This is a genomic window from Clostridium aciditolerans (assembly GCF_016316925.1).
GTDB lineage: Bacteria > Bacillota > Clostridia > Clostridiales > Clostridiaceae > Clostridium_AM > Clostridium_AM aciditolerans.
The window spans coordinates 57,672-115,342 of sequence record NZ_JAEEGB010000001.1 but is presented as its reverse complement, the minus strand read 5'-3'; the positions used below and the strand labels follow the sequence as shown (position 1 = coordinate 115,342).

General features: G+C 31.9%; 55 protein-coding genes and 2 riboswitches (2 of these 57 cut by a window edge). Of the genes, 50 read left to right on the top strand and 5 right to left on the bottom strand.

The annotated features are described in order from the left end of the window. From I6U51_RS00505 to I6U51_RS00490, 4 genes are all read left to right on the top strand, one after another. Positions 1-1,402, top strand: partial view of an efflux RND transporter periplasmic adaptor subunit gene (locus tag I6U51_RS00505; RefSeq protein WP_211140643.1) — the 3' portion only. It extends 128 nt beyond the left edge of the window; the window shows 1,402 of its 1,530 coding nt (coding positions 129-1,530); its start codon lies beyond the left edge, outside the window; it ends in the stop codon at positions 1,400-1,402. A gap of 100 nt (positions 1,403-1,502) precedes the next feature. Continuing rightward, on the top strand, positions 1,503-2,201 hold the full coding sequence (locus tag I6U51_RS00500) for an ABC transporter ATP-binding protein (protein ID WP_211140689.1): 699 nt from the start codon (positions 1,503-1,505) through the stop codon (positions 2,199-2,201). 67 nt (positions 2,202-2,268) lie between these two features. After that, on the top strand, positions 2,269-3,441 hold the full coding sequence (locus I6U51_RS00495) for an ABC transporter permease (protein ID WP_211140642.1): 1,173 nt from the start codon (positions 2,269-2,271) through the stop codon (positions 3,439-3,441). 279 nt (positions 3,442-3,720) lie between these two features. After that, the gene (locus I6U51_RS00490) at positions 3,721-4,275 is read left to right on the top strand and encodes an NUDIX domain-containing protein (RefSeq protein ID WP_211140641.1); all 555 of its coding nucleotides are present in this window, start codon (positions 3,721-3,723) and stop codon (positions 4,273-4,275) included. Positions 4,276-4,457: 182 nt separating this feature from the next. Here I6U51_RS00490 and I6U51_RS00485 read toward each other — a convergent pair whose 3' ends face one another. Continuing rightward, the gene (locus I6U51_RS00485) at positions 4,458-6,431 is read right to left on the bottom strand and encodes a sensor histidine kinase (protein WP_211140640.1); all 1,974 of its coding nucleotides are present in this window, start codon (positions 6,429-6,431) and stop codon (positions 4,458-4,460) included. 373 nt (positions 6,432-6,804) lie between these two features. On the opposite strand from I6U51_RS00485, the gene I6U51_RS00480 reads away from it, so the two are divergent. The 31 genes from I6U51_RS00480 to I6U51_RS00330 all read left to right on the top strand — a co-directional run bounded on the left by I6U51_RS00480 (position 6,805) and on the right by I6U51_RS00330 (position 35,706). Next, a complete protein-coding gene (locus I6U51_RS00480) occupies positions 6,805-7,602 on the top strand; it encodes an energy-coupling factor transporter transmembrane component T family protein (RefSeq protein ID WP_211140639.1) in 798 nt (265 codons plus the stop codon). A 4-nt stretch (positions 7,603-7,606) separates the two neighbouring features. Beyond that, positions 7,607-8,332 (top strand): energy-coupling factor ABC transporter ATP-binding protein, encoded by a 726-nt coding sequence (locus I6U51_RS00475; protein ID WP_211140638.1) that lies wholly within the window; start codon positions 7,607-7,609, stop codon positions 8,330-8,332. A gap of 112 nt (positions 8,333-8,444) precedes the next feature. Continuing rightward, a riboswitch (cobalamin riboswitch) is annotated at positions 8,445-8,622 on the top strand. 202 nt (positions 8,623-8,824) lie between these two features. Then, on the top strand, positions 8,825-10,342 hold the full coding sequence (locus I6U51_RS00470; protein WP_211140637.1) for a cobyric acid synthase: 1,518 nt from the start codon (positions 8,825-8,827) through the stop codon (positions 10,340-10,342). Between the two features lie 36 nt (positions 10,343-10,378). Continuing rightward, entirely contained in the window at positions 10,379-11,341 is a 963-nt protein-coding gene (gene cbiB / locus I6U51_RS00465) for an adenosylcobinamide-phosphate synthase CbiB (protein ID WP_211140688.1), read from the top strand. Positions 11,342-11,372: 31 nt separating this feature from the next. Beyond that, the gene (locus I6U51_RS00460) at positions 11,373-12,479 is read left to right on the top strand and encodes a pyridoxal phosphate-dependent aminotransferase (protein ID WP_211140636.1); all 1,107 of its coding nucleotides are present in this window, start codon (positions 11,373-11,375) and stop codon (positions 12,477-12,479) included. Between the two features lie 30 nt (positions 12,480-12,509). After that, positions 12,510-13,229, top strand: a complete 720-nt coding sequence (locus I6U51_RS00455) for an energy-coupling factor ABC transporter permease (protein WP_211140635.1) — start codon at positions 12,510-12,512, stop codon at positions 13,227-13,229. 4 nt (positions 13,230-13,233) lie between these two features. Continuing rightward, positions 13,234-13,533: an energy-coupling factor ABC transporter substrate-binding protein gene (locus I6U51_RS00450; protein ID WP_178907457.1), complete on the top strand. Its 300-nt coding sequence runs from the start codon at positions 13,234-13,236 to the stop codon at positions 13,531-13,533. Then, positions 13,496-14,218: a cobalt ECF transporter T component CbiQ gene (gene cbiQ / locus I6U51_RS00445; RefSeq protein ID WP_425489731.1), complete on the top strand. Its 723-nt coding sequence runs from the start codon at positions 13,496-13,498 to the stop codon at positions 14,216-14,218. The genes I6U51_RS00450 and cbiQ overlap by 38 nt, the downstream gene beginning before the upstream one ends. A 50-nt stretch (positions 14,219-14,268) precedes the next feature. Further along, positions 14,269-15,465 (top strand): glutamyl-tRNA reductase, encoded by a 1,197-nt coding sequence (gene hemA / locus I6U51_RS00440; RefSeq protein ID WP_211140634.1) that lies wholly within the window; start codon positions 14,269-14,271, stop codon positions 15,463-15,465. Next, positions 15,423-16,085 carry an NAD(P)-dependent oxidoreductase gene (locus I6U51_RS00435; protein WP_211140633.1) on the top strand — a complete coding sequence of 221 codons (663 nt, stop codon included), beginning with the start codon at positions 15,423-15,425 and terminating at the stop codon, positions 16,083-16,085. The genes hemA and I6U51_RS00435 overlap by 43 nt, the downstream gene beginning before the upstream one ends. Positions 16,086-16,108: 23 nt before the next feature. Further along, positions 16,109-16,981 (top strand): hydroxymethylbilane synthase, encoded by an 873-nt coding sequence (hemC, locus tag I6U51_RS00430; protein ID WP_211140632.1) that lies wholly within the window; start codon positions 16,109-16,111, stop codon positions 16,979-16,981. A gap of 12 nt (positions 16,982-16,993) precedes the next feature. After that, positions 16,994-18,451, top strand: coding sequence for a uroporphyrinogen-III C-methyltransferase (cobA, locus tag I6U51_RS00425; protein ID WP_211140631.1), 1,458 nt, complete (start codon positions 16,994-16,996; stop codon positions 18,449-18,451). Positions 18,452-18,490: 39 nt separating this feature from the next. Further along, positions 18,491-19,462 carry a porphobilinogen synthase gene (gene hemB, locus I6U51_RS00420; RefSeq protein WP_211140630.1) on the top strand — a complete coding sequence of 324 codons (972 nt, stop codon included), beginning with the start codon at positions 18,491-18,493 and terminating at the stop codon, positions 19,460-19,462. Between the two features lie 18 nt (positions 19,463-19,480). Next, on the top strand, positions 19,481-20,749 hold the full coding sequence (gene hemL, locus I6U51_RS00415; protein ID WP_211140629.1) for a glutamate-1-semialdehyde 2,1-aminomutase: 1,269 nt from the start codon (positions 19,481-19,483) through the stop codon (positions 20,747-20,749). Between the two features lie 92 nt (positions 20,750-20,841). Then, the gene (locus tag I6U51_RS00410; RefSeq protein ID WP_211140628.1) at positions 20,842-22,170 is read left to right on the top strand and encodes a cobyrinic acid a,c-diamide synthase CobB; all 1,329 of its coding nucleotides are present in this window, start codon (positions 20,842-20,844) and stop codon (positions 22,168-22,170) included. Between the two features lie 45 nt (positions 22,171-22,215). Beyond that, entirely contained in the window at positions 22,216-23,295 is a 1,080-nt protein-coding gene (cobT, locus tag I6U51_RS00405; protein WP_211140627.1) for a nicotinate-nucleotide--dimethylbenzimidazole phosphoribosyltransferase, read from the top strand. Positions 23,296-23,314: 19 nt separating this feature from the next. Beyond that, positions 23,315-23,938: a precorrin-8X methylmutase gene (locus I6U51_RS00400; protein WP_211140626.1), complete on the top strand. Its 624-nt coding sequence runs from the start codon at positions 23,315-23,317 to the stop codon at positions 23,936-23,938. A 32-nt stretch (positions 23,939-23,970) separates the two neighbouring features. After that, positions 23,971-25,047: a cobalt-precorrin-5B (C(1))-methyltransferase CbiD gene (gene cbiD / locus I6U51_RS00395; protein ID WP_211140625.1), complete on the top strand. Its 1,077-nt coding sequence runs from the start codon at positions 23,971-23,973 to the stop codon at positions 25,045-25,047. Positions 25,048-25,071: 24 nt separating this feature from the next. Further along, complete coding sequence (gene cbiE / locus I6U51_RS00390; protein ID WP_211140624.1) at positions 25,072-25,692, top strand: precorrin-6y C5,15-methyltransferase (decarboxylating) subunit CbiE; 621 nt, start codon at positions 25,072-25,074, stop codon at positions 25,690-25,692. Between the two features lie 42 nt (positions 25,693-25,734). Further along, positions 25,735-26,298 carry a precorrin-6Y C5,15-methyltransferase (decarboxylating) subunit CbiT gene (gene cbiT / locus I6U51_RS00385; RefSeq protein ID WP_211140623.1) on the top strand — a complete coding sequence of 188 codons (564 nt, stop codon included), beginning with the start codon at positions 25,735-25,737 and terminating at the stop codon, positions 26,296-26,298. A gap of 65 nt (positions 26,299-26,363) precedes the next feature. After that, a complete protein-coding gene (locus I6U51_RS00380) occupies positions 26,364-27,050 on the top strand; it encodes a cobalt-factor II C(20)-methyltransferase (protein WP_211140622.1) in 687 nt (228 codons plus the stop codon). A 32-nt stretch (positions 27,051-27,082) separates the two neighbouring features. Then, positions 27,083-27,859, top strand: a complete 777-nt coding sequence (gene cobM, locus I6U51_RS00375; RefSeq protein WP_178907443.1) for a precorrin-4 C(11)-methyltransferase — start codon at positions 27,083-27,085, stop codon at positions 27,857-27,859. Next, positions 27,840-28,874, top strand: a complete 1,035-nt coding sequence (gene cbiG, locus I6U51_RS00370; protein WP_211140621.1) for a cobalt-precorrin 5A hydrolase — start codon at positions 27,840-27,842, stop codon at positions 28,872-28,874. Before cobM ends, cbiG begins: the two co-directional genes overlap by 20 nt. Positions 28,875-28,900: 26 nt before the next feature. Beyond that, positions 28,901-29,617 carry a precorrin-3B C(17)-methyltransferase gene (gene cobJ, locus I6U51_RS00365; RefSeq protein WP_211140620.1) on the top strand — a complete coding sequence of 239 codons (717 nt, stop codon included), beginning with the start codon at positions 28,901-28,903 and terminating at the stop codon, positions 29,615-29,617. A gap of 86 nt (positions 29,618-29,703) precedes the next feature. Further along, positions 29,704-30,510: a sirohydrochlorin cobaltochelatase gene (locus I6U51_RS00360; RefSeq protein WP_211140619.1), complete on the top strand. Its 807-nt coding sequence runs from the start codon at positions 29,704-29,706 to the stop codon at positions 30,508-30,510. Between the two features lie 18 nt (positions 30,511-30,528). Beyond that, on the top strand, positions 30,529-31,302 hold the full coding sequence (locus tag I6U51_RS00355; protein WP_211140618.1) for a cobalt-precorrin-6A reductase: 774 nt from the start codon (positions 30,529-30,531) through the stop codon (positions 31,300-31,302). 100 nt (positions 31,303-31,402) lie between these two features. After that, positions 31,403-32,239: a GHMP family kinase ATP-binding protein gene (locus tag I6U51_RS00350; protein WP_211140617.1), complete on the top strand. Its 837-nt coding sequence runs from the start codon at positions 31,403-31,405 to the stop codon at positions 32,237-32,239. Positions 32,240-32,271: 32 nt separating this feature from the next. Beyond that, positions 32,272-32,787, top strand: a complete 516-nt coding sequence (locus I6U51_RS00345; protein WP_246517010.1) for a cob(I)yrinic acid a,c-diamide adenosyltransferase — start codon at positions 32,272-32,274, stop codon at positions 32,785-32,787. Positions 32,788-32,931: 144 nt separating this feature from the next. Further along, a complete protein-coding gene (locus I6U51_RS00340; protein WP_211140616.1) occupies positions 32,932-33,633 on the top strand; it encodes an FTR1 family protein in 702 nt (233 codons plus the stop codon). A 417-nt stretch (positions 33,634-34,050) separates the two neighbouring features. Then, complete coding sequence (locus I6U51_RS00335; RefSeq protein WP_211140615.1) at positions 34,051-34,902, top strand: YitT family protein; 852 nt, start codon at positions 34,051-34,053, stop codon at positions 34,900-34,902. Between the two features lie 174 nt (positions 34,903-35,076). After that, positions 35,077-35,706, top strand: coding sequence for a DUF3793 family protein (locus I6U51_RS00330; protein ID WP_211140614.1), 630 nt, complete (start codon positions 35,077-35,079; stop codon positions 35,704-35,706). A gap of 120 nt (positions 35,707-35,826) precedes the next feature. Here I6U51_RS00330 and I6U51_RS00325 read toward each other — a convergent pair whose 3' ends face one another. Both I6U51_RS00325 and I6U51_RS00320 read right to left on the bottom strand, forming a co-directional pair. Further along, positions 35,827-36,618 carry a metal ABC transporter permease gene (locus I6U51_RS00325; RefSeq protein WP_211140613.1) on the bottom strand — a complete coding sequence of 264 codons (792 nt, stop codon included), beginning with the start codon at positions 36,616-36,618 and terminating at the stop codon, positions 35,827-35,829. Positions 36,619-36,892: 274 nt separating this feature from the next. After that, complete coding sequence (locus I6U51_RS00320) at positions 36,893-37,546, bottom strand: metal ABC transporter ATP-binding protein (RefSeq protein WP_211140612.1); 654 nt, start codon at positions 37,544-37,546, stop codon at positions 36,893-36,895. A 214-nt stretch (positions 37,547-37,760) separates the two neighbouring features. Here I6U51_RS00320 and I6U51_RS00315 point away from each other — a divergent pair, with 214 nt between their 5' ends. The 8 genes from I6U51_RS00315 to I6U51_RS00280 all read left to right on the top strand — a co-directional run bounded on the left by I6U51_RS00315 (position 37,761) and on the right by I6U51_RS00280 (position 45,978). Next, positions 37,761-38,693 carry a metal ABC transporter substrate-binding protein gene (locus I6U51_RS00315; protein WP_211140611.1) on the top strand — a complete coding sequence of 311 codons (933 nt, stop codon included), beginning with the start codon at positions 37,761-37,763 and terminating at the stop codon, positions 38,691-38,693. 257 nt (positions 38,694-38,950) lie between these two features. Then, positions 38,951-40,327 carry a PhoH family protein gene (locus tag I6U51_RS00310; RefSeq protein WP_211140610.1) on the top strand — a complete coding sequence of 459 codons (1,377 nt, stop codon included), beginning with the start codon at positions 38,951-38,953 and terminating at the stop codon, positions 40,325-40,327. A gap of 221 nt (positions 40,328-40,548) precedes the next feature. After that, positions 40,549-41,547: a phosphodiester glycosidase family protein gene (locus I6U51_RS00305; protein WP_211140609.1), complete on the top strand. Its 999-nt coding sequence runs from the start codon at positions 40,549-40,551 to the stop codon at positions 41,545-41,547. A gap of 42 nt (positions 41,548-41,589) precedes the next feature. Next, complete coding sequence (locus tag I6U51_RS00300) at positions 41,590-42,615, top strand: NHL repeat-containing protein (protein ID WP_211140608.1); 1,026 nt, start codon at positions 41,590-41,592, stop codon at positions 42,613-42,615. A 213-nt stretch (positions 42,616-42,828) separates the two neighbouring features. Continuing rightward, positions 42,829-43,479 (top strand): site-2 protease family protein, encoded by a 651-nt coding sequence (locus I6U51_RS00295; RefSeq protein ID WP_211140686.1) that lies wholly within the window; start codon positions 42,829-42,831, stop codon positions 43,477-43,479. A 37-nt stretch (positions 43,480-43,516) separates the two neighbouring features. Further along, positions 43,517-44,152 (top strand): tRNA (guanosine(46)-N7)-methyltransferase TrmB, encoded by a 636-nt coding sequence (gene trmB / locus I6U51_RS00290; RefSeq protein ID WP_211140607.1) that lies wholly within the window; start codon positions 43,517-43,519, stop codon positions 44,150-44,152. Between the two features lie 137 nt (positions 44,153-44,289). Beyond that, the gene (locus I6U51_RS00285; protein ID WP_211140685.1) at positions 44,290-45,087 is read left to right on the top strand and encodes a M50 family metallopeptidase; all 798 of its coding nucleotides are present in this window, start codon (positions 44,290-44,292) and stop codon (positions 45,085-45,087) included. 72 nt (positions 45,088-45,159) lie between these two features. Beyond that, positions 45,160-45,978, top strand: a complete 819-nt coding sequence (locus I6U51_RS00280) for a leucine-rich repeat domain-containing protein (RefSeq protein ID WP_211140606.1) — start codon at positions 45,160-45,162, stop codon at positions 45,976-45,978. Positions 45,979-46,132: 154 nt separating this feature from the next. Continuing rightward, positions 46,133-46,220, top strand: a riboswitch (cyclic di-GMP riboswitch). 101 nt (positions 46,221-46,321) lie between these two features. On the opposite strand, the gene I6U51_RS00275 is transcribed toward I6U51_RS00280, so the two are convergent. After that, complete coding sequence (locus I6U51_RS00275; protein ID WP_211140605.1) at positions 46,322-47,182, bottom strand: alpha/beta hydrolase; 861 nt, start codon at positions 47,180-47,182, stop codon at positions 46,322-46,324. Further along, complete coding sequence (locus tag I6U51_RS00270) at positions 47,179-48,804, bottom strand: PucR family transcriptional regulator (protein ID WP_211140604.1); 1,626 nt, start codon at positions 48,802-48,804, stop codon at positions 47,179-47,181. The genes I6U51_RS00275 and I6U51_RS00270 overlap by 4 nt, the downstream gene beginning before the upstream one ends. 118 nt (positions 48,805-48,922) lie before the next feature. Between I6U51_RS00270 and I6U51_RS00265 the strand changes: the two genes are divergently transcribed. The 7 genes from I6U51_RS00265 to I6U51_RS24595 form a co-directional block, all read left to right on the top strand. Next, on the top strand, positions 48,923-51,922 hold the full coding sequence (locus tag I6U51_RS00265) for a bifunctional FdrA/YlbE family protein (protein ID WP_211140603.1): 3,000 nt from the start codon (positions 48,923-48,925) through the stop codon (positions 51,920-51,922). Positions 51,923-51,924: 2 nt separating this feature from the next. After that, positions 51,925-52,770: an oxamate carbamoyltransferase subunit AllH family protein gene (locus I6U51_RS00260; protein WP_211140602.1), complete on the top strand. Its 846-nt coding sequence runs from the start codon at positions 51,925-51,927 to the stop codon at positions 52,768-52,770. A 73-nt stretch (positions 52,771-52,843) separates the two neighbouring features. Further along, positions 52,844-53,785: a carbamate kinase gene (gene arcC, locus I6U51_RS00255; protein ID WP_211140601.1), complete on the top strand. Its 942-nt coding sequence runs from the start codon at positions 52,844-52,846 to the stop codon at positions 53,783-53,785. Positions 53,786-53,818: 33 nt separating this feature from the next. Beyond that, entirely contained in the window at positions 53,819-55,183 is a 1,365-nt protein-coding gene (locus I6U51_RS00250; RefSeq protein WP_211140600.1) for a hypothetical protein, read from the top strand. A 33-nt stretch (positions 55,184-55,216) separates the two neighbouring features. Further along, the gene (locus tag I6U51_RS00245) at positions 55,217-56,440 is read left to right on the top strand and encodes an amidohydrolase family protein (RefSeq protein WP_211140599.1); all 1,224 of its coding nucleotides are present in this window, start codon (positions 55,217-55,219) and stop codon (positions 56,438-56,440) included. Positions 56,441-56,597: 157 nt separating this feature from the next. After that, a complete protein-coding gene (locus I6U51_RS00240) occupies positions 56,598-57,416 on the top strand; it encodes an amidohydrolase family protein (RefSeq protein ID WP_246517009.1) in 819 nt (272 codons plus the stop codon). Positions 57,417-57,452: 36 nt separating this feature from the next. Beyond that, positions 57,453-57,671, top strand: partial view of an amidohydrolase family protein gene (locus tag I6U51_RS24595; RefSeq protein ID WP_246517008.1) — the 5' portion only. Its footprint extends 138 nt past the window's final position; the window shows 219 of its 357 coding nt (coding positions 1-219); it begins with the start codon at positions 57,453-57,455; its stop codon lies beyond the right edge, outside the window.

Sequence of the window (57,671 nt, the reverse complement as noted above, 5' to 3'; positions counted from 1 at the left end):
AGCTAAGGTTAAAAGGTCAGATATAGCAGTAACTGTTGAAGGAACAGGAACGGTTACTTCAGCTGAAGAAACAGATATTTATTCTTCTAATGGCGGTATTGTACAACAATTACCTTTTAAACTAGGGGATACTGTTAAAAGTGGTGATTTGTTTTGTAGAATCGACGATACGACTTCACAGAAAAACATAGATACAGACAAAAACAATATAGCTCAAAAAACTCTAGACTTGAAAAATCTTGAAATTACTTTGGATAATTTATACATAAAAGCTCCTATTGACGGAACCGTAAAATCAGTATTTGCTGCTTCTGGAGATGATGTAGCTTCTCTTAAACCAGCATATGGTGGCTTAGCTGTAATTACTGCAGGTAGTGATGGATCACTAGAAATACCTATACCTTTTCCACAGTCAGGAAAAATCTCACAAGTATATGTATCAGCAGGTAGCACTGTAAAAAAAGGAGATACTCTATTTAAACTTGATGATTCAACTATAAAAAACAATATGGAAGCAATAAAGTTACAAATACAACAGCTTCAAAATGATTTGAACACTCAACAAAATAATTTAGCAAAAACTTCAATAATATGTCCAAAGGATGGAATTATATCAACTTTAAACATAAAACAAGGTGATTATGTTGATAACACTAAACTTATAGCTGCTATTATAAACCCATCCAATTTACAAATAGTAGTACCAATAGATGAAATGGATATAGATAAAGTAAAAGTGGGAGAAAATGCGACTATAAAGGTAGATGATATAAAAGATAAAACATATACAGGACATGTAGAAAAGGTTTCTCAAGTTGGAAAGACGACTAATAATGTTACTACTTATGATGTTACATTATCATTAGATAACTCAGAGCGATTAAAGGTAGGAATGAATGTCAATGCAACCATTGCCGTTGAAGAGAAAACAAATGTACTAGCTATACCAACGGAAGCTGTTACAGAAAGAAATGGCAAAAAATATGTAATTGTTCAGAGTAATACTTCAAGTAATGGCATTACTAGCAAGGGAAGTAGTAATGTTCAACGTAATAATGATACTAATAGTAGTGAAAATAATAGTTCTCAATCTAAAAATGGGAATTCTAGCACAGGCAACAATAATCAATCAAGAAATAATTCATCGGGACAGAATAGTACAAATAGAAATTCAGCAAGCATTCCAGGAAAACTTGTTGCTGTACAAACCGGAATACAAAATCAGAATATGGTTGAAATAATTAGTGGACTTTCTGAAAATGAAACAGTGATAATACAATTTCCACAGTCAAATAACAGTAACCAAAATATGATGAGAAGTGGAATGAATGGAATGAATGGCGGATTCGGAGGGACTGGAAATGGAGCCGCTAGAACTTCAGGTGGCGGTGGTAGAAACTAATATAGGTAACTACATTAAATTACTAGGTAAGTTAAAGGATGTAGTTGTTTATATCCATATTTAGAAATGAGGGATAAATTTGAGTTGTGCTGTAATTGAAATGAAGGATATCAGTAAAGTGTACAAGGCAGGAAGTAATGAATTTAAAGCACTTTATGATGTTAACTTAACTATAAATAAAGGTGAATTTGTATCTATTGTAGGGCCTTCAGGTGCAGGTAAATCCACATTAATGAATATTATAGGATGTCTTGATAAGGCATCTTCAGGACAATATATGTTAGATGGAATAGATACTAATTGTAGCGATGGTAAATTGGCAGAAATAAGAAATAAAAAAATAGGCTTTATATTTCAAAATTATAACCTTCTACCTAAGCTAAGTATATTGGATAATGTACAGTTACCGTTAATATACCAAGGAATTAATGATAAAGAAGCAAAACAAAGATCAATTGAGAGATTGCAGAAAATAGGACTTGGAAACCATATAAAACATAAGCCCTCTGAACTTTCCGGTGGTCAAATGCAAAGAGTTGCTATAGCAAGAGCATTGGTTACTAGGCCAGAAATGATACTAGCTGATGAGCCTACAGGGGCATTAGATAGTAAAACTGGCAAAGAGGTTTTAGAAATTCTTAAACAATTAAATAATGAAGGTAATACAATAGTTCTTATAACTCATGATAGGGATATTGCAGCACAAGCAAAAAGAGTAATAACAATAAGTGACGGAACTATAGCATCAGATGAGGTAAAGATTGATTCAGATGTGGCTTATACCTTATCCAAATCATAGTTGAACTTATAAATGATAGGAATACAATAAGAATTATTAAAAATCCTTAAAGGAGAGAATAGTAGAGATGAAATTCACGAGTATAATGAAGATGGCGTTTTTTTCTATACTATCAAATAAGATAAGGTCTCTTTTGACTATGCTTGGGATAATAATAGGAATTTCTTCTGTTATAGTTTTAGTAGGCATGGGAGAAGGTACTAAGCAAAAGGTTGCTTCGCAAATAGAAAAATTGGGAACTAATCTTATAACGGTAAATATAGTAGGTAACAGAAATAAGGCTGTATCTACTAGCGAGCTAGAAGAATTAAAGAAAAAGCCAGGGGTAAAGGATATAGCACCAGTGCTAAATCAAGGCAATATAAACATTAAAGGCGGTGATAAAACCGCAACCACTACTATGGAAGCTAGTACTCCTAATTATTCTACAATCAGAAAACTCAATGTAGATAGCGGAAGATTTATTGAACAAAATGATTTGGACAACAGATTCAAAGTAGCCGTAATAGGTGTTACTGTAGCAGATGAACTTTTTGGTAGTAGAAATGTTGTAGGAGAAACTATAAACATAAATGGATACAACTTTAATATAATTGGAGTCTTACAGGCACAAGGAGGAAGCGGCGGAAATTCAGGAGATGACAGGATAATAGTCCCACTAACAACAGCGCAAAGAATATTGAAAAGCAGAGATATTAGAACTTTTTATATTGAAGCATCAGACAAGGATAGTGTAAGTGAAGCAATGGGATATTTACAATTATTCTTAAACAAAAAGTATAATAATGATACAAAAAGTTATAGAATATTTGACCAAACAAGCTTATTGGAAACATCTAATCAAGCAAATGATAGCATGACAGCAATGTTGTCTGGAATAGCAGGAATTTCACTAGTTGTAGGTGGCATTGGTATAATGAATATAATGCTGGTATCTGTTATTGAAAGAACAAAAGAAATTGGTATTAGAAAAGCTATAGGAGCTAAACGGGAGAATATACTCACGCAATTTTTAATTGAAGCAGGAAGTATAAGTGGCATAGGTGGAATGCTTGGTGTGCTATTTGGGTATGCCTTTGCGTACATTGGAAATAACTACTTAAAAATGGATATTACAATATCAAATAATGTTGTTGCTGTTGCTTTCTTATTTTCTGTACTTGTCGGAATAGTATTTGGTATGTATCCCGCGAATAAAGCTTCTAAACTAAATCCAATTGAGGCTTTAAGATTTGAATAGACTTTGTGTGGGAAACAAAGCAAAAAATTAATTTCCCTACAGAAGTGAGAATTATATATCTTCAACTATGGGTAAAAGTATTTTAGGGTAGAATACTGTTAAAACTAATAAAATTAGTTTTAACAGTATTTTTTTATTCAAGCAACGAATTTAACTGAATATATACTCAGTATTATGCTATAATTTTAGTAAATACTAAGTAGGCGAATTTTTAAATAACTACTAAGGATTAAAATAGTTTTCTAACTCATAGATATGATAACTAATGGAGGTATACATATGAAAAGTATTGAAGAAAAAATTTTATATAAAGGTAAATGGATAGCTTTAAAGGAAACTGCATATACAGCTAAAAATGGAGAAGAAATAAGATGGGAAAGTATAGAAAGAACTAATACTAATAAAACTGCAATTATAATAGCTAAATTAGTTCCATCCGACAGATATGTATTTATAAAGCAATATAGACCAGCCATAAATAATTATATCTTAGGTTTTCCAGCTGGGTTGATAGAAGGAGAAAGTTTAGAAGAAGAGGCGTTAAGAGAGTTAAAAGAGGAAACAGGTTATCTTGGAACTGTAAAAAGTATAAGTCCTATTTTATACTCTAATGCTGCATTGTTAGCTGATACCGTTCGATTAGTTACTATAGAAGTTGACGAAAACTTAAAAGAAAATAAAAAACCAGTTCAGCATTTGGAGGCAGAAGAGGAGATAGAAGTCATATTAGTTTCCAAAAGTAATGTGAAAGATTTTCTAATAGAAGAACAAAAAAACGGAACAGCAGTAGGAGTGGGACCATGGTATGTATTTTGTGGTATAGATTGTTTTTAAACTTTTATTTGGAGATGATTTAAATGATAAAATTATTAATAATAATGTGCAGCATAATTGCAATACTGTTAACTTTAGTGGTGGTATTGGTATTCATATTTTTGGCTTCTGGAAATAAAAACAAGAAGTAGAATGTATGTAGTTTAACATATAAAAGTAAAGCTATATACATTCTAATAGTTTTATGAATATATATCAGAAAACTCTATATTTATTCTTTCAACATAATTTTTGGGGGTATATACATTTTTGCTGCTCATATCATCATCTTCTGTAAGAATTGCAGGCAACTTTACTATAAATTCTGTACCTTGTCCATAAGTGCTCTTGACGAAAATTTCGCCATCATGAAGTTCAACTAATGACTTCACTAAAGATAAACCTATGCCGCTGCCTTCATGGTTTCTTGTTAGTGATTTATCTACCTGTCTAAATCTTTCGAATATTATAGATAGCTTATTTTCAGGGATTCCAATACCAGTATCTCTTACGGAAATTACTATATTATCTACAGCATCATGTACTGTTACAAGTATTTCTCCTCCTGGTTCTGTGAATTTTACGGAATTGGATATGAGGTTTAAAATAATTCTTTCTATTTTATCGGGGTCACATGCAATAAGTTTCTCTTCTATATCAGTGTCAAAGATAAGTGTTATAGATTTATGTTCGGTATATTTAGCAACTGATAAGGTAATATCTTCTACTATACTTACAATGTTATGATTAGAAAGGTGTATTTCGAAGTACCCAGAATCTATTTTTGTTATATCAATTAGATTATTAACAAGTCTTAGTAATCTAAAACAATTCTGTTTCATTGTATTTAGATATGTTACTGATTTTTCTTTTGTGAGGCTTATATTACTATCTGGATTCAATATTTGCAGGGCGCTTAAAATAACATTTAAAGGAGTTCTTAACTCGTGTGAAATATTTGCAAAGAATTCAGTTTTTATTTTATCAAATTCTCTAGCTTCTCGAAGCAGTCTAGTATTTTCTTTAAATTTTTCCTGTAACTCTGCAGCTTTTTTATTTTGACTTATATCTTGAGCAACTACAAGGGATGCTATGTTTCCTTTGTATGGGAAAAGACCGCTGACTACCTGAACATTTATAATAGAACCATCTTTTTTTATGAATTCTTCTTCAATTAAAGGAGTGAATTGTTTATAAGCTTGTACGATATTAGTTTTTTCTCTAGTTAACTCATGAAAATCCTTACTAATAAAATCAAATATCTCTTTTCCTATAAGTTCGGTAGGAGAATCTAAACCTAACATTTTTGCAGTAGCGTTATTTGCAAAAACTATTTTGTTATCTATATGTAATAATATGCTTGCAGGAAGAAACTCTATAAGCTTCCTATAGTAGTTTTCACTTTCTCTTAATAATTTTTCATCTAGCTTTTGCTTTGTTACATCACGAAAACTGTATAGCCTTCCGATTAGTGTATTGTTTTTTATTAATGGACTGGAAAGACTTTCAAATATCCTTCCGTCTTTTAGTTCAATTAAAGTGAAAAATTTTCTTTTAGTGTTAAACACTTGTTTAATCTTATATTTTATATCTTCTGAGTTTTTAACTTTATTTATAACAAACTCAAGAATATCATTTTTATCTATAGGATTATCGTAGATTTCCATGATGTTTTTTATGTATTTATTATAATTGACTACTTTTCCAGTTGAATCTAGCACTAAAATCCCTTCAGCAGTAGAATCAAATATAGCTTTTACTGTTTCTTTATTCTCATACAATTTATCTTCTACATTTTCTAATTTTGTACAATCCTCTGTTGAAAACATCACTCCATTAAAACCATCTACATTATTTATAACATTAATTTTTATATTAAAATATTTAATCAGCAAGTTTGTATTATCAGTATAGAAAGGAAATCGATTTAGAACTATTGTTTCCTTAGAAGAAAAAATAATCTTTAATCTACTTGCTATAGGATTAAATAAATAGGAAAACTCATTAAAAAAGTTTTTTCCAATAATATCTTTACGATGAATACTAGTTATAGATTCTTGAACAGAATTCCAAAGAATGATATCAAAGTTGCTGTTTAAAACCATAATACCAACAGGGATATTCTCTATAATATTTTCAAGCATATTACTAGGATAACTTATACTATTGTTTTTCATAAAAGAGGAATAATATGAGTTAGACATTTCAACCTCCTTCTTAAGTGAAAATTCATATTGTTATATATTCTACATATATTCTACAAAATGATGTAAAATCCTTTCAAAATATTTAAGTTTAGGATATACTTAAATAAAAGCTTAATATGTTTTGTTATAAATTAATGATTTGAGTTTTATGCTATTTTCAGACAATGCATAGGTATTAAATAAAAATATGAACCCGTGAAAATAAGTAATTGATTATGACATATTTTTAACAGAAAAGTATTTTTTATTTTAATTATTTAGAAATTATTGGTATAATAGTGATGTTTTTGTGAGATTATTTTTTTACTTATATTTAAATACATAGAATGTGCAGGTGTGATTTATGGAGGAATGGCTTTTTAAAAAAGATAACTATGTACCACAAAATGATGAGGACAAGTTTATAGATAAAAGTATATTTTCTATACTTCATGTGTTATCCTTAATAAAGAGAAGCTCTAAGATTAATAATGGTTTTATATATAATATTAATAGTGTTGTAAAGGTTTTATTTACAGTTTTAAATATAATATTTTTATCAATGTCAAAAAACCTTACATATATACTTTTAGTAGATGTATATTTTCTATTAATTTTAAGTTTATTAGATGTAGAAGACATAAAAAAGGTTTTATCTATAAGTTTAGTTGTTCCCTTATTTACGTTAGTAATGCTTACACCTTCAATAATAATGGGGAATGTAAAAAATAGTATTTTATTAATTACAAAGGTAATTGGTACTATAGTTATTGTTAATATACTATCTTATACTACTAAATGGCACGACATAACAAAGGCACTAAAGCTTTTCTTTATACCAGATGTATTTATATTAGTTTTTGATATTACTATAAAATATATATACATTTTAGGTGAATTCTCATTAGAAATGTTTTATGCATTAAGGTTAAGATCTATTGGAAAAAATGATAATAAATATTCATCTGTAACCAGAATAATGGGTAATCTTTTTTTAAAGTCAAAAGAAATGGGTGACGAAATGTATTCAGCTATGGAATGTAGGGGGTTTACAGGAGAATATTCATCTTATACAAATTCAAAAGTTGGTACTAAAGACTTGATATATGGTTCTGTCAATATGCTTGTTATATTGCTGTATTTTTATTTTGCTAGGATGTGATATTATGATTCAAATTAAAGATATTATTTTTAAGTACAAAGATGCAGAAGTGTTAAAAAATATAAACGTGGATATTAAAGAAGGAGAATCAATTGCTTTAATAGGTCCAAATGGAAGTGGAAAATCTACTTTTTTGAAGTTATTAAATGGAATAATATTTGCGACAAAAGGAAAGTATTATTTTAATAGTGAAGAAATAGATAAGAAGAAAATGGAGAATAGTAATTTTAGTAAGCTTTTTCATAAAAAAGTGGGATTTGTATTTCAAAATTCCGATGCACAACTTTTTTGTTCAAATGTTTACGATGAAATAGCCTTTGGACCAAGACAAATGGGAATGGATGATAAGGAAGTAGATAGAAGAGTTTGTGACTGTTTGAGACTTCTTGATATTGAAGATCTAAAAGATAGAGAGCCATATAACTTAAGTGGTGGAGAGAAAAAGAGAGTTGCTATAGCTGCTGTACTTGCTTTAAATCCAGAGGTTTTAATTTTAGATGAACCTATGAATGCAATTGATCCAAAGGGAAAAAAGTTCTTGAGAGAGCTTATGATTAAACTAAATAATAGTGGAAAAACTATAATTTGTTCTACTCATGATTTTGAATATGTACAAGGTATCTTTAAGAGAGTGTTAGTGTTTGCTGAGGATCATAGTATTATAAGAGATGATGATTATGATATTGTAATTAATGATAATAGTTTTTTAATAGAAAATAACATAAAGTGAGAAAAAAGGCATTAGACATTGCTGAGGTTATTTTTATAAGTTATTATGGCTACATATTACAAATAGATATTATTGACATATATGTTGGGCTATAATAAACTAAAATTGAAAAATAAATATTACGAGTTTAGGTGCCTTTTAAAAGGTGAAAAGGGAATGCGGTTAAAGTCCGCAGCAGCCCCCGCTACTGTAATTGATGACGAACCTTCAGCATGCCACTCTTCATAAGAGGAAGGTGAAGGCGAGAATGATTCATGAGCCAGGAGACCTGCCTAGATGTGAGTAGTATAAGCTTTCGGAGGGAAAGTACTTTTAATATGATCACTTCCGGCTTAAGCCGGTTTTTTTATGTTAAAAGCAGCAAACTTTGTAAGTTTGCTGCTTAAACTTTTGAAAAAAATGCTTATATGTAATTTCATGTAAAAATGATTTAGCAATTAATGTACAATTGATAAAGCGGAATTTATATATACAAGAGGGGGATATATATTTATGGCAAAAATAATGATTCAAGGAACTGGATCTTCTGTAGGAAAAAGTATACTAGTGACGGCGTTATGCAGAATCTTTAAGCAGGATGGATATTCAGTTTGCCCGTTTAAAGCTCAAAATATGTCGTTAAATTCATACATAACTTTAGATGGCAAAGAAATGGGACGTGCTCAAGTACTCCAAGCATATGCTGCAGGTCTTCAACCAGAAGCATATATGAATCCTATACTTTTGAAGCCTACGTCAGATAAAAAGTGCCAAATCATAGTTAATGGTAAGGTTTATGGAAATAGCACAGCTATGGAATATCATAATATGAAATTAGAATTTAGAGATATGTTAAAAGATCATTTTGAAAGTATGGAACAAAAATTTGATATAATAGTAATGGAAGGTGCAGGAAGTCCTGCAGAAATAAACTTAAGAGACAGAGACATAGTAAACATGGGTATGGCGGAACTAGTTGATGCACCTGTAATTATAGCTGGTGATATAGATAAGGGTGGGGTTTTTGCATCACTTGCTGGTACAATGCTTTTATTTACTGAAGAAGAAAGAGCTAGAGTTAAAGGTACTATAATTAATAAATTTAGAGGAGATGTGGAGATATTAAAACCAGGCCTTACTATGCTAGAAGATATTATAAAAGTGACCTGTATGGGGGTAGTTCCGCATTTCAACCTGGCATTAGAAGATGAAGATGGAGCAGTAGAATTTAATACTAAAATTACAGGTAATATTGATATTGCTGTAATTAAGTTGCCTCACATTTCAAATTTTACTGACTTAGATGCTTTAAAAAGTGAGGAAGATGTTTCGGTAAGATTTGTAACTTCCGTAGAAGAACTAGGACATCCTGATCTTGTTATTATTCCAGGAAGCAAGAATACTATTGAAGATTTGCTTAAATTAAGAGCATGTGGATTGGAAAAAGCTATAAAGGATTATAGTAAAACTGGATTACTTATTGGGATATGTGGTGGCTATCAAATACTTGGAAAAGTTCTAAAGGATCCTTATGGTGTAGAAACAGATGTAAAAGAGACAGAAGGTATGGGAGTACTAGATGTAGAAACTGTGTTTGAAGAAGAAAAAGTAACTACAAGAGTAAATGCTGAAAGTATAGAAAAGTTTAATGTGTATAAGAATGAGGAGTCAAAGGAAAATAGAAAACTAAATATTTATGGCTATGAAATTCATATGGGAATATGCAATTATGGTAAAAATGCAAAACCTTTATTTAAAATTATGGATAAAAACGGTGAAAAGGTTGAGCTTAATGATGGGGCTATAAATGAAGAAGGAAATATTATGGGAACTTATATACATGGAATCTTTGATGGAGTAGATTTTAGAGAATATATTTTAAATAAAATAAGGGTATCAAAAGAATTAGAGGTTAAAAAGTCAAGCACCTATGAAAGCCTTAGAGAAAAAGAGTTAGATAAGCTTGCTGACATTGTTAGGGAAAGCTTGGATATTAATAAAATTTACGAAGTAATGGGAATAAATAAATAATTTTTGAGGTGAGAAATTTTGATTACATCTTTCCTTATGACCAATGTTTTAGACATATTGTTAGCCATACTAATAGATTGGATAATTGGAGATCCTCATTGGTTTCCGCATCCAATTATTTATATAGGCAAACTCATAGCTTATTTAGAAAAAAAGGGAAGAAAGCTGTGCAAAACTGACGCTGGCATTAAAGCTTTTGGAGGTCTTATTGTAGTAGTAGTTGCACTTATAAGCTTTATCATTCCATTTTTTATACTTGCCATAACAAAACATGTTTTATGGTTATATCATGTTTTAAATGTGATGATAATATGGACTACCCTTGCAGCTAAGTGTTTGAGCAGCGAAGCTAAAAAAGTGTACTATGCATTAAAGAACAATGACTTAGAAGATGCCAGAATAAAACTTTCATATATAGTTGGAAGAGATACCAAGAGTCTTGGTGATAAAGAAATAATAAGAGCGGATGTAGAGACAGTAGCAGAAAATGCAGCAGATGGAGTAATTGCTCCGTTATTTTATGCCATAATTGGAGGAGCTCCATTAGCAATGATGTATAAAGCTATTAACACAATGGACTCAATGCTTGGATATATGAATGAAAAGTATAAACACATTGGATTCTTTCCAGCAAAGGTAGATGATGTAGCTAACCTTATACCTGCAAGGCTTACAGGGTTACTTATCTGTATAGTTGCCTTTATTGTAAAGGGAAATCCAATTGAAAGTTTTAAAATAATGATAAGAGATAGAAAAAATCATAAAAGTCCTAATTGTGCTTATCCAGAAGGAGCTGCAGCAGGAGCTATGAGAATACAACTTGGAGGTACAAATATTTATTTCGGAGAAGTTGTATACAAGCCAACAATTGGGGATAAAAAGCTAGAACTAAGTTTTGAGCATATAAATGACTGCATAAAACTTATGTATGCTGCAGAAATACTGATGGTTGTAATGTACATACTAGGAATTTTAATGATACTAGGTTGTAATTCGTAAAATAAAAATAAGTATACAGGAAGTGATTACATTGGAGCATGGAGGAGATGTTTATACAGAAGGTTTGTTCAAAGGCAAGAAATTAATTGATTTTAGCTCGAATATAAACCCTCTTGGGGTGCCAAAAAGCTTTAAAAATCATATAGAAGAAGCTTTGGACTCTGTGGAAAGATATCCAGACATACAATATAGGAAGCTGAAAGGTTATATTGTGGATTATATAAAATTTAGTAAAGATTATTTTGGAAATGAGTTAACTCATATAGAAAGGGTAGACTCAAAATTATATGAAGATAGTATAGTACTAGGAAACGGAGCAGCAGAGATTATAGATTTGTCAATAAGCTGCTTTAAAAGTGTATGTTTGACGGTGCCATCATTTGTAGAGTATGAAAAAAGCGCTTTAAAATGGGGATGTGATATAAAGTACTCCTTTTTAACAAAGGATTTAGAGTATGATTATGATGATATATATTTAAAGCTTAAGGAAACAGAGGCTTTAGTTATAGGAAATCCTAATAATCCCAATGGTTCAGTAATAGATAGGAATAAATTTAAAAAAATTATGGATTATTGTGAGAAGAATAATAAAAAAATTATTATTGATGAGGCTTTTATTGAATTCACAGGAAAAAGAGGATTTAGTTTTTTAAAAGAAGCGGAAAGTTATAGTTGTATATTTATAATAAAGGCTTTAACAAAATTTTATGCTATGCCTGGAATAAGGCTAGGATATGGAATATCAGCAGATAAGGAAATGATAAAAAAAATAGAAAGTAAACAAAACCCCTGGAATGTAAATTGCTTTGCTGAAATTGCAGCAAAATATTCTTTGAGTGACAAGGAATATATAGAAAAGTCATTGGAGTGGGTTGAAGTAGAAAGAGAATTCATCACTGAAGAGCTGAAAAGTCTGGCTTTTATTGAAAGAGTATATAATACATATAGTAATTTTATTTTGTGTAAGCTTCAAGAATTAGATTGTAATAGTTTATATAATCTATGCTTAGACAAAGGAGTCGTTATAAGAAAATGTGATAACTTCATGGGATTGGACAAAGATTATGTAAGGTTTGCTATAAAAGATAGAGTATGTAATGAACTGCTTATAAAAACCTTAAGATCATTAAAAATTTAAATTAATTATCAAAAATATGGGGGAATATAAATGAAGAAAAAATATACGATACTTATGACCCTAGCATTAATTATAAGCTTAACTACTAGTGTATATGCAATGCATATATCAGAAGGATTTTTACCACCTTTATGGTGTGGTGTATATTTTGTTTTATCTGTACCTTTTATTATTATGGGATTAAAGCATATAAAAAAGAAAACCGCCAAAAACAAGGATATAAAGATGCTTCTAGGCCTTGTAGCTGCTTACGCTTTTATACTATCAGCCATGAAGATACCATCTGTTACAGGAAGTTGTTCACATCCTACAGGAACAGGTCTTGGAGCAATATTGTTCGGACCTTTTGTAATGTCAGTTATAGGGCTTTTGGTTCTTATATTTCAGGCTCTGCTTTTAGCACATGGAGGAATAACAACTTTAGGAGCAAATGTGTTCTCAATGGGAATTGTAGGGCCAATAGTATCTTACTTAATTTTTAAAGTTGTTAAAGGGAAAAATAAAAAAATGGCTGTATTTTTAGCGGCAATGTTTGGAGATTTAGCAACATATTTAACTACATCTGTACAGTTAGCCTTAGCTTTTCCTGCTAAGACCGGAGGAGTTTTAATATCCTTCATAAAGTTTTTCTCTATATTTGCAATAACTCAAATACCTCTTGCTATAATTGAAGGTATTTTAACAGTAGTGATATTCGAATTTATAGAAAATTACTCATCTAAAGAATTAAAGGATTTAAGTGAGGTGTAGTGTATTGAAGAAAAAAAATATTTTGCTAATCCTTTTATGTATAGTTTTAATGAGTTTATCTTTTATTATTGGAAGTATGAGAGGCGGAAGCTTTGGGGGAGCAGATGAAAAAATAGAAACTACTATAAATCAGGTAGATAAAAATTATAAGCCTTGGGCCAGTAGTGTGTGGCAGCCGCCGTCAGGTGAAATAGAAAGTTTTCTTTTTGCACTTCAGGCTGCTATAGGTGCAGGATTTATAGGGTATTATATAGGAAGGAAGAAAAATGCTAAAACTGATAATGGCTCTGTCAAAAATCAGTAAGCTTTCCGATATTCATCCTGGCGAAAAGATGCTGTTAAGCATATTTCCTATTGCGGCAATAGGTTTTTCACATAGTGCTGTTCCAATAATATTAAACATAATAGTTTTTATAATATTACATGCATATAGTAAAAATAATAGAAAAATAGTAACAAAGTTTACGTTGGAGATAGGAGCATTTGCTGCATTTTCTTCTATAACTTTTGTGTTTGATTATGGGTTAAGCTACTGTGCTATTATTTTGCTCAAAAGCTTATCAGCAGGCTTGTGCCTATCCTTTTTTTCTTTAACCACCCCAATAGATGATGTTTTATTGATATTATCTAAGCACAATTGGTTAAAAGACTTATGTGATATAACTAAGAGTATGGAAAGATTTTTAGTAGTAATAGATGAAGAATACTATATACTTTATAATTCAATAAAATCTAGAGGCGGATTTGATGGATTTAAATTAAGAATTAGAAATACAGGAAAGATGGCTGGTCTGTTATTTATAAATACAATGAATAGATGGAAAAGCATAAAAGATGGAATCGATAGTAGAGGATATAGAGGATATACTCCATACTTAGCAAAGGAATTTAATTTTTCATTTTTTAGATTAGGAGCTGTATGTTTATATACTATAACACTGACGCTAGCGATTTATACATTTAATAATAATTCTATATTGTTTAAGTAGATATATTACAAATTTAACTAGATTATAGTAGATTTAATGGAGATGGTGAAATGATACAACTTATAGGTCTGAAAAGTGACGTTAAATTAGAAGTGAGAGAAAAGTTTTCAATAATACAAAAGCGTTGTGAAGACTATGTAAGAAGATTAAATAAGGTTTGTGATGAAGTCGTAATAATAAGCACCTGCAATAGAACGGAGATTTATTTTAATTCCGCTAGAACTGATGAAAGCATTGTAAATGATATTTTTGAAGTATTGAATTGGAATAAAGATTTAGTTAACTACACTTTTCATTACAAGGGAAAAGAAGTTGTAAGGCATATCATGGATGTGGTATGTGGATTTCAATCTCTAATTTTAGGTGAAGATCAAATTTTAGGCCAGGTAAAAGATGCTTATGAAACAGCTTTGCAGGCTAAGTCTATTAATAAGGAGTTACAGAGACTTTTTCAAGCAGCTGTAACCTGTGGAAAAGAATTTAGAACTGAATCAAGTCTTTATAAAATACCTGTTTCCTCTTCATCAATAGCGGTGGCTGAAAGTCGAAAGCATGGTGCAAGAAAGTTTATGATATTGGGCTTTGGTGAAGTTGGTCAGCTAACAGCAAAATACATTTTATCTGGTTCTTTTGAAGTGCTTTATATAGCTGTTAGAAATCCTAATGTTGTTGACATAGAAGATAAAAGAGTAAAGGTTATTTCTTTTGAGGATAGAGTAAAATACTACGAAGAGGTTGATTCAATAATATCCTGTACCTCAGCGCCTCATTGTGTAATAAAGAAAGATAACTTACCACAAAAACCGTTACTTATCTTCGATTTAGCCGTTCCAAGAGATGTAGAGATAGAGGTTCAGTGTTTAGATAATATAATATTATATGATATTGATAAGGTTAGCTCCATTGATGATGAAAACAGAAGAAAAAGAAAAGAAATAATGGAGAATAATAGGTCTATTTTAGATAAATACATTAATGAGTTTTGTGAGTGGCAAAAAATACAGGATATTTCTCCGGAAATAGTTAAGCTAAAAAAGTGCGGAGAAAGAGTTTACAAAGAAAGATATAAAACTTTTAAAAACAAAAGAAATACAAAAGATGCTGATAAGCTTGCAGAAATACTTCTGAAAAGTACGTCAGATGCTTTTATTAACAGGGCAATAGATGTATTGAAAGAAGAGCAGTTAAAGGGGCGTGTAGACGATTGTATGAGAATAATAAAGAAGATATTTTACGTGGTAGAATAGACTATACAATGGTATCATTAATATCCCCAAAAATAAACGTGCTTATCGTAGGAGGCGGAAGAGCAGCGTTAACTAAGTCTAGAACTTTTGTTAAAAAAGGCTGCAGAGTATGGGTAATTTCAAAAGAGTTTACTCAGGAATTTAATGAACTAAGCGGTTACCCAAATTTAAAATGTATTAAGGGCGAATACAGCAAGCAGTACATAAGCGATAAGCATATAGTAATAATTGCTACTAACTGCGAAGAGACAAATCAAAATATAAGAAATCACTGTGAAGAATTTTATAAACTATATATAGATTGCAGCATGCCCAAAAAGGGGCTATGTATCACAACTTGTCAAAGAAGTACTAAAAATATTACCTTAGGAATTAATATAAATGATTTCAGTCCTAAAACTTCAGTTTTTTTAGCTGATAAGATAAAAAATCAATTAGAAAAATATGATGATTTTGTGACATTTACAGCTTTTATAAGAAACAGTATAAAGGATTTTGAAAATAAGAATGAAATAATGAATTTTATATGCTCTGAGGATTTCCTATTCTTTTACAACAAGGGGATGGCAAAGAGTGTATTTCAAATGTTTTATCCAAATACTCAATTGTTTAAGGACTAACAAATAAAAAGGTGGGATTAATTTTGAAGCTAAGAATTGCAACCCGTAGAAGTAGGTTGGCCCAGGTTCAAACAGAAAGCATAATGAAGCTTTTAAAAGAAAACTATAATATAGATAGTGAAAAACTTCTTATAGAGACTATTGGGGATAAAAGACTTGATGTAGCATTAAACAAGATAGGTGGGAAAGGCCTTTTTGTCAAAGAAATTGAAATGGCTCTTCTTGAAGAAGAAGCAGATGCAGCAGTTCACAGTATGAAAGACGTACCATTTGAAGTGCCTGAGATGTTTGAAATAGTTGCAATACCTGTAAGAGAAGATGTAAGAGATGTATTTGTTTCTATGAATGGAGTATATTTTACAGAATTGCGAAAAGGAGCAAGAGTAGGTACAAGCAGTAACAGAAGGGCTGCTCAACTTAAGCTTTTAAGACCAGATTTAGAAATAGTGCCTATAAGAGGAAATGTTCAAACTAGAATAGATAAAATAGAAAGAGAAAATCTAGATGGAATAATACTAGCCGCTGCAGGTCTTAAGAGATTGGACATGGAAAATATAATTACTGATTATTTTGCAGTAGATGGAATAATTCCAGCAGTAGGACAGGGAGCCTTAGGAATTGAAGTTAAGAAAAATAGTATAAATGGAGAAGTGTTTAAAAAGCTTGAATGTGAAGAAGCTAGAATATGTGTAGAAGCAGAAAGAAGTTTTATGAGAACTTTAGGTGGAGATTGCCACTCGACTATAGGGGCCTATGCAGAATTAGAAGGAAATATAATGAATATAATAGGAATATTTCAAGTGGGACAGAAACTAATTAAAAAAGATATAAGTGGAAACAAAGAAAATTATATAGATCTTGGCAAACAATTGGCTGAAAAAATATTGAATGCATAGGAGGAACTAAAAATGGGTAAGGTTTATCTTATTGGGGCTGGACCTGGGGATGAAGAGCTTATAACCTTAAAGGCAATTAGAAAATTAAAAGAATGTACTGCAGTAATGTATGACAGATTGTCAGGAACAGGTGTTTTAAAGTATTTAGATGAAAAGTGTAAGATATATTATTGTGGTAAAGAACCAGGATGTCATTATAAAACTCAAGATGAAATAAATGAGATGTTAGTTCAGTTGGCTAAAGAAGGCCATATCGTTGGAAGAATTAAAGGTGGAGACCCATACATATTTGGCAGAGGTGGAGAAGAAGCGTTAAGGCTTATAGAAGAAGATATAGAGTTTGAAGTTGTACCAGGAATTACTTCTCCAATATCCGTACTAAACTATGGAGGAATACCTGTAACTCATAGAAAAATAGCGCAAAGTTTTCATGTATTCACAGGAAAGAGTGCTGCAAAATTAAATATAAATTGGGATGCAGCGGCACATGTAGGAGGAACCCTTATATTTTTAATGGGATTTGAAAATCTAGGAGTAATTTCTGAAAACCTAGTAAAATGCGGAATGGATGAGAATACGCCATGTGCAGTTGTAATGAGAGGAACTACTGCTAGACAAAGAAAAGTAGTAAGTACTTTAAAAGACATACAGGATAGAGCTGTAGAAGCTGGATTACACTCACCATGCATAATAGTTGTAGGTGAAGTAGTTAAGTTTAATGATGAATTAAATTGGTATGAGAAAAAGCCTCTATTTGGAAGGAATATATGCATTACACGGTCAAAGGAGCAATCTGCTGAGATAAGAGAAAGATTAATAGATTTAGGTGCACAGGTTACAGAAATAAATTCAATAAAAATAAAGTTCACTTCAGAAAATATGAATGAGCATTTAGATAAACTTCCAAATTATGATTATATAGTTTTTACAAGTGTTAATGGAGTAAATAGCTTCTTTGATCAGTTAGTTGATAAAGGCTACGACATAAGAAGAATAAATGGAACTTTTGCGGCTATAGGACCTGCTACAGAAAAGGCTATTAAAGCAAGAGGAATCATTCCTAAAATCGTAGCAGAAAAGTTTGTAGCTGAAAGCTTATTTGATAAAATGAAAAATTTTGTAAAGTCAGGTGACAAAGTATTTCTACCGAGATCAAAACAAGCAAGGCCTTATCTAGCAGATGTATTAAAAGATGCCGGATGTATAGTAGATGAATGCTACACTTATGAAACGGTAATAGGTGATTTGATTGATAAAAGCTGTTTTGAAGATGTAGATACAGTGGTATTTACTAGTCCTACTACAGTAAGAAATATGATTGAACTTGTAGGATTAGACTCTATAAAAGAAAGGAATGTTATTTCTATAGGGCCTATAACAGGTAATGAGTTAGAGAAACATGGAATAAGTTATTCAGTTTGTAGTGAGTATACAACTGATGGAGTTATTAATGAGCTAATCAAAAAATAAAATTTAAATGATTAAAAAATAGAAAAGAGGTAATTTATTATGTTTAGAAGACACAGAAGACTTAGACAAAACGAAGTTGTAAGATCTATGGTGAGAGAAACCATAGTTGATCCATCGGATTTTATATATCCTTTATTTGCAGTAGAAGGAACAAATATTAAAAGAGAAATTTCATCTCTACCAGGAAACTATCATCTCTCTGTAGACAGATTACAAGAAGTAGTAGAAGAAATGAGAGAAGTAGGAGTTAAAAGTGTAATATTATTTGGAATTCCTGAGCATAAAGATGAATGTGGAAGCGGAGCTTATGATGAGAATGGAATAATACAAAAGGCTATAAGAAAAATAAAGGAAATTGATAAGAATATCTATGTTATTACAGATGTTTGCATGTGTGAATACACAAGTCACGGACATTGTGGAATAATCCATGGTGAAGATGTAGATAATGATGAAACTTTAGAATACATGGCTAAAATAGCATTATCTCATGCTAAGGCAGGAGCAGATATGATAGCACCTTCTGATATGATGGATGGAAGAATAGATGCTATAAGAACAATTTTAGACGAGAATGGCTACAAGAACGTTCCTATTATGGCTTATAGTGCCAAGTATTGTTCAGCTTTCTATGGTCCTTTTAGAGAAGCAGCAGATTCAGCTCCTCAATTTGGAGACAGAAAAACTTATCAAATGGACCCAGCTAATTCAAGAGAGGCTATGCTTGAGATTGAGGATGATATAGATGAGGGAGCAGATATTATAATGGTTAAGCCAGCAATGCCTTATTTAGATGTAATAAGAATGGCTAGAGATAGATTTGATGTACCAATAGCTGCTTATAATGTAAGTGGTGAATATGCTATGGTTAAAGCTGCAGCTAAAGCAGGCCTTATAGATGAAAAGAGAGTTGCCTTAGAGATGTTAACATCAATAAAGAGAGCAGGAGCAAAAATGATCATAACTTACTATGCTATAGAGGCAGCTAGATGGCTTAGAGAGCAAATGTAATTTACGGAGGCGAAAATAATGTCAAGTTTAGATATATTTAATGAGTCCAATATATATATGCCAGGTGGAGTTAACAGTCCAGTTAGAGCATACGTAGGATTAGAGACAAAACCACCTGTAATTAAAAAAGGAGTAGGAGCTCACATATTCGATGAAGATGGAAAAGAATATGTAGATTTCATTGGTGCATGGGGTCCTATGATACTTGGACACTGTGATGAAGATGTAGTAAAAGCAATAAAAGACACAGCAGAAAATGCTATAGCTTTTGGAGCACCTACAGAGCTTGAATTAAAATTAGCTAAACATATCTGTACTACAATAGACAATGTAGACATGATAAGAATGGTAAACTCAGGTACAGAAGCTACTATGAGTGCTATAAAGCTTGCAAGAGGATGTACTAAGAGAGATAAAATCATAAAATTCGCAGGTTGTTACCATGGGCACTTTGATGGATTCTTAGTAGAAGCTGGTTCAGGAGTGCTTACAGCAAACATACCAGGTTCACCAGGGGTACCAAAGGGAAGTATAGCAAATACACTAATAGCTCAATACAATGACATTGAAAGCGTAAAAGAGCTTTTTGAAAAATACGGTGACGATATAGCAGCAGTTATTATTGAGCCAATAGCAGGGAACATGGGTGTTGTGCCAGCTCATAAGAAATTCCTAGAAGATCTAAGAGAAATCTGTACAAAATATGGAACTATCTTAATATTCGATGAGGTTATGACTGGATTTAGAGTTGCTTACAAAGGAGCACAAAGCTTATATGGAGTAAAACCTGATTTATCAACTTTCGCTAAGATTATGGGCGGCGGACTTCCATCAGGTGCTTACGGTGGAAGAAGAGACTTAATGGAACAGCTAGCACCTATGGGACCGGTTTATCAGGCAGGAACTATGTCTGGAAACCCACTAGTTATGGCAGCTGGATATGCAACACTTACAAAGCTTCACAGCAATCCACACTATTATGAGTACATGGATAAAATAGCTGGAAAACTTCAAAAAGGAGCAGAAGAAATAGCTAAGGAAAAAGGTCTTCCATTAGTTATAAACAGACGTGTAAACATGATGACAATGTTTATTAACGAAGGCGGAGAGGTTGCTAACTTTAAACAAGCAAAAGCTAGTGATACTAAATTATACGGAAGATTCTTCGAACACATGCTAAAAGGTGGAATGTTTATGTCACCAGCGCAATTTGAAGCTATGTTCATAGGTGTAAAACACACTGAAGAAGACATAGAGAAATTTGTAGACCTAATGAGAAAATTTTAGTTTAGGCATCTGAAAGAAAATAGACTAGTATACTGACTAGTTATTTTCTTGAAGATGCCACAGAAAAATACTGCGGAAAGAGGCGATGTGGTTTGAGAAGCTTAGTCATATCCTCGAATAGCAGTGGTGGAGGAAAAACTACAATAACACTAGGACTTATGAAAGCTTTGATGAAGAAAGGCTTTGATGTTCAAGGATACAAAGTAGGACCAGATTATATTGATCCAGCTTTCCACAGTTATATAACAGGAAAACCTTCAAGAAACTTAGACTTGTACCTTATGGGGGAAGAGGGGGTAAAGGCCTCCTTTTCTAGAGGTACAGGAGACATTGGAGTAGTAGAAGGAGTTATGGGTTTTTATGATGGTAAGGGAATAGACTCGATGTATTCTACTGCACATGTATCCAAGGTTTTAAACCTTCCAGTACTGCTTATCATAACACCAAAAGCACAGAGTATTACACTGTGTGCTGAAATTAATGGAATATTAAATTTTGAAAAAAATAATATAGTTGGAGTTGTATTTAATAGTATTAGTGAGAGTTATTACAAGCTGTTAAAGACTGCAGTTGAAAAAAATTGCAACACTAAGGTTTTTGGGTATGTGCCTAAAGATGAAAAGCTTGCATTAAAGAGCAGACATTTAGGTCTTGTTCAAAGCAGCGAAATAGAGGATTTAAATGAGAAAATAGAGTTATGCAGTGAATTAATATTAAAACATGTTAATGTAGAAGAATTATTAAAATATTTTAAAGAAACAGAAAAGTACAGAGATAACTTTCATATTGAAAATAAAAGTATACGAATAGCGGTACCTTATGACAAAGCATTTAGCTTTTATTATAGAGAAAACATTGAGCTTTTAGAAGAAGCGGGAGAAGTAGTGTATTTTAGTCCATTAAAGGATAGTGAATTACCGGAAAATATAGACTTTTTGTACATAGGTGGAGGTTATCCTGAAGTATTTATAAAAGAATTAAGCAACAATAAATCTATGCTTAGAAGCATAAGAGAAAGATTGGAAAGTGGACTAGGTTGTTATGCTGAATGTGGTGGATTAATGTATCTTACCAGTGGCATAGAAGATACAGATAGTAAAAATGTATTTGAAGCAGTAGGTTTTTTAACAGGACATGCTTATATGACTAAAAAACTTCAGAACTTTGGATATGCAAAGCTGAAGGTTGAAAAAGAAAATGATGTTTTGCCTACTGGGTTAGAAATAAACTGTCACGAGTTTCATAAGTCTTATGTAAGTTTAGAAGAAGAAAAAATTTACGGATTAATAAAAGAGACTTATGATGGCTCCCTAAAAACATGGAATTGTGGATATGTAAAAAATAACACATTAGGGGCCTATGGACATGTTCATTTCTTTGGAAATATGAAAATGATTAAAAGTTTATTAGATAGATTTTAGAATTGGCACTTATTGTTGTGTTAGGATAAGCAAAGGGGGAGAAGCATGGGAATGCTACTTGGTGAAACCTTAAAATGTATAAAGCCAGCAGATAAAGAAGCTATAAAAAAGGCCTGGGAGAGATTGGACAACCTTACTAAGCCTATAGGAAGCTTAGGTGAATTAGAAGAAATAGCTGCAAAAATGGCTGGTATTACAGGGAAAATTCATAATAAAATAAATAAGAAAACTGTAGTAATAATGTGTGCTGATAATGGTGTTTATGAAGAAGGAGTGAGTAACAATACACAAGATACAACAGTAACGGTTACTAACAACTTTACTAAAGGTATAACTGGTGTATGTGTCTTAGCTAAATATGTAAATGCGAATATTACTGTTGTGGATATTGGAGTAAAGGAAGACTTTAATCATCCTAAAATAATAAATAAAAAAGTAATGTATGGTACTAACAATATCGCTAAAGAGCCTGCGATGACAAGAGAGCAAGCAATTCAAGCAATAGAAGCTGGAATAGAAATTGTAGATAACTTAGTAAAGGAAGGTTACAATCTTTTAGGTACAGGTGAAATGGGAGTTGGCAACACTACTACCAGTGCAGCAGTTTTTAGTGTGTTATCAGGAATTTCTCCAGAGGTTGTAGTAGGAAAAGGTTCGGGACTTACAGAAGAACAATTAATAATTAAAAAAAGTGTGGTTCAAAGAGCAATAGAAACAAACAGTCCTGATAGAGATGATATTATAGATGTTTTATCGAAGGTTGGAGGATTAGATATTGCTGGCCTTTGTGGATGTTTTTTAGGAGCAGCTAAAAATAGGATACCAATTGTAATTGATGGATTTATATCCTCAGCTGCAGCACTATGTGCAAATAAATTAAACAATAATGTCAGAGATTTTATATTCCCTTCTCACCTTTCAGCAGAACCAGGAGCTGCATATATGATGCAGGAACTTGAATTAAATCCAATGCTTAATTTACGAATGAGACTTGGAGAGGGAAGTGGATGTCCTCTAGCATTTAATATTATTGAGGCTTCATTATGTGCTATGGACAACATGGCTACCTTTGAGGAGGCAGCTTTAAACAAAGAATGTTATGTAGATATTAGGGAAAAGAAGTAGTGATAAAAGGGAGAAAGATATGATGGATTATATAAAGGTTCCTATGGACATAGAAAAAAAGAGCTTTGAGATAATTGGAGAAGAAATGGGTGAGCATAATTTCTCTGAGAAAGAGCTTCTTATAATTAAAAGAGTTATACATACTACTGCAGATTTTGAATTAAAAAATTTAACATATATCAGAGATGGAGCTATAACTAGTGCTTTGGAGCTTCTAAGAAAAGGAGTAACTATATATACAGATACTAATATGGCTGCCTCAGGAATAAATAAAGGTGTATTAAGCAAATTAAATTGTAAAGTAGAGTGCTTTGTATCTAGAGAAGATATAGCGCAAATAGCTAAAGAAAGAGGAATAACTCGCTCTATGGCAGCAGTAGAAAAAGCTGTAGAGGAGGGAGTAGAGTTCTTTGTGTTTGGAAATGCACCTACAGCATTATTTAAACTTAAAGAGTTAACTTTAGAAGGAAAAGCTAATCCTAAATTTATAATTGGTGCTCCGGTTGGATTTGTAGGAGCAGCTGAGTCAAAAGAGGAAATAGAAAAGTTAGAAATTCCTATGATTACTGTAAGAGGAAGAAAAGGTGGAAGCAATATAGCTGCTGCAATTGTAAATGCTCTTATGTATATGATCACTAGATAAGAAAAAATCTCTCAGATATAGAAGGTGAAAATATGCTAGATATGTATGTGAATTGTGATGGAAAAAGATTAAGATGTGGATATACGACAGGGTCTTGTGCAGCTGGAGCTGCTAAGGCGGCTACTTCTATGCTCTATTTTGGTGGAGAATTAAAAAATATAAAAATAGATACTCCAAAAGGTATAGAACTTATGCTTCCAATAGAAAAAATACAAAAGGGACAGAACTATGTGGAATGTTGTGTCATAAAAGATGGTGGGGATGATCCAGATGCTACTCATGGACTAGAAATATGGGCAAGAGCGGAAAAAAAAGATTCTGGTTATAGCCTAAAAGGTGGTAAAGGAGTAGGAGTAGTTTGCAGTGACGGACTTTATGTAAAAAAAGGAGAACCTGCTATAAATCCGGTGCCAAGGTCTATGATTGAGAAGGAAGTAAAAGAAGTTCTGTCAAAAGAAATGGGAATTGAAATAACTATATTTGTACCAAAAGGCGAAGAAATAGCTAAAAAGACCTTTAATCCGAGACTTAATATACAAGGTGGAATATCTATCCTTGGAACTACAGGTATAGTAATGCCTATGTCTGAAGAGGCACTAATAAAATCTGTAGAGCTTGAGATGAATCAGAAAATAGCTCAAGGATGTGAGGATCTCATACTCTTATTTGGTAATATGGGAGAAAACATGGCAAATAAGCTGGGGCTAGATAAGAGCAAAATGGTAATAATGTCTAACTATGTTGGATTTACTTTAAATTGCTGCATGGATAAAAAAATTAATAAAATATTGATGGTAGGACACATAGGTAAGCTTTGTAAAATTGCTTCGGGATGTTTCAATACTCACAGCAGGGTTTGTGATGTAAGATTGGAGACTTTAGCTCTAGAGCTGGCATTGATGGGAGCTAATACGGAACTTGTGCAAAAGGTGTACAATGAAGAAACTACTGAAGGAGCTGTAAAACTTCTGGGCGATGGGTATGAAGAGTTATACAGAAATATAGGTGTTAAGGTTAAACAGAGAATTGAACAGTTTACATATAACACTATAAAGGCAGATGTTATTATGTACTCAATGGAACGAGGAGTACTTTATAGCAGCCTGTAAGTAAATAAGGAGTTATAAGGTAATATGAATGAGAAAGTTTATGTTGTTGGAGTAGGACCTGGCAGAAAAGAGTATATACTGCCTAAGGCAATAGATACTCTTAGTAAATGTGATTTAATTGTGGGCTTTAAAAGAGCTATTGAAAGCTTAGAGTTCATAGATGTAAATAAAATTGTTGTAAGTAAGATTGCTGAGGTAATTGACATTATTAATTGTGATAAATACAAAAGTATAGGTATTGCAGCCTCGGGAGATCCGCTTTTTTATGGAATAACGGATTATATAAAGAAAAATTACTTGGGAAATATTGAAGTAATTCCGGGACTAAGTTCTTTTCAGTATATGATGGCTAAGCTAGGTAAAAGCTGGCATGGAAGTTTTTTAGGAAGCCTTCACGGTAGAGAACAAAATTTTCATGAAATTGTAGAAGAAAATAAAATTTCCATATGGCTAACTGACAGCAAGCATTCACCTTCTTATATGTGTAGTTTGTTAAAAGAAAAAAATATTAGAGCAAACATATATGTAGGACAAAATCTTTCTTATGAGGATGAAAAAATTATTGGTGGAAGCTTAGAAGAAATAGAGAAAATGGAATTTGACGGTTTATGTGTAGCTGTGATTGAAAATTTAAATATAGAATAAGAATTAAATATCTGTATTTAAAATATAGAGGAGAATAAGTTTATGAACTATATAAAGGATGAGGAATTTATAAGAGGAAACTGTCCTATGACTAAGGAGGAAGTTAGAGTCTTAAGCACTGCAAAGCTTCAGCTTGAAGACTATTATAGAGTTCTAGACATTGGAGCAGGAACCGGTTCGGTAAGTATACAAATGGCTAATATATGTTCAAAGGGTGAAGTAATTGCCATAGAAAAAGATGAGGAAGCATTAGAGATTATAGAAAAAAATAAGAGTAAGTTTAATGCAGGTAATCTAGAAGTAGTTAGAGGAGAAGCACTAGCTGTTGAAGAAAATATATATGGGATGTTTGATGCTATATTTATTGGAGGCAGCGGCGGCAATATAGAAGATATAATTACGCGTTACCACTTGAAATTAAAAAATGGATGTAATATGGTTTTGAATTTTATTACTCTAGATAACTTATATAAAGCTATGAATACACTAAAAGACTTAAATTATGAAATTGAGTGTGTTCAAGTCTCAGTAAATAAAATCAAAGGCAAAAGTTATATGATGGTTGCAAATAATAGTATCTTTATTTTAACTGGAAAAAAGATTTAGGATACTAGATCGAAGTTAGCTTTCCTAAAGGTAGTTAAAAAAGTATATAGAAGGATGTGAAATGTTTGGATAATAATTCTGTTAAATTAGGGACTTTATATGGTATAGGAGTTGGTCCAGGAGATGAAGAACTGCTGACTTTAAAAGCTGTAAATGTCATGAAAAAGTGTGATGTAGTGGTTGCTCCATCTGCTAAAGAAGGTGGAAGTAGTATAGCTCTAGAGACAGCTAAAAATTTTATAAGCGAAGATAAAGAAGTTATTGTAAAGCACTTTCCAATGGGGGGAGCAGAGCAGGAAGAGAAAATATATAAGGCATTTAAAACTATAGAGGAAAAACTTAAGGATGGAAAAGATGTAGCTTTTTTAACTATAGGAGATCCATTTGTATATAGTACCTACATATATCTTTTAAAATACATAAAAGAGCAAGGCTATAGCACAGAGACAGTACCAGGGATTACATCCTTTTGTGCAAGTGCAAGCTTAGCTGGGGAAAACATCGTTATAGGTGATGAAAGAGTATTAATAATGCCAGCAACACAAGTTGATGAAATAAAGGATGAAAAGTTTGTAGTTATAATGAAATTATACAAGCTTGAAGAGAAGGTATTAAATACTCTTGAAGAAAAAGGTTTTAGATATGTATATGTAAAAAGAGCATATAGAGAAGGTCAGCAGGTAATTAGAGATAGAGAAGAAATACTAAAAAATAGAGATTATATGTCACTTATCCTAGCACAAAGAGATTAAGGCATCTTAAATTATAAAAAGGAGAGACTTATATGGAGAATATAGTATATTTCATAGGAGCAGGTCCAGGAGATCCAGACTTAATAACAGTTAAAGGTAGAAAGATATTATCTGAAGCAGATGTAATAATATATGCAGGTTCACTGGTAAGCAAAGAACATTTCGAACATTGCAAAGAAAATGTAGAGATACATAATTCAGCCTCAATGACATTGCAAGAGGTTATTGATGTGGTGGTAAAGTCTTATAATGAAAATAAAAAAATAGTAAGACTTCATACAGGAGACCCAGCTATATATGGAGCAATAAAAGAGCAAATGGATGAGCTTGAAAAGTTTAACATACCATATGAGGTTGTTCCAGGAGTAAGTTCATTTACAGCTGCTGCAGCGGCAATTAAAAAAGAATTCACACTTCCAAATGTAAGTCAAACAATTATACTTACAAGAATGGAAGGAAGAACTCCAGTACCTGAAAAGGAAGACTTGGAAAGGTTGGCAGGTATAGGAGCTTCAATGGCTTTATTCCTATCAGTTGGTATGATAGATAAAGTTGTAGAAAAACTAAGAAAAGGTTATGGAAGAAATGTTCCTGTAGCAGTTATACAAAGAGCAACTTGGGGAGATGAAAAGTATGTTATAGGAACCCTTGATGACATTGCGGAAAAAGTTAAAGAAGAAAACATAACTAAAACTGCTCAAATACTTGTGGGAGATTTTATAAACTGTGAGTATGATAAGAGCTTATTATATCATGAAAATTTCACTCACATGTTTAGAAAGGGAAAAGATGAAAATAGCAGTAATTAGTGTTACGAAATCTGGAGATGCTATTGCAGAAAAGCTTAAAAATTTTTTGGATATAGAACTGTATTCTAAAGAATTAATAGAGAACTTCAGACTTAAAGAAATTACTGAAAAACTCATGAAAGAATATAAGGCAATAATATTTATAAGTTCTACAGGCATAGCTGTAAGAGCAATAGCAGAATACATAACATCGAAGGATAAGGATCCAGCTATAGTAGTTGTAGATAATTCCAGCAACTTTGCAATAAGTCTTTTAAGTGGACACTTAGGTGGTGCCAATGAATTAACTTTGCAGGTATCAAAAATCTTAAATAGTATACCTGTTATTACAACTGCTACGGATAACTTAGGAGTTGAAGCTCCAGATATAATCGCTAAAAATAATGATTTAATAATCGATAATCTAAAAGATGCAAAACAAATTGCTGCATTACTTGTTAATAAAGAAAAAGTAGGTTTTATAGATTTAAAATCAAAAATTTCTTTACCGAAAGGATATACAGAAAATTTTGACGGGGTAAAGGGATTGGTTTATGTCACACATAATCTAAATGAAGATATTCATGAATTGAATAATATAGAGAAAAATAATAAGCTTAATGAAAAAGTAAAAGGAATTGATGCTCTTAAACTTATAAGAAAAGATATTGTACTTGGTATAGGTTGTAGAAAGAATTTTGAGCCTGAAAAAATGAGGGATACGGTTGAAAAACTGCTAAAGGAAAAGAATGTAGATAAAAGAGCAGTGAAATTCATTGGAACTGTGGAAATAAAAAAGGATGAAAAAGCTATATTAAAGCTTGGTGAACATCTAGGCTGTAAAGTAAAAATATTTTCTATAGAAGAATTAAAAAAGACTCAATATAAATATGAAGGTAGCAATTTTGTAGAAAAAACAATAGGGGTACGTGCAGTATGTGAACCCTGTGTTGAGTTATTAGGAGCAAGATTAGTTTCAGAAAAAATAAAAGCTAATGGAATGACCATGTGTATAGGAGAGTTAGATACTTTCTAAATGTATGTAGAAAAGGATGTGTTAATTTGGGTAAGCTTTATGTTATAGGAATTGGTCCTGGAGGACTTGAGCATATGACCTTAAAAGCGGTAAAAGCGCTTGAAGAAAGTGATGTTATAGTAGGGTATACAAAATATATAGAGTTTATAAAACCTTTAGTTAAAGATAAGCCTGTAGTTTCTACAGGAATGCGTGGAGAAGTAGAAAGATGTAAGGAAGCCTTAGAATTAGCTAAGGATAAAATAGTGTCAATAGTAAGCACTGGTGATGCTGGAATATATGGTATGGCTGGACTTATTTTAGAGATGAGAAAAGACGAAGATGTAGAGATTATCCCAGGGGTTACAGCATCTTCAGCGGCAGCTTCAGTAGTTGGAGCACCTCTTATGCATGATAATTGCAATATAAGTTTGAGTGACCTTATGACGCCATATGAACTTATAAAGAAAAGAGTGGAGTTAGCTGCAGAAGGAGATTTTATAATCTCTCTTTATAACCCTAAAAGTCACGGAAGACCTTTATACTTGCAAGAGTGCATGGATATTATAAAAAAGTATAGACAAGGGAATACTCCAGTGGCAGTAGTTAAAAATGCATTAAGGGATGGGCAAGAAACAACTTTATTTACTATAGACACTTTTGATGACAGTGAAGTTGATATGTTCTCAATAGTAATAATAGGAAACAGCAGAAGCTTTATAAAAGACGGAAAATTTATAACACCTAGAGGATACAGGGTATAAGGGAAAAGTTGAAAATTTAACTTTGCAGATTATGTCCCTATATAAATAGTAAATAAAAAAGTTTAAGTAATTATGAGGTGAAATAGATGAGTGGATCAAAAAAAGGTATATTGGTAGCAAGTTTTGGAACAAGTATTATGGAAACCTTTAAAGCATGTATCGAATCTACAGAAAATAGAATAAAAGAGTGTTTTCCTGAGTACGAGATAAGAAGAGCATTTACTTCTGGCATGATTATGAAAAAGCTAAAGGAAGAAATGGACCTTCATATAGATAATGTTGAAGAAGCTTTAGAAAAGATGAAAAATGATGGTTTTACAGAGGTATATGTACAACCTCTACACATTATGCCTGGAGACGAATATGATAAGGTAACTCGCCAGGTCAATAAATATATAGACTCCTTTGATAAGCTAGTTCTAGGAAGGCCTATATTATATAGAAAGAAAGACTATAAGATAGCTATAGATGCTTTAAAAATTCAGCTTCCAGAAATGAGAGAAAACACTGCTGTAGTGCTTATGGGGCACGGTTCCACACATCATGCTAATTCATGTTATGCACAGCTACAATGTATGTTGAATGATGCTGAATTGGGAACTATATATGTTGCAACAGTTGAGGGATATCCTACATTAGAAAGCATAATTCCAAAGCTTAAAGAAGAAAACATTAAAGAAGTTACTTTAATGCCATATATGCTTGTTGCAGGAGATCATGCTATTAATGATATGGCTGGAGATGAAGAGGATTCATGGAAAAGTCAATTGGAAGAACAGGACATAAAGTCACATGTATACCTTCATGGATTAGGTGAAAATAAAGAATATCAGGATATATATGTACAGCATGTTAGAGATTGTATAGAGGGCAATCCTTTAATGACTGAATAATAAGTTGGTGATTAAGAAATGATAGGATTAATTCTTGGTACTTCAGAGGGAAGAAAAATTCTTTCCTTATTAAACAATTATACAGAGGATATTCTAGTGTCCACAGCAACAGAATACGGTGGTGAAATTTTAAAAGACTACAAGTATTCATATCTAAATACTAATCCTTTAGATTTAGAAGGGCTAGTAAGGTTGTTCAAGGAGAAAAATGTAAGTTTATTAGTGGATGCTTCTCATCCTTATGCTTTAGAAATTAGTAAAAATGCTATAAAGGCTTGCGAAGTTTTTGGTATAGAATATTTGAGATATGAAAGGCCTTCATGTGTTGATAAATTTAAAAATGAAGAGAAAATTATAGAGTTAAAAGACTATGAGGAACTTTATGATAAGCTAAAAAATATTAAAGGCAATATTTTAAATACCACAGGAAGTAGAAATTTGGACAGGATTCTTTCTATGAATCTAAAGAATAGGATTATCCATAGAGTTTTACCATCAGTAAAAGTTATGCAAGAATGCATTGATAAGGGCTTAGATGCAGGAGATATAATTTCAATAAAAGGTCCTATAAGCTATGAACTAAATTGTGCCTTTATTAAGGAATACAAGGCGCAGGCAGTTATTCTTAAGGATAGTGGTATTCAGGGTGGTACTGAAGAAAAGCTTAGAGCTTGTGTTGATAATAATATTTATGGATTTATCATAGGAAGGCAAACAATGAAATGTAATAATGTCTTTTATGATATAGAGGATTTGGTTAACTATTTATTAGATAAAGTGAAACTAAAGTAAGATTAGTTATTTAATATAATTAGTACTATTTTAATAAGCTTAAGATACTGGCTATGAAATAAAGACTTAAGCTATCAAAGAGTAAAGGGTGTTAGATTTTATGGAGTTTACAATAAGTTACCCAGGAAGTTTTGGGGAAATACTGCAGGGGAAAGTAAAGGATAAAGATCTTCTGTTGTCCTGTCCTGTAGATATATATACAAAAGTAAAGGTTTTTGAGTGTAACAATATACAAAAAAAATATAATAACAAAAAATCTGCAGACCTTCTTCGAAATGTTTTAGAGTTATGGGATTATGGTCAGTATTATAATACTATAGATATAGAAATAAACTCTAAAATACCTTATGGAAAAGGACTTGCTAGTAGTACTGCAGATTTATGCGGAGTATATTATTGTCTGCTCAAAATGTTTAATAAAGAGTTTAACGAAGCAGAGCTTATGGAACAGTGTATAAAAATAGAGCCAACAGACAGTATAATATTTAAAGAGATGACTTTATTTGATTATAAGAAAGGCTTATATAAAAAACAGATGGGAGAATACATTCCTTATAATATACTGGCCTTTGAAGGAAACAAGGTTGTAGACACTGTAGAATTTAATAGTAAAAAGCTACCGACATTAAGTGATGTAGATGATTTAATTCCAATTTTAGAAGAGGCTATAAGAGAAAAGAACTTAGAAAAGCTTGCCTATGTTTCTACGGAAAGTATAATAAGAAATCAAAAAAGGCTTCATTATGACTTTTTAGAGCAAATTATTGATATAAAGGATAAAACTCATGGTTTAGGTATAATGGGAGCCCACAGCGGAAATGTGTTGGGTATTATATATGAAGATAAAGAAAAACTTAATTATGCAAAAGAATTAGCTCAAAATATAACAAACTGTAAAGTATATTCAGTTAATACTTTAAATTCTATTGAAATATAATTTTTACTATTATTAAGAAAGAAGGAATTATTATGGAAAAAGGATATATTCAAGTTTACACCGGTAATGGAAAAGGAAAAACAACTTGTGCTTTAGGTTTATCTCTTAGAGCAGTTTGTGCTGGGAAAAAGGTTTTTTTTGGACAATTCACTAAGGGGATGAAGTATAGCGAATTAAATGCACCTAATTATTTGCCAAACTTTACATTAGAACAGTTTGGTAGAGACGTTTTTATATTAGGAAACCCAACAAAAGCAGATAAAGAAGTTGCAAGGAAAGGTCTACAAAAAGCAGAAGAAGTTTTAACTTCTGGCGAATATGATGTTGTAGTATTAGATGAAATAAATATTGCATTGTTTTACGAACTTTTTTCAGTAGACGAAGTTATAGAAATTCTAGATAGAAAAGCTGAAAAAACGGAGGTAATTCTCACAGGAAGATATGCAAATGAGAGAATTATAGAGAAGGCAGATTTGGTTACAGAAATGAAAGAAATTAAACACTACTATACTCAAGGTGTCCCAGCAAGAAAAGGAATAGAAGATTAAACAAGAGGGTTTTGTAACCCTCTTTTAGTTTATTAATAGCTAAAATTTGAACAGAACTTAATCAAAATTTTGTAACATTTTCGCTATTTCTGCTTATTATGAAACAAAGGCTATTTGAAAATTTTTAAACTAGGGGGTGAGAAAATGGTTACGACTATGATTATTGCCTTTAGAGAAAGCTTTGAAATGCTACTGGTTATTGTTCCGCTCTTAGTATACCTTTCTAAGATAAATAGAGAAGACTTGAAGAAGTATCTATATGTTGGTTCAGGTAGTGGAGTTGCTTTAAGTATTTTAACTGGGGTAATTATATTTGATCAAGCTAAGTCTATAGATGCATCAGTACAGCATATATTTCAAGGGGCTATGATGTTATTTTTGGCAGCTTTGATATTATACAGCATAGTTCTTTTAAGAAAGCAAAGTAAAGCTCTGCCAACTAAAGAAGAAGATAATGTGAATGTAAAGATTACAGCTGTAAGTTTATTTACACTTGCATTTTTGACAATATTTAGAGAGAGCTTGGAAATAACTATTTTTACTTTACCTTTTATAAATGAAGCAGCTCTAAATATAGCAATTGGTATAATATTAGGAGCTTTGATTTCAATTGTTCTAATGTATCTAGTGTACAAGCAAACCCTAAAACTCAGTATAGAATTAATATTTAATGCACTAACAATAATTTTAATACTAATAGGTGCTTTGATGTTTGGAGAAGGTCTTGCAGAGTTAATGCCTTCTATGGGAGGGGCAATTGAAAGAGCAGGAGAGTTGATTTATGCTATTCCAACTCTTTATATATTCTTGAAGGATATGATGAAAAAGTATATTAAAAAGTTATAATTAACTACAGAGAATATAAAGGCATAGTATATCTTGTAGAAGTATATACTATGCCTTAATTTTTTATTTATTAAGATATTATTGATCCGGATGAATTGTCTGTAAAATATGAATTTTCTATAATAAGGAAATTGAGAATTCATTAGAAATAGGGCATATATTAAAGAGATAATATGTTTAATTAATAAATATCGACAAATGGACTTTTAAATGATTGGATATATGGATTAGTCCAATTATGAGTCCATTGACTATTTGAAGGGAATATTATAGAATTTATATAGTAGCTAGAAGGCGCAACAACAAAGACTTCCTATGTATAATTATTTAATATATGCCTTCTAACTATTTAATACTTTTACATAATTGTTTATAAAATGGATTAATACATTGTTTTTGTTAAGGAGGCATCATTAGATGTTAATTAAAAAGGAAAATCTATTAAGAGTTGCGATGATAGTTGTCGGCAGTTTAATATATTCTATCGGAGTTAATATATTTATAATACCACATAAATTTTTGAGTGGAGGGGTAGCTGGAATAGCAATAATTTTACAGTATTTAACTACAATGTCCTCAGGCTATTCTGTAATTCTTATAAATATACCTATATTTTTAATAGGAATAAGGGCTATAGACAAGGAATTTGGTATTTTCAGCTTTATTGGAATGGCAGCAATGTCTCTATCCCTAATATTTACAAGAAATTTTCATAATCTTTATTATATGGCTGATCCCTTACTTTCTGCTTTATGTGGAGGAATTTTAACAGGTCTCGGTGCAGGAATCATATTTAAAAATAGAGCCTCACAAGGAGGAACAGATATTATAGCAGTAGTAGTTAAGAAAAAATATGGTATGTCCATAGGAAGAATAGCATTTATGATTAATGTAGTAATAGTAACTATGGGAGTATTTATAGGAAGCTTGGAGACAGCTATATACACTTTAATTTCAATGTATATGAGCACTGCAGTAATAGATAAAATAATTCAAGGCTTTGATAAGGAAAAGGTAGTGCTAGTAGTAACTCAAAACAGTGATAAAATAAAACAGGTTATACTAGATAAGCTGGGTAGAGGTGTAACTTACCTTTACGGTGAAGGCGCCTATACTGGTGATAAAAAGAAAGTTATATACTGTATCTTAACACCAAAAGAAATTGAACAAGCTAAAAACTTAATTGAAGATATAGATTCGAGTGCAGTAGTATCAATAATGGATACTGCTGAAGTAAAAGGAAAAGGCTTTAAGGCCGCAGCATTTTAAAATTTAATATTGCTAGAATTTATCATCCCCCAGATGGTAGTTTGCGCTCCCTAGTTTCAAAACTAGGGGGCAATTTTTATATTCTGATTAGTGAAATTTTATCCATGTATTGTTATTTATATTTTTTTCTACATAGGGAAAACTAAAAACACTATTAAAAGGTAGATGATTATTATGAATAAATCACCACTAGAAGAATATATGGATAAGTTAAAGAACATGAATGACAAAGAGTATCTATTTGGCGTTATTCTCTATCATGTAGCGCCTACACTACTAAGCGATAAACCATCCTGTATAATTACATTAGGTAAGAACAAGAGAAACTTGAACTTATTGTGGGAAAGATATAGGGAAGATTTTTTATCTATAAGTGAACTAGAAATATACGAAATAAAGAAAAGATTTGAAAGTAAAACTTTATTTATTTATGACAGGGATATGCTTTCTAAAATTATTTATCAGGATGAAAATATAAAGTTTCTAAAGAAATTTGGTTATAACAAAAATTTAAGTGTAGATGAGATGCTGCAATTACTGAAGGAAAGATTTAAGTACTTTTGTCCGCATGAAATGGGAATATTTCTAGGTTTTCCATTGAGAGATGTGGTTTGTTTTATGGATAATCCTGATCAAAAGAGTCTATTATCTGGATACTGGAAGGTTTATGATAATGTTCATTATGCTGAGAAAAAGTTTATCAACTATGATAATGCAAAACATACTATAGTTAAGTCTGTACTACAAGGTATGCTGCCGTCTTTAATTGTAGAAAATAAAAAGAGAGAAATAATAATGTATTAAAAGAGCAGAGATAATTTAATATCAGTCTGCTCTTTTTTAGAAAAACATTTTGTTATTTATTCATAAGCCTCTCTTTAATTGCCTCTTGAATAACTAAACAAGTATTCTAAGATCTCAAATTTAACTTACAGTCTTTTTGCTTAATAGTACTACGAGAAGCAGCGCCACAGATGTTAAAGCTATAGTTCCTCCTGGAGCACTATTAATAAAATAGGACAGAAATAATCCAACAACAATATCTATGAATCCAAAAATTATAGAAAATATTAATGTGGTTTTAAACCCTTTGTGCAATTGAAGAGCTGCAGCAACAGGCATCGCTATCATAGATGATATGACTAAGATACCCATTATTCTTATAGATACGGAGACTGTTGCACCAACAAGTAGAGCAAAAAGGTAATTTATAAGTCTAACTTTTACTCCAGCAATTTTTGCCCCATTTTCATCAAAAGTTATGTAAAGAAGATGATTGTAAAGCAATGAAAGAGCTATAACTGAGATAATGCTCAGTGCAAAAACTGTATAAAGCTCATTTTTTGAAACTGTTAATATGCTTCCAAATAAGTAAGAGTTAACGTTAGCATTAGTTTTACCAGTACTTATTAATGTAATGGCTATACCTATAGATAAGGTCATTACAATTACAAGTATTAGTTCTGCGTATTTTTTATAATAATCTCTTAAAAATTCAATTAAAAGACCACATATGGAGGTGAATATAAAAGCACAAATTATTGGATTATATCCAAGAATTAGCCCTAAAGCGACTCCTGCAAAAGAAGCATGTGATAAAGCATCCCCCATCATAGAATATCTCTTAAGCACAAGAAAAACACCTACTGCAGGACATAAAATAGCTATAAATACTCCTGCAATAATTGCATTCTGCATAAAACCATACTGTAACATTTTTTCCTCCTTTTAGTCGGAACACTGGGTAATTTTGCTTGTTTCTCTTCGGGCACTGGGTAACTTAAGATTTTCGCTTCCCTTCGGGCACTGGATAACTTAAGACGTTCGCCCCAGCTCACAAGTTATCCGCCAAAGTTCATTTAGAACTTTGACCTCACAAGTTATCCGTAAAAGTTCATTTAGAACTTTTACCTAGCAAAATTACCCGTTAAAGTCCATTTAGGACTTCAACCTCCAAAATAATTTTTGTTTTGATAATTTATTATATTAACTAGGAAACTCTTATAATTCTTTTATATTCTTCTATTGTGTATAAACTTGCAGAACCACTATCCATAATGCAAATATGTGTGGAACAATCTAAAGCAGCTTTAAGATTATGTTCTACAGCTAATACTGTTATGCCTAAATGTACATTTAAATGTTTAATTATGCTGTATATTTCTTTTTGACTTTGTATATCAATACCAGTAGATGGCTCATCAAGTATCAGTAATTTGGGATTACCCATTAAAGCTCGAGCAATGAATATTTTTTGTTGCTGTCCACCAGACATATCTCCTATTAGAGTATGCTGAAAACTTTCCATTCCTACAGCGTCTAAACTTCTATGAATTGTTTTTAGATTTTTCAGCCTTAAAATTTTCATATGACAGCTTAGCATTTCAGTGACAGTGATAGGAAATTGAGAATTAAAACTTTCAACTCTTTGGGGAACATATCCAATTCTATCAGTATGTAAAGCTATATTTCCACTAGAAGGATTGAGCAAATTTAATACAAGCTTTAAAAGAGTAGTTTTTGCACTACCATTTTCGCCAAGTATAGATACATAACTTCCATCCCGTATATTTAAATTTACATTATTAAGTATATATGGTTTATTTCCTGTATATGAAAAATTTAAATTTTTAATTTCAACCATAAATAAGTTTCCTCCTGTTTTATATTTTTCAAAATTATGTAAATAATAACTATTATATTACATAATGTATTCAATAAACAATAATACTATTAAATATCATTGACAAAAAAAACATACAATATTATTATATATCCAGATGCAAATTATTTGCAACTACACTTAAAAATTATTTGTTATTTAATATAAATAATAAAAATCAGGAGGCTGATATATTATGATAAAAAAAATGGGGCTGCTAATAATAACACTATTTCTGATACTTAGCTTAACGGCCTGTGGAAATAAGAGTGGGGATGCCTCTGCAAAAGATAAAAATACTTTTGAAAGTAATGATAAAAAAATTAAAGTAATGACAAGTTTTAATGCTTTGTCACAGTTTGCAAAAGCAGTGGGAAAGGATAAGGTTGATGTTCAAGTAATCGTGCCTAATGGAACAGAACCTCATGATTTTGAACCAAAGCCTAAAGACTTAGCAAACTTAAGTAAGGCTCAAATATTTATATACAACGGATTTGGAATGGAAGGATGGGTGGAGAAATCTTTAAATGCAGTAAATAATAAGGACTTAGTGGTGGTCGAAGCATCTAAAGGTTGTGATCCAATAAAAAACACAGATGAAGATTCCGTAAAGGAGCATGGACAATATGACCCACATACATGGATAAGTTTAAGTATGGCTAAAATAGAATCAAAGAACATAGAAGAAGCGCTAATTAAAGTTGATCCATCAAATAAAGACTACTATGAAAAAAACTATAATGAGTTTGCATCTAAGCTTGATGCTATGTTAAATGAATATAAACAGAAATTTAGTGGAGTTAAAAATAAAAACTTTGTAACTGGTCATGCGGCATTTGCGTATTTCTGTAGGGACTTTAATTTAAATCAAAATAGTGTAGAAAATGTATTTGCTGAGGGAGAGCCAACTCCAAAAAGAATGCAGAAGCTTATAGACTACTGTAAAAAGAATAATGTTAAAACTATATTTATGGAGGATATGGCTAGTCCAAAAGTATCAGAAACTTTAGCTAAAGAGGTTAACGCAAAAGTTGAAAAAATATATACTACAGAAAGTCAAGAGGATGGAAAAGATTATTTACAAAGCATGAAAGAAAATTTAGAAAAGGTTTATGAAAGTCTGAAATAGCAGGTTATATACCTGTTATTTTTTTATAATAAAATATTAATTTAATAAATTTTAATACATTTATTAAATTAGCTGAATATAATAGTAGTAATGGAAGAGGGGAGGTTAAAGCCCTAAAAGGGCTTTAACGAGCAATTAGCGAGCGGGAGCGAGGTTAAAGTCCTAAATGGACTTTAACGAGATGCCTAGCAGAGGAAACTGGCTAGGCATCCCAGTGATTTAATTGCTCAGTCTTCCGACTGGAAGGAGGAATGATTTTGAAGAAGACCTATGTTTTAGATACCAATGTTATTCTGTACTCACCAGGAGCAATTTTTACCTTTGGAGATAATGATATAGTCATACCTGAGGTTGTGCTTGAGGAGTTAGACAGTTTTAAGAAAGACAAAAATGACCTTGGAGCTAATGCGAGACATGCGGCAAGGTTGATAGACAGCCTTAGAAAAGAAGGTAATCTCAATAAGGGGGTAGAACTGCCCGGTGGTGGAAAGCTTAGGGTTGAAATGAATCATTATGATACACAAATTCCACCATCTTGGGATAAAACTAAGCCTGATAACAGAATAATACAGGTATGCAAAGGTCTAAAGGAGCAAGGGAAAAATGTTTGCTTAATTACAAAAGATACCTTTGAAAGAATTAAAGCTGATACAGTTAACATAGATGTAGAGGACTTTCATGAAAAAGTTGTTCCAGATCATGAAAGTCAATATACGGGACGCATGGATGTTTATGCAACATCTGAGAAAATATCAGAATTTTACCGTAAAAAATTTATGAATATAGATGATCTGTTATGTTATTCAGTTGAGCTTGATAAATACTTGAAACCTAATTTAGACAACAATCAATTTATTATAATACACTGCCTCCATAACCCAAAACAAACAGCATTGGGAAGATTTGATGGAAATAGAATAGTACAGCTATATCATAAAGATAATATACCACTAGGAGTTAATGCTAGAAATGTAGGACAAAGGTTTATACTAGAAGCATTATACACAGATGCAGAAAAAGCTCCATTAGTAATAATAAAAGGTCCAGCTGGTACGGCTAAGACGCTTTTTTCACTTGCAGTAGGTTTAGACAAGATTATGGAGGAAGGAAAAGATCAATTTAGAAGGATTTTAGTTTGCAGGCCTAATGTTACAATGGATGAGGATATAGGATTTTTGCCTGGAACAGAACAGGAAAAAATATCACCTTTTATGAGGCCAGTATTGGATAATCTAGAGATATTGGTGGATTCAGATGAGAAGGAAAGATATAAAAATGAAAAGGAATTATCTGATAAAATAAAAGAGTTGTTTGATAGAAGAATTATAACTACAGAAGCAGTTGCATATTTAAGAGGAAGGTCTATAGTTAAAAATTGGGTTATTATAGATGAAGCACAAAATCTTACACCAAAGCAAGTAAAATCTATTATAACTAGAGTTGGGGTCGGTACAAAGCTTATTTTGATAGGAGATCCAGAGCAGATAGATCATCCATTTTTAGACTCTAGATCAAATGGACTCTGTTATGCATCAGAAAAAATGAAAGGAAGTGCTCTGTGTTATCAAGTAACTTTAAAATATGACGAATGTGAAAGGTCTCCATTAGCTTATGAAGCTTCAAAAAGGCTTTAAGTGTAGTAATATTGCTAAATTTATAAAACAATTAAAAATATATGAGAAATTAAACATCCAAAAAGCATTAGGAAGGTTTTAACCAGAATTATGTCTTTTTGGATGTTTAATTTTTAAATGACAAAGTTTTTGCTATATTTATAACTATTTCTATTTAAAAAATATATCATTTATTGTACAATGTTGTAAGGTATTAAATTTAGAAAGGGTAGGTTTAACGAATGAATAAGAGAAAAACCGAAGGAACTAAGAAAAAGTCAATTTGGAAATTGATCTTAGGTTTTTTGATTTTTGAGATGATATTTACAGGTATTACTGCGCCTTTAATAGTATTTCATGGACCATTTGAAAACGTAAAGAAGACAGTAGTAGGTGCTGCTATGACAACACTTAGCCATCAATATATAGCTAAATTATTTTTATCAGATGAAGAAATAAATAAAATTTTAGGAGAAAATGTTGTTGAAACTATTCAGCAGGATAATGCACCTATAAATTTTAAAAATACTCATGATAGTAATATTGAAAGAGAAGATATTAGTGATGGAAGAAAGTTTAAAGGATACATGTTAATCGTACATGATCCTACTAGAGTTAAAGTAGGTTATAGCAAAAAATTAGGTGTTGAAGGAGAATTAACAAGTCAGATAGCTAGGGATAATGGAGCAGTAGCTGCAGTCAATGGTGGAGGCTTTACAGATAGCTCATCTGGAGATAGTAAATGGACAGGAACCGGTGGAAAGCCTGTTGGAATACTTATGAGTAATGGGAAAATACTTTACAATGATTTAAAGGAAGATGAAGAAAGAGATGTTGTGGCTATTACTAAAAGTGGAGCGCTTTTAGTTGGGCCGCATAGCTTAAAAGAACTAAATGAACTTGGTGCTACAGAAGCTATTTCTTTTGGACCTGCACTAGTAGTAAATGGTAGAGGTACTATAAAATCCGGTGACGGAGGATGGGGAATAGCTCCTAGAACAGCTATTGGGCAAAGAAAAGATGGAGCTATACTTTTATTAGTTATTGATGGAAGACAAACTACGAGTGTAGGAGCTACGCTGAAAGATGTTGAAAATATAATGCTTCAATATGGTGCTGTTAATGCAACAAACTTAGATGGAGGATCATCTTCAACGATGTATTATGAAGGTGATGTAATAAATAATCCTTGCGATCCTTTAGGAGAAAGATCAGTTCCATCAGCCATTTTTGTTAAATAATTGTGGAAGTAAATAAGATAATTATTAGAAGGAGAGTAAGGAATGAAGATTTTTAAAAGGATTTTTTTATGGATTCTTATATCTTTAACCATACAGTTTGCAGGCCTTTTCTACGCTGACAAATATTTCTTAGCCACAAATACATCTATCAAGACTAAAAAAGTTGTAAAAAGCGAAGCCAAAAAGCAAGATGCAGAGGTGAAGATACCTGATAATGCAACTCATGTTAATGCATCCTTTAATGCAAGATATTTGGCCTACTATGACGGAGATGTTTTAAAAGTAATAAATACAAAAACTGGGGAAGAAAAGAAAGTAGATTTTGAGGATGGTGTACAGGTTTCATTTTACAAATGGCTTCCAGATAGAAATAGAATGCTTATAGCAGAAAAAGAAACAGGCAAAAAAGGCTCCAGCTTTAAATTAGCATACTATGATGTAGATAAAGATGTTAAGGAAGATATTAAGGAACTAGATTGGGCAGACAAAAACGCAGAGGTAGAGGACATTCAAGCGTCACCTTTGACAAATATTATATATGTTAAAGTAGCAAACAGTGGTAAGAGAAGTAGTATATATTGGATTAATATAATGAAAGAAATGAAAAAAGTAGATACAATGGCTTACATGATAGGAAAGATAAAAGTAGTTCCTCATGAAGATAAGCTTATATATGAAGATCTTACTCATCATAGAATATATATAACAGGACAAGATGAACCTCTTGATATAAATGGAGTAAACAATCCTTCGCTAATAGCTGTAGATGATGAGGACAGAGTATATATTGGTGAAACCCAAGACGATAAGATTAGTAAAATTTATTATGGCAGTGTAAAAGAAGGAAGAAACTCTCTGCAAACTATTGATTTAGGCACTGCAGTAGATAAAGATGCGATATATGTGAGTTCTCAAGGAAAGATTTATATAAATGATAACCTTAAGGGAGTTGTCAGAGAGGTTGCTTCAGGAAAAGAGTATATTTACCAAGGAAGATTTATTCAAATATATACTGATGGAATAATATCAGTAAGTGACGGAAAAATGGTGAAAACTCTATTTAACTAAAGATATTTGTAATTGTTAGGGGATGTTAGGATAGAATTCTGTTCTAGCATCCCTTGTAAATTTTATTTTGTTTGTTTAGATTACTGTAAATAAACTTAATTGGCGTTTAAAATGCAAACTGAAGTATGTTTCACTTTATTGAGTAATGTCAATACTTTTGTTATAATGAAAGTAATTTTGTTTAAATGTAGTAATAATGTAGGAAAGGGTGATTTGATTTTGAATAACTGGTTACTTGAGAAAATACTTATAATACCAGCCATACTTATAGGTTTTGCATTTCATGAATATGCACACGCATTTGTAGCTGATAGACTTGGGGATAAGACTCCAAAGTTTCAAGGAAGACTTACCTTAAATCCATTTGTTCATATAGATTTAATGGGATTTTTGATGATATTAGTTGTAGGATTTGGATGGGCAAGACCTGTGGAAACCAATCCTAGTGCTTTTAAAAATAGATATAAGGATGATCTAAAAGTTTCTATAGCAGGACCAATTGCTAATTTAATTGTGGCATTTTTAGGCGCTATATTAGTAGTACTTCTATCTAAATTCGGCTTTTTAGGCATGAAAGGAGTACCTCTATTATATGGAGTTGTTGGTAGTATACTTGCTGCAATAATACAAATAAATTGCATGCTTTTTGTCTTTAATTTAATACCACTTCCTGGATTAGATGGATTTCATGTGCTGAGAGATTTGTTTCCATCGACTTACTATAAGATATCAGATTCCATATATAAATATCAGATGATTATACTAATACTTTTTATAGCAACTCCAATTTCAACTTATATTGTTGGAATTCCGTCGCATTACTTATATAGTACATTTTTAAGAATTGCTAGTACCTTGATATAAGGCACATGAATTTTTCTACAAAAGAAGGAGGTTTAATATGAGACTTAGAAAAAAATGGTGGGCAAGACCAGAGATGGAGGCGAGCCCTTTAGTAGTAATAAATCCCAAAGAACTTAAAGGGAAATGGAAGCAAGAGTTTAAGAATAATAATGATATATACTTGGAATTAGGTTGTGGAAGAGGAAGATTTATAACTACTAGAGCACAACAAAATTCTAATATAAACTTTATAGGTGTAGATCTTAAAGATGAAGTTTTAATATATGCATTGAAAAAATTAGAAGAGACTGAATTACAAAATGCAAAGCTTATTCCTATGAACATAGCTGGAATCGCCGAAGTCTTTGAGAAGGATGAAATAAGCAGGATATATATTAACTTTTGTAACCCTTGGCCAAAGGATAGACATAATAAAAGAAGGCTTACCCATACAAAGTTCTTAACAGAATATAAGAAATTTTTAAAGCCTAATAGTGAGATATGGTTTAAAACAGACGATACAGAACTATTTGAGGATTCACAGGAATATTTTAAAGAAAGTGGATTTTCTATAGAGTATTTAACATACGATTTACACAAAAGTGATTTTACGCAAAATGTAGTTACTGAATACGAGGAAAAGTTTACTTCACTTGGAATGAAGACCATGTTTTTAATAGCAAAGTTAATGTAATCACAAAAAGTAGTTCTGATAAAAAATGAAATATATGATTTAGAGAGAATCTCCTGTTTTGATTTAAAACTAAATCAAAAATGGGGGATTTTTTTGCTTCTTAGTACATTACAATTGACGGAGGGTAAAAACATATGATGACATTTATGATCGAATTGTTAATCAGAACTTGTATAGAAACAGTATATCTTACAGGAATGATTGTTTTAGTCGGATTATTTCTTGGAGTATTACGAAATAATTCTATAAGAAATTTTCAGAGACGTTTTGGAAGTAAGGCATTAATGATAACAGGGCTTATTGGTGTTCCAATTCACGAATTGAGTCACGCCATCGTTGCTTTGTTATTTGGGCATAAAATTACTAAGATAAAATTACTTCAAAAACCAGATGAAAATGGAGTAATGGGATACGTACAACACAGCTATAATCAAGGTAGCGTTTATCAGCAGATAGGTAACTTTTTTACAGGCATAGCACCTATATTTGGAGGGGTTTTTTCTATATTAGCTTTAATGAGATATATAATACCACAAGCTTATAACAAGTTTATCAATATATTGGTTAAAAGTTTACATGTTACAGTGTTAAGCAAAAGTACAATTGAAGGAATAATTAATTCTTATTCTGGGTTGGTAAAAGTTATATTCTCCTTGAAGAACTTTGAAAATCCATACTTCTATATATTTTTATTTATATCTATATGTATATCCTCTCACATATCTCTAAGTTCTGCCGATATAAAGGGAGCTTTCAGAGGACTGTCGATTATATTTTTAATATTATTTATGGTGAACATTTTAAATTTATCAAAGTATATATTAAATCTTGATTTAATAAGGTATAACATTTTAATAACGGGAGTGCTAATGATAGCTGTAATACTTTCTACAATAACCTTTTTAATAAGTTTAATTTTTATTCGTATAAGTTAGGAATAAGGATAGAGTCTATATAAATATGAAAGTTTTATTCAGTAAAAAGTTTTTCTAAGAATGAAGTAAATCTTGGAAAGTAATAAAATTACTGACATAAGTGCATTAAGTAGGTTGACTAACTTAAAATCTCTAAGTTTGTATAACAATAAGATAAGAAATTTACAAGCATTAAGTACACTTATAAATTTAGATAACTTAAATTTATATATTAATAAAGTTGAGAATATAGAACCTTTAGGCAAGTTGACTAATTTAACAGATTTATCATTGGGAATGAACAAAATATCTGATATCGGCTCTTTGAAAAACTTAACTAAGTTAACAACAATAAAAAATATTAAAGGATTAGGAACCCTTACAGGATTAGAAGCATTAACTTTATCACATAATCAAATTATAGATATAAGTGGATTAAGCTCATTATCTAAGTTGAATCGACTATTTGTTGATAATAATAAAATTGATAATCTTAAAGGATTTGATAAATTAGAGAATTTAAGAAGTTTGGATATATCTCAAAATAAAATTACGGATATTAGTCTATTAAGGGGGCTGAAAAATTTATCACTGACAAATATATATCTTGAAGGCAATCCTTTACCTGAGTATGTATTTAAAGATAAATTAAATCAGCAATTTATTCTGTCTATGTTATCTCCATATATTGATGAGGATGTTAAGAATTATTATGGTGAGTTTAGACAATATATGAATGCAGGAATTTTAGACATTGAACAAATTGATAGGGGATATAGATTAAAAATTAGAATAGAAACATTTGTAGGACCACATAATCCTCCATATGGAATAGATACTTTAACTATAACCAAAAATAATAGTGAGATAAAAGTAGAAGAATTTAAACATGAAAATGTAAGTGAAAACTAAGATTTTTAACATAAAAGAAATCTCGAAGAGGGAATATGAGAGGTAAATTTCTTGAAAGTAAAATATTATAAATATAAGTATAATAATATGTGTAAAAAGGGTTAGATAGAAAGTATTCGTGTCAATATTAAAATTGAACTATTAAAAAATAGCGTGCCGATAATAGCAAACTCGTCGAAAGGCGGGGACGCAAAGCTCTGGGTCTAAGGGACATATAATCCTATAATTGCCAGGTTTCCGAAGTATGTAATTGTAGAATACCAAAGGCGACGTATAATCATAGTCTTCTTTGGTATTTTTTAGCCTTTTTAGGTTTCCATGAAATACTCGGCACTCCCTAAATTTAGATCTTGTTTTCGAGCCAGTTTACTATCTCATCATAAACTGATATTCCGATACTATTATTTGTATCTCTATCGAAGTCGTGAACTTCGCCATAGATTGTTATAAGATGAGACTCTGGAATAATCCTGCTAAGCAGCTTAGATGCTTTAAATGGTACATCAGGATCAAGGGTTGACGCCGCTAATATTGTTGGTGGAAAATATTTAAGACTTTCATCCTTTATTGAATATTTTGCTGGATTTTCTTCGTTGCAAAGATATTTTACCCAGGTTCCTTCTTGCCTTGCTTTTATATAGAGTGAAAATCTAAGATTTATCGGACCGTATGTTACTGGCGCTGCTGAGAGAATCTTTTTTATGCTTTCTTCAGGTACTTGAGCTAATTTGTTATAATGTTTGCTTGGAACATTGAATTGCATTTCATCAATTCTTGTGTATCCATAAAGGCTTATAATTGCCTTTGGCATTAATATATCATTATTAATCAACATATTACACATCATGAAGGATAGATATGCGCCTGCAGAACGTCCAAATAGTATATAATCATTATTCTCCAATCCAAATATATCTTGCTTATTATCTAAATAGTAGAGAATTTCCTCATAAGCTGATTTTAATATTAAACTCAGCTTCGCTTCTGGAGCTAGAGGATAATCAAATGACAAAAAGTCATATCCCGAATCTAAAAATTTATTTATATAAATTTCTGGCAAATCATCACTAACTCCATAAAGCAGTCCACCACCGTGAAAATATATTATAGTTACATTCTTTCTATTATCTTTAGCTCGATATAAATTCATAGTCAGTTGAATCTTATCTTCTGTTATAAAGCTAAAGGTATTCGGATTATTCATTTATGCTCCTCCTGTTCAATAAGTTTAAACAGCCTTGAGGCCACTTGGATTTGCAATATTTCCTCTGGGTCTGTTAACTCTATGTTTAATATAGCTTTTGTCTTATCTATCCTATACCTAACTGTCTTAGGATGAAGAAATAGTTTTTCTGATGCAGTAATATAGCTTTGGTTTGAGTCAAGAAATATCTTTAAAGTTTCAAATAGCTGAGGATACTCAAGTACAAATTTACTAATTTTAGGTGGAATAAATTTTTGAAGTTCGTTTAAACTATTTGACTCTAAGAATAATTTATAGATTCCAAGCTCTTCATAAGACAATATTTTATTAGAATTATGAAATGATCTTAATATCTTTTGAGTATCTAAAACTTCTTTATTAGCTTTAGGTATATCTGCCCTCTCTACTTTTGAACTTATACTTATACGGTAATAATAGTCTTTAAACAAGTTATTTTCAACTAGAGCTTGCATTATTTTTTCAATATTATCTATATTAATACTATCCTTATCATCATTAAAGTTAAATATAAACACTATTCTGTCTGACTTTTCTAAGAAAGCCATATCTTTAAACATCAACTTAAACTTATTCCTTATTCTACTTAAAATTGGAAGCATAAGATTTTTGTCTAAGTTTTTATTCTCATCTACTTGATATAGCTTTATAAGAATTAACTGATAAAACTTGCAACTGCTAATTTCCAAAGATTCTAAGACATCATCAATGTCCTTTCTATCATAGAGTCTGTCGTTTAATAAATCACTAATGATATTATTCTTTTGTTGAAATAAGCTCTGTGATATTACATATTTTTTCAAAAGCTCCATCTGCAAAAATTTCACTGCATTTTCTATTACCATAAAGTCTTCAGAATCAATTGGATCTGATTCTTCGTGGATAATAAGTTCATAATCATTAAATTCTAGATAAGATATATGAACTCTAATTTGTGTTCCAGCCTTCTTCTGATTGGAAGTATTATAAATTACGTCATAGCGCTCATAGTTAAATTGCATATATTTTTCATTTAAGACTTCGCTTTTACCTAGTATTGTTACATCAGAAAGTTTAGGGTTTGTGCTAATTTCAGTACCTTTTGCAGAATTGATAAAGCTTACATCCCGAAGTATCATTTTTTTAAATTCATAAAGCATCTCTTCAATTGAAGGTATTTTCAGCGCAAGACTTGTAAGTTCACTATGCACTTCATAGTATTTATTTAATAGATACACATTTTTATCTATTATGGGTTCCAGGATATCTAGGATTATAGATTCATATTTTACTTCCTTGTTTATTTGAATTAGAGGAATTGAATGCTTATTACATAATTCAATTATTTTGCTTGGTATTTGATGCACTAGTCTATCTAGTTTAATTATTATTGCACTAATACCGATTGTATGTATTTTTTCAAAAAACGAATCTAATTCACTATCGCTCAAATTATGAAGAGCAAAGTAACTTGTAAGAATAACCTCTCCAAATTTCCCCCAATTTTCTATATCAAGAGCTTCCAATACATTTACACCATATATTTCATTTAATAATCCATCCTTACCTGCAATTACCTTTGAACCGTTAAGAGACTGTGTCTTTAGTACAGCTTTGATATTCAAACTATCACTCCTTTATCCTTAAGAGATAAAAAACATCGCTTTTTTTAGTGTTATGTGCCAATGAAAAGGAAAACAAATGATGATATATTTATATTAACACAATAAAGGAGGATTTCAAATGTTATACACAGTCATTAAGAAAAATAGTTATCAAGATTCTATTAATCTTATGTTGCTTACTAATTCAATTAATACTCTTCAGGGTGTAACAAAATGTTCAATCATGATGGGTACTAATGCAAATAAAGATATATTTAAAAATAGTGGACTTCTTACAGTTGAAGCTGAAAGTGCTGCTCCAAGTGATATGGTAATCGTAGTTGAAACAGAGGATGAGAAGGTTGTAGAAAATGTTCTTACTGAAGCTGATAAGTTCTTAAGCGACTTAGCAGTTAAGAAAAAGAAAAATAATGTTGAAAGTGCAACTAGCTTAGAGGCTGCATTAGAACAGATGCCTGATGCAAATTTAGCTTTATTCTCAATACCAGGGGAATACGCAGCAGATGAGATCGAAAAGGCTCTTGACAAAGGATTAAATGTATTTTCATTTTCCGATAACGTTTCATTAGAAGATGAAGTAAGGCTTAAGAAGAAAGCACACGAAAAAGGACTATTATTAATGGGACCTGACTGTGGTACAGGAATTATATCCAGTATTCCAATAGCCTTTACAAACGTAGTAAAACCCGGAAATATCGGTATAGTTGGGGCTTCCGGAACTGGTATACAAGAAGTCACTACTATAATTGACAGACTAGGAAGCGGAGTTGTACATGCAATAGGAACAGGCGGACGTGATTTAAGCGAAGATGTTAATGCTACAACAGTTAGAGACGCTATACTAGGACTTGAAAATCATGATCCTACAGATGTAATTGTAGTAATTTCAAAACCACCAGCAAAAAAAGTTAGAGATGAAATTGTAGAGTTATTACACAGTTTATCAAAGCCTGTAGTTGCAATATTCTTAGGGGAAAAGCCAGATCACCACGAAGGCAATGTATATTTGGCACATACTCTTGAAGAAACTGCAAGAATTGCAGTAGACCTTGCAAATAACAGGGCTGTAAAGCCAAATTACCTAGAGGAAATAGAATACGAAGTAAAGACTCCATTACCAGCAGATAAGACAGTAAAAGGACTTTACTCAGGTGGTACACTTGCAGCTGAAGCAGGAATGCTTATCTCTGAAGCATTAGAACTTGGAGGATTAACTAAAAAAGAGGGATACATTCTAAACGTAAATGGATACGAAGTAATGGACTTGGGAGATGACATGTACACACAAGGAAAGCCGCACCCAATGATTGATCCAGAAGTTAGAATTAATAAGATAAAGGAATACGCAAAGGACAAAAACACAGGAGTAATACTTCTAGACTGCGTATTAGGATATGGTTCACATCCAGATATGGCAGGGGTATTGTCAGATGCAATTAAAGGAGCAATACAAACAGCAAAAGAAGATGGAAGAGAACTATACTTCGTAGGTACTGTTTGCGGTACAGAGCAGGATCCACAAAGCTATGAAGCAGCAGTGAAAACATTAAAAGAATGTGGAGTATTAGTAGAGGAAAGCAATGCAAAGGCAGTAAGACTTGCACTTAAATTAAAGGGAATAGAATTTAAAGAAGCTGATAAGCACGTAGTAGAAACAAAGGTTGAAAAGAAAGAATTACCAGAAGTTAGCGAAAACGTAATGGAACTTTTAAATTCTAAGCCACGTATAGTAAACATCGGACTTACAAGTTTTACGGAATCTATCACAGCTTACGGCGGAAGTACAGTGCAATACGATTGGAAGCCAGTAGCAGGTGGTAATAAAACACTTATAAAAATATTAAACAAACTTTCAAAAATTCAAGAAATAGACGAATTCAATAATGAAGTAATTGAGATGATGAAGAATTCTCAACCTTTCCTAGTTGATGTAGTACCTGCAAAATCAGTTATAGAAATCTTAAATGGCAAAGTTATACTTCATGCAGGACCACCAATAGAATACAAAGATATGACTGGTCCAATGCAAGGATCATGTATCGGAGCAGTATTATTTGAAGGCTGGGCAAAGGATGAAAAGAGTGCACGAGCATTACTAGAAAGCGGAGAGGTAAAATTCTCACCATGTCATCACGTAAACGCAGTTGGTCCTATGGGAGGAATTACATCTGGTAACATGCCAGTGGTAGTAGTAGAAAATAAACTAGATGGATCAGTTGCATATTGTACAATGAACGAAGGTATGGGAAAAGTGCTTAGATTCGGAGCATTCTCTGAAGAAGTTATAAACAGATTAAGATGGATGAGAGATGTATTAGGTCCAGTATTATCTAAGGCGCTAAAGAAGAAAGAGGAAGGATTAAACCTAAACGTAATTATTGCAAAGGCAATTACTATGGGTGATGAATTCCACCAAAGAAACATAGCTGCCTCACTTAATTTCTTAAAAGAAATTACACCATTAATTACTGAACTTGACATTGACCAAAATGAAAAGTACAGCGTAATAAAATTCTTGGCAGATACAGATCAATTCTTCTTAAATATAATGATGGCAACAGGTAAGTCTATCGTAGATTGTGCAAGAAAAATTATAAGCGGTACAGTAGTTACAACAATGGCTAGAAACGGAAAAGATTTCGGAGTAAGAATAAGTGGAATGGGCGATGAATGGTTCACAGCACCAGTTAACACTCCAAACGGACTATACTTCACAGGATACTCAGAAGATCAAGCAAATCCAGATATCGGAGACAGTGCGATCACAGAGACAGTTGGAGTTGGAGGAATGGCAATGGTAGCTGCCCCTGGAGTTACAAGATTCGTAGGCGCAGGCGGATTTGATGATGCGTTAAGAGTATCAAATGAAATGGATGAAATCTGTATTTCAAACAATTCAAACTGGAGCATTCCAACATGGGATTTCAAGGGAACATGCCTTGGAATAGATGCTAGAAAAGTAGTAGCAACTGGTATTACACCATTAATAAATACAGGAATAGCACATAAAAATCCAGGAGTAGGTCAAATAGGAGCAGGAACAGTCCGTGCACCACTAGCTTGTTTTGAAAAAGCAATAATTGCATATGCAAAAAAATTGGGAATAGAAGCTGAGTAGAAATGAGAAGGAATCAAAATAGAGAGGCACAGAGTAATTTGCTGTCTCTCTATTTGAAAAATCATAGTGTTGGTGAAGTGCACAGCAAATTTAATAGCGGTCTCAATGTACGATTTGATGATTCTTTAATTTATATAGGTTCTATAAGTAAACCTTTGTCAGCATTTGGACTAAACATTAAAGAAGAAAAGCTGAAACAAATGCTTAATTCTGTAAGCACTCATGATATTGTTGTAAACAAAGATAATAAGCTGTTTTTTTACAGTATTTACGAAATTATAAGCATTGATTATAAAGAAATAGAAAAAGTAAATTTAAAGCTTCCTCAAATAAGGTGCAAGCTTAGTGAGGTACCTAATACCAAGCTATATAGCTATTTAAAAAAAATTGAATTTGGTACGCTTATAGGTATTGAGTTAGAAGATAAAACTTGCAAATATGTAGATTTATTATTGAACTCTGACAAATGGGATTTAAATACAAACTTAGAGATAATAAATTTTTTTTCTGGCAGAGGTAAGGGGTTAACACCTAGCGGAGATGATATTCTTATAGGTTTTACACTAGCACTTATGATGTTTGATAAAATCTACAATTGGTTAGAAGCTCTTGAATCAGTAATTACTATAAATACAACTACAATGATTAGTGTTTCATATCTTAAAGCTTTAATAGACGGATACACAAGTGAGTATTTTATAGAACTTATAAAATTGGTAGACGAAGAAAACATAGACGTAATAGAAAAAATAATAAAGAAGGTTCAATCATTTGGACATACCTCAGGAAATGATACCTTGTTTGGATTTTTTTTAGGATTAAAATCTTTGACAAAAGAACTGGTATGATAGCATTTAGTTTCGCAAATGAAAAAGAAGTACAAGTAATTAAATAATATCTAAGAAATGAGGAATCTATAAAATGGAAAATAAAAGAATTGTAGTAGCTCTTGGAGGAAATGCGATTTTATCTGATGATGCTTCTGAAAAAGCTCAGAAAATTGCCATTAGATCTACTTGTGAAAAACTTATGAAACTTATCACTAGCGGAAATCAGCTTATAATATCACATGGGAATGGACCACAGGTTGGGAATTTACTTTTACAACAACAGGTAGCAGACTCTATAAAAAATCCTGCTATGCCTCTTGATACTTGTGTTTCTATGACTCAAGGAAGCATAGGATACTGGATGCAAAATGAGATGGGTAAAATGCTCCATGAAAATGGCATAAATAGAACAGTAGTATCACTTGTAACTCAAGTATGTGTTGATGAAAAGGATGCTGCATTTTCAAATCCAGCTAAGCCGATTGGACCATTTTTAACTAAAGAAGAAGCAGACCTTGCGAGTGAAAAGGATTCTTGCATATATAAAGAAGATTCAGGCCGCGGATATAGAAAGGTAGTTCCATCTCCTAAACCTGTAGGAATTGTTGAATGCGACGCTGTTGTAAAACTAATTGAAAATGACATCATCACAATTTCATGTGGTGGCGGCGGAGTTCCAGTTGTATTAACTGAAAATGGATATAAAGGCGTTGAGGCTGTAATCGATAAGGATCTTGCATCTCAAAAGCTTGCAGAGCTGGTTGAGGCAGATGAACTAATAATCCTAACTGGCGTAGATAATGTATATATTAACTTCAACAAGCCAAATCAAGAAAAACTTACAAATGTAACTGTAAATGAACTTAAAAAGTACATTGAAGAAGGACAATTTGCAAAGGGAAGTATGCTTCCAAAAATAGAAGCAGCTATTGCATTTGTTGAAGCATCAAAGTCAGGCGTTGCAATAATTACATCCCTTGAAAAATTAGGCGAAATTAGCGAGGGTGCTGGAACTGTTATATCTAAAAATTAGTAACTTTATATTAAATTACAAGGAGGAAGATTTATGATGAAGAAAAAAAATATATGGACAAGTCTTTTAGTGTTTACCTTTACATTTTTATTGTGTAGTGCACAAGTATTTGCAGCAGATGAAACAATGGCTGTTAAAGCACCACAAGGGTTTAAGGCAGTAATAGCTATAATTCCTCTAATTGTTATATTAGTCCTTTTATTTAAAAGAGTTAATATGTTAGTTGCAGGCTTTATTGGTGGAGTAATGGCGATGATAATAGGAGGAATTACATTAGCACAAGCTAATGATTTCTTTCTAAAAGCTATACCATCTATGCTTTCAAATACTGCACCGATTGTAAACTCAGCTATAGCTATGGCAGTTTTTCAATCTGGTGGATATACTGCAGCACTTACTCTTGTAAAACGTGGAATTAAAGGAAGAGTAGAATTCTTAGCAGCATTTATAGTAATACTACAAGCAGCAGCAACTTATATGTCCGGTATAGGCGGAGGAAGTGCCATGGTTATTGCACCACTTGCCTTTGCAGCAGTAGGAGCAATTCCAGAACTTATAGCTGCAATGTCTATAGCAGCAGCGGTATCATTTACAACATCCCCAGCATCACTTGAGTCCAGTATAGTTTCAAAGCTTGGAAATATACAAGTAGCACAGTACGTAGATACAATGAGAATTTACTGGTTAGCATTTGTAGCAATAGCGATAGTTATAGGCTTCTATGGAGCTAAAAAGAGAAAAGTTTTATTCCAAGGTGAAGAGAGTGAAGAATATAAAAATAAAACAAATGGACAATTGTTTAAAAACACAATACCAGCGATAGTCTTATTGTTCTCGGTAATTTTTGGACCACTTGTAAATAAATTACTAGGATTCCCATTACTTTCACCATTGACGTATACGATAATCACTCTTGTATTAATATTTATATGCACTGAATTTAGTTTAAATAAATCTGTTGATGCCATGATTGATGGTTCCACATATATACTTGTAAGATTATTTCAAGTTGGTATATTCTTAACTTTTATCAATATGATAGGAAAAACTGGAGCTTTTGCTGCTATAGTTAGTGTAACAAAAGCGGCACCAGCAGCCTTTGTTGTTCCAGCTGCAGTATTTGCTGGGTTCTTAGTTGGAGTACCAGCAGGAGCATACGTAGCATCTATATTAGCATTAGTGCTTCCTGTAATAGCATCACTAGGTTTCTCACCAGTTGCACTAGGATTTGTAGCTATGGGTGTTGGTTTAGGAAGTCAGTTAAGTTTTGTAAATATTACAATGCAAGCTCTTTCATCAGGATTCCAACTTCCTATTATTGACGTAGTTAAAGGTAATGGAAAATGGGTTGGAGGATCTGTACTATTACTACTAATAATATCATTTCTAGTTCATTAAAATGTAAATTAAAAATAGAAAGGGGTATGTTAAATGGACATTATTTTAAGAAAAGTTAGAATTAAAGATGAAGAAAACTTAAAGGATGTTGCTATAAAGGATGGAAAAATAACTGCTATTGAAAACAGTATTGAGGGAAGCGCTGCAAGAGAAATAGATGCAGAAGGCAGAGTTTTAATTCCTGGACTTATAGAAAGTCACATTCACTTAGATAAGGCATTAATTGCAGATAGACTTCCAAATAAATCTGGTACCTTGGCAGAAGCTATTGAGGTTACTGGAAAGCTTAAACCAACCTTTACAAGGGAAGATGTTGAGGAAAGAGCAAGAAAAGCCCTTATGATGCTTGTAAAAAATGGTACTACTCATATTAGAACTCATTCAGAATTTGATCCATCACAAGGATTTACTGGATTTGAAACAGTTATGAAACTTAAAGAAGAATTTAAGAATTTAATAGATATGCAGGTAGTCGCTTTTCCTCAAGAAGGAATACTCAAGGCGCCAGGTACAGAAGAAATGATGTACAAGGCAATGGACATGGGGGCAGATGTTGTAGGAGGAATTCCATATAACGATTCACCAGCAAAAGAACACATAGATTTAGTTTTTGAAATAGCTAAAAAGTACGATAAGCCTATAGATTTTCATCAGGATTTTAAGGATGATGCAGATGGAATTACAATACAGTATGTCTGCGAAAAGACCATAAAGGAAGGCTTTGAAGGAAGAGTATCAGTAGGACACCTTACAAGCTTAGGAGCATTAGCAAAGGAAAAATTAAATCCAATCATTGAGCTTATGGCTAAAGCCAAAATAAGCGTTATGAGTTTGCCAGCTACAGATCTTCATCTTGGTGGAAGAAAGGATGAATACAATGTAAGACGTGCTGTTACTCCAGTAAGAGCTTTACGTGATGGTGGAGTTAATATGTGTTTAGCAACCAACAATATTAGAAATGCCTTTACTCCTTATGGAAATGGTGATTTAATGCAGGTAGCAATGCTTGCAATACCAGTATCACACTTAGGAGGGGCAGATGATTTGCCAACTGTTTTACCAATGATAACAACCAATCCTGCAAAAGCTTTAGGATTAAAAGATTATGGTATTGAAGTAGGTAAAAAAGCAGACTTAGTTCTATTGGATACAAAGATAGTTAACAACGCTATAATTGATATTCCAGACAGATTATATATAATTAAAAATGGCAAGATAACTGTAGAAACAGAAAAGAAGATAAAATTAAATTTTTAATAAATGAAATATATTTTTGATAAAGTTATGTAGACCCAAAAAATAGTTCTGACAAAAAAACGGGATAGATATAAGAAAATAATCCACATTTATGGAATAAATTGAGCCAGAGATGTGGATTTTTTGCTCGTTTGAAAGATATGGAGGCAGAATATTAATGAGTTGGATTAAGAATGTATTATTAGAAATAGGTAGAGAAGAAATTGCAAAAAACACCATTATAACAAAAACAAAGAAAGTGTGTTTGTTTGTTCAAGATGGGATTATAAAAGAAATTGCAGAGGATGTTCCAGCTTCTGAAGAAGAGGTTGTAGATGCAAAAGGATATTTAGCTTTACCTTCATTGATAGATAATCATATTCATTTGGATAAAGGTCATTACGGCGGAAAATGGCATGCAGTTGTTCCTATGAATAGTGTAGCGGAAAGAATTGTGGAAGAACAGGGATTTCTACGTGACTTTTTAGCAGATACGCCACAAAAGGCACAGGCATTAATTGATTTAATTACAGGCAATGGGGCAACTTTTTTACGTGTGCAAACTAATGTGGATCCTGTTATTGGATTAGATAATGTAGCTGTCATCAAGGAAGTTCTGGAAAAAAATAAACATAAAATAGACTACGAAATCGCAGTTTTTCCACAGCATGGCACAATGATTACTGAAGAACAAGGCTTATTAAGCAAGGCATTAGAGGACGATGCTGTTACTATTTTGGGAGGCTTAGACCCAGCTACTATCGACGGTGATATTGAAAAATCTTTAAAAATCACCTTTGATTTAGCAGTTAAATATAAGAAAGAGATTGATATACATTTACATGACGGAGGAAGCTTAGGAATTTATGAAATAAACCGCATAATTGATTATACCCTAGCTTCAAGGCTGCAGGGAAAAGTACAAATAAGTCATGCATTGGCACTAGGAGATATTTCAGGTGCGGAATTAGAAAATATTGCAAAACGCTTAAAATAGGCGGACATAGCCATTAATACAACGGTTCCAATTGGTATGAAAGCATTATCCATTCCAGTACTAAGGGATCATGGCATAAGAGTAAATGTTATTAATGACAATATCAATGATCACTGGAGTCCATTTGGTACAGGAGATTTAATTGAACGTGCTAGTCGTGCTGCAGAAGTATTTTCTATGGTTGATGAAATTTCATTATCAAATGCTTTGGGTCTCATAACAAAAGGTGTCATTCCTCTTGACTGTGAAGGTAAT

Coding starts and splice junctions, on each gene's coding strand:
- I6U51_RS00360 (WP_211140619.1), top strand. CDS start 29,704: ATGAGTGGATCAAAAAAAGGTATATTGGTAGCAAGTTTTGGAACAAGT.
- trmB (WP_211140607.1), top strand. CDS start 43,517: ATGAGACTTAGAAAAAAATGGTGGGCAAGACCAGAGATGGAGGCGAGC.
- cbiG (WP_211140621.1), top strand. CDS start 27,840: ATGAAAATAGCAGTAATTAGTGTTACGAAATCTGGAGATGCTATTGCA.
- cobA (WP_211140631.1), top strand. CDS start 16,994: ATGGGTAAGGTTTATCTTATTGGGGCTGGACCTGGGGATGAAGAGCTT.
- I6U51_RS00480 (WP_211140639.1), top strand. CDS start 6,805: ATGGAGGAATGGCTTTTTAAAAAAGATAACTATGTACCACAAAATGAT.
- I6U51_RS00250 (WP_211140600.1), top strand. CDS start 53,819: ATGATGAAGAAAAAAAATATATGGACAAGTCTTTTAGTGTTTACCTTT.
- I6U51_RS00325 (WP_211140613.1), bottom strand. CDS start 36,618: ATGTTACAGTATGGTTTTATGCAGAATGCAATTATTGCAGGAGTATTT.
- I6U51_RS00305 (WP_211140609.1), top strand. CDS start 40,549: ATGAATAAGAGAAAAACCGAAGGAACTAAGAAAAAGTCAATTTGGAAA.
- I6U51_RS00355 (WP_211140618.1), top strand. CDS start 30,529: ATGATAGGATTAATTCTTGGTACTTCAGAGGGAAGAAAAATTCTTTCC.
- cbiB (WP_211140688.1), top strand. CDS start 10,379: ATGACCAATGTTTTAGACATATTGTTAGCCATACTAATAGATTGGATA.
- I6U51_RS00335 (WP_211140615.1), top strand. CDS start 34,051: ATGTTAATTAAAAAGGAAAATCTATTAAGAGTTGCGATGATAGTTGTC.
- cbiE (WP_211140624.1), top strand. CDS start 25,072: ATGAATGAGAAAGTTTATGTTGTTGGAGTAGGACCTGGCAGAAAAGAG.
- cbiQ (WP_425489731.1), top strand. CDS start 13,496: ATGCTAAAACTGATAATGGCTCTGTCAAAAATCAGTAAGCTTTCCGAT.
- I6U51_RS00495 (WP_211140642.1), top strand. CDS start 2,269: ATGAAATTCACGAGTATAATGAAGATGGCGTTTTTTTCTATACTATCA.
- I6U51_RS00345 (WP_246517010.1), top strand. CDS start 32,272: ATGGAAAAAGGATATATTCAAGTTTACACCGGTAATGGAAAAGGAAAA.
- I6U51_RS00320 (WP_211140612.1), bottom strand. CDS start 37,546: ATGGTTGAAATTAAAAATTTAAATTTTTCATATACAGGAAATAAACCA.
- I6U51_RS00275 (WP_211140605.1), bottom strand. CDS start 47,182: ATGAATAATCCGAATACCTTTAGCTTTATAACAGAAGATAAGATTCAA.
- hemL (WP_211140629.1), top strand. CDS start 19,481: ATGTCAAGTTTAGATATATTTAATGAGTCCAATATATATATGCCAGGT.
- I6U51_RS00260 (WP_211140602.1), top strand. CDS start 51,925: ATGAGAAGGAATCAAAATAGAGAGGCACAGAGTAATTTGCTGTCTCTC.
- arcC (WP_211140601.1), top strand. CDS start 52,844: ATGGAAAATAAAAGAATTGTAGTAGCTCTTGGAGGAAATGCGATTTTA.
- I6U51_RS00475 (WP_211140638.1), top strand. CDS start 7,607: ATGATTCAAATTAAAGATATTATTTTTAAGTACAAAGATGCAGAAGTG.
- I6U51_RS00340 (WP_211140616.1), top strand. CDS start 32,932: ATGGTTACGACTATGATTATTGCCTTTAGAGAAAGCTTTGAAATGCTA.
- I6U51_RS00485 (WP_211140640.1), bottom strand. CDS start 6,431: ATGAAAAACAATAGTATAAGTTATCCTAGTAATATGCTTGAAAATATT.
- cbiD (WP_211140625.1), top strand. CDS start 23,971: ATGCTAGATATGTATGTGAATTGTGATGGAAAAAGATTAAGATGTGGA.
- cobM (WP_178907443.1), top strand. CDS start 27,083: ATGGAGAATATAGTATATTTCATAGGAGCAGGTCCAGGAGATCCAGAC.
- I6U51_RS00265 (WP_211140603.1), top strand. CDS start 48,923: ATGTTATACACAGTCATTAAGAAAAATAGTTATCAAGATTCTATTAAT.
- I6U51_RS00490 (WP_211140641.1), top strand. CDS start 3,721: ATGAAAAGTATTGAAGAAAAAATTTTATATAAAGGTAAATGGATAGCT.
- I6U51_RS00240 (WP_246517009.1), top strand. CDS start 56,598: ATGAGTTGGATTAAGAATGTATTATTAGAAATAGGTAGAGAAGAAATT.
- cbiT (WP_211140623.1), top strand. CDS start 25,735: ATGAACTATATAAAGGATGAGGAATTTATAAGAGGAAACTGTCCTATG.
- I6U51_RS00455 (WP_211140635.1), top strand. CDS start 12,510: ATGAAGAAAAAATATACGATACTTATGACCCTAGCATTAATTATAAGC.
- I6U51_RS00285 (WP_211140685.1), top strand. CDS start 44,290: ATGACATTTATGATCGAATTGTTAATCAGAACTTGTATAGAAACAGTA.
- cobT (WP_211140627.1), top strand. CDS start 22,216: ATGGGAATGCTACTTGGTGAAACCTTAAAATGTATAAAGCCAGCAGAT.
- hemB (WP_211140630.1), top strand. CDS start 18,491: ATGTTTAGAAGACACAGAAGACTTAGACAAAACGAAGTTGTAAGATCT.
- hemA (WP_211140634.1), top strand. CDS start 14,269: ATGATACAACTTATAGGTCTGAAAAGTGACGTTAAATTAGAAGTGAGA.
- I6U51_RS00245 (WP_211140599.1), top strand. CDS start 55,217: ATGGACATTATTTTAAGAAAAGTTAGAATTAAAGATGAAGAAAACTTA.
- I6U51_RS00400 (WP_211140626.1), top strand. CDS start 23,315: ATGATGGATTATATAAAGGTTCCTATGGACATAGAAAAAAAGAGCTTT.
- I6U51_RS00500 (WP_211140689.1), top strand. CDS start 1,503: ATGAAGGATATCAGTAAAGTGTACAAGGCAGGAAGTAATGAATTTAAA.
- I6U51_RS00330 (WP_211140614.1), top strand. CDS start 35,077: ATGAATAAATCACCACTAGAAGAATATATGGATAAGTTAAAGAACATG.
- I6U51_RS00315 (WP_211140611.1), top strand. CDS start 37,761: ATGATAAAAAAAATGGGGCTGCTAATAATAACACTATTTCTGATACTT.
- I6U51_RS00470 (WP_211140637.1), top strand. CDS start 8,825: ATGGCAAAAATAATGATTCAAGGAACTGGATCTTCTGTAGGAAAAAGT.
- I6U51_RS00300 (WP_211140608.1), top strand. CDS start 41,590: ATGAAGATTTTTAAAAGGATTTTTTTATGGATTCTTATATCTTTAACC.
- I6U51_RS00350 (WP_211140617.1), top strand. CDS start 31,403: ATGGAGTTTACAATAAGTTACCCAGGAAGTTTTGGGGAAATACTGCAG.